Origin of the sequence: Pseudonocardia sp. Ae505_Ps2, from assembly GCF_001932425.1 — a bacterium.
Lineage (GTDB): Bacteria > Actinomycetota > Actinomycetes > Mycobacteriales > Pseudonocardiaceae > Pseudonocardia.
On record NZ_MCIP01000001.1, the window covers coordinates 4,981,294 to 5,023,929 of the forward strand.

Consider the following 42,636-nt stretch of genomic DNA (forward strand, 5'->3'; position numbering starts at 1 on the left):
CTGGAAGATCACCCCGGTGTCCTCGGCGGGCATGTAGTAGGCCGCGATGAGGAAGAACACCATCACGCCGAGCGCGCTGAGCCAGGCCGTCCAGCGGATGACCCGCGGGCGCAGGGTCACCGCGTCAGGCCCGGGTCCGGTCCGGGGCCGGGTGTCGGGCGCTGCGGTGCCGGCGGTGGTGGCGTCGGGTGTGGTGGAGTCGGTCGGCTGCTCGGTCACTGGGGTCTCCCTGTGCTGACCCGGGTCGGGGTCACGGGCTGGTCGGGGCGCCGGCACGCAGGTCGCGCAGCGACAGCGCCGATTCGAGTGCGGCGGTGCAGGCCTCGGCGCCCTTGTCCTCGGCCGCGCCCGGCGCGCCGGAGCGGTCGACCGCCTGGTCCACCGTGTCGGTGGTGAGCACGCCGTTGCCGACCGGGGTCGACTCGTCGAGGGCGACGCGGGTGAGGCCCGCGGTGACGGCGTCGCAGACGTACTCGAAGTGCGGGGTGCCGCCGCGGACGACGACACCGAGCGCGACGACGGCGTCGTGGCCGCGGGCGAGCTCCTGGGCGATCACCGGGAGCTCGATGGTGCCGGGCACCCGGACCACGGTCGGTTCGACGCCGGCCTCGCGGGCCGTGGCGACGGCCCGGTCCAGCAGCCGGTCCACGATCTCGGCGTGCCAGCGGGCCGCCACCACCCCGACCCGCAGTCCGCTCGCGTCCAGCTGCGTGGCCCCGGAGGGCCGGCCTTCACCGCTCATGGGCCGATTCTCGCCTCCGGGTCCGTGGGCCGCAGCGGGGGGTCCGCCGACCGCGCTCGCCCGCGGTGCGCGGCGCCGGTCAGAGCGCCGGGTCGGCGACCTCACCGAGGTCGGGCAGGTCGTGGCCCATCCGGTCCCGCTTGGTCCGCAGGTACCGCAGGTTCTGCGGGGTGGCGCGCACCGGCATCGGCTCGCGGCCGACGACGCGCAGGCCGTAGCCCTCCAGCCCGGCGCGCTTGTCCGGGTTGTTGGTGAGCAGCCGCATCGACTTCACGCCGAGGTCGGCGAGGATCTGGGCGCCGATGCCGTAGTCGCGGGCGTCGGCGGGCAGCCCCATCGCGAGGTTGGCGTCGACGGTGTCGGCGCCGGCCTCCTGGAGCTGGTAGGCCTGCAGCTTGTGCAGCAGGCCGATCCCCCGGCCCTCGTGCCCGCGCATGTAGAGCACGACACCGCGGCCCTCCTTGGCGACGGACTCCAGGGCCGCGTCGAGCTGAGGGCCGCAGTCGCAGCGCAGCGAACCGAGGACGTCACCGGTGAGGCACTCGGAGTGCACCCGGACGAGCACGTCCTCCCCGTCGTCGGCGGGGGTGGCGACGTCGCCCATCACCATGGCGATGTGCTCGGTGCCGTCGAGGGTGCAGTCGTAGCCGTAGGCGAGGAAGTCACCGTGGCCGGTGGGGATCCGCGCGGTCGCGACCCGTTCGACGTGCTTCTCGTAGCGGCGCCGGTAGGCGATGAGGTCGGCGATGGTGATCAGGGTGAGGTCGTGGTCGGCGGCGAAGACGCCGAGCTCCTCGCCACGGGCCATCTCGCCGGTGTTCTTCTCCGAGACGATCTCGCAGAGCGCCCCCGCGGCGGGCAGGCCCGCCATCCGGGCCAGGTCGACCGCGGCCTCGGTGTGCCCGGGGCGGCGCAGCACGCCACCCTCGCGGGCCTGCAGCGGCACCACGTGCCCGGGCCGGACCAGGTCGTGCCGGTCGGACTCCGGGTCGGCCAGCGTGCGGATCGTGTGCGCGCGGTCCTGGGCGGAGATGCCGGTGGTGATGCCCTCCTTCGCGTCCACGGTGACCGTGTACGCGGTGCGGAAGGAGTCCCGGTTGGTGTGGTGCATCGGCGGCAGGTCCAGCCGGTCGCAGGCCTCACCGGTGATGGCCACGCAGACGTAGCCTGAGGTGTAGCGGACGGTGAACGCCAGCAGCTCCGCGGTCGCCTTCGACGCCGCGAAGATGAGGTCGCCCTCGTTCTCGCGGTCCTCGTCGTCCATCACGACGACCGGCTTGCCCTCGGCGATGTCGGCGATGGCCTTCTCGATCAGGGCGAAGCGCTCGGCCCGTTCCGAGGGCGACATCGCGGTGTGCGGGGCGTCCGGCAGCTTGCCAGCCCCCTGGTCTGCCGGGTTGACCGGCGACTCCGACGGCTCGCTCACCGGGCGGCCCCTTCCTGTCCGGACCCGGGCCCCTGCAGGTACCCCGCGGTCATGCGTTCCACGTACTTGGCGATCACGTCGACCTCCAGGTTGACCGGGTCCCCCGGGGCGCGCGACCCCAGGGTGGTCTCGGCCAGGGTCGTCGGGATCAACGCCACCCCGAACCCGTCCGGGTACACCGAGGCGACGGTCAGCGAGACCCCGTCGACGGCGACGGAGCCCTTCTCGACGACGTAGCGGGCGAGCTCGGCGGGCAGCGAGAAGCGGACCTCGTCGCTGCGCTCGCCGGGGGTGCGGGAGACCACGGTGCCGACGCCGTCGACGTGGCCCTGCACGATGTGGCCGTCGAGCCGGCCGCCGGCGGGCACCGCGCGCTCCAGGTTGACCCCGGAGCCGGGGCCGACGGCGCCGAGCGAGGTGCGCTTGAGCGTCTCGGGCACCAGCTCGAGGGTCAGCGTGGCCGCGCCCGGCCCGGTGACGACGGCGGTGAGGCAACAGCCGTTCACCGCGACCGACTCCCCGTGCCCGACCTCGGCGGCCAGGGCCGCGCGCACGGTCAGCACGACGACGTCGTCGTCGGTGCGGACGTCGACGACCTCGCCGACCTCCTCCACGATCCCGGTGAACATCGCCCGTCCCTCCTACTGCGGCACGTCCGGCCCGGTCGGGCCGGGTACCGGTCGTGCGTCGATGACCACGTCGTCGCCGGCGCGGTGGATCTCGTCCACGTGCAACCGCACGATGTCGGCGATCGTTACCACGCCCGCGTCGCCGAGGGCGTGCGGTCCCGCGCCGAGCAGGGCCGGGGCCAGGTGCACGAGCACCCGGTCGACGAGTCCTGCGGCGACGAAGGCACCGGCGAGGGTCGGTCCGCCCTCGAGGAGCACGTCCACCACGGTCCGGTGGTCGAGCTCGGCGAGCACCTCCCCCGGATCGCGGGTGCGGAGGTGGAGCACGTCGGCGGTGCCGTCCTCGTCGGTCCGGGCCAGCCGGGCGCCGGGCGGGACGTCGCGGTGTCCCACCACCACCCGCAGGGGCTGGTGGTCGAACAGGGTGCCGTCGGGCCGGCGGGCGGTCAGCGCCGGGTCGTCGGTCAGGACGGTACCCGTCCCCGCGACGATCGCGTCCATCCTGCGTCTCAGGTCATGGACCGTGGCCCGGGCGGCCGGCCCGGTGATCCAGCGGCTGGTGCCGTCGGCGGCGGCGACCCGGCCGTCGAGGGTGGTGGCGACCTTCCAGGTCACGTGGGGGCGACCGGTGCGCTGGCGGTGCAGCCAGCCGCGCAGCGGACCCCGGGCCACCTCGTCGGCGAGGGTGCCCAGTGTCACAGCGACTCCGGCGGCGCGGAGCCGGTCGAGGCCGCCCGCGGCGACCGGGTTGGGGTCGGCGACGGCGGCGTGCACCCGGGCGACGCCGGCCTCGAGGAGGCCGTCCACGCACGGCGGGGTGCGACCGGTGTGGTTGCACGGCTCCAGGGTCACCACGGCGGTCCCGCCCGCGGCGCGGTCCCCCGCCTCCGCGAGCGCGACCCGTTCGGCGTGCGGTCCGCCGGGCGGTGCGGTGGCGCCGGTGCCGACGACGACGCCGTCGCGGTCGAGGACCACGCAGCCGACCGCCGGGTTGGGGCTGGTGCTGCCGTGGACCTCGACGGACGCGGCGAGGGCGCGGCGCATGGCCGCGGCCGTGCGCTCGTCGGTGCCGGTCGGGCGGTCCACTGCGGTGTGCTCGGTCGCTCGGTCGTCCGCGGCGGGCTCAGTCGGCCCAGCGGTGCGGGGTCGCCCGGCGGACGCTGTCGCGCAGCGCGGCGACGGCGCGGCCCGGGTCCTCGGCGCCGTAGACGGCGGACCCGGCGACGAAGCAGTCGACACCGGCCTCGGCGGCCGCGTCGATGGTGTCGGCGTTGATGCCGCCGTCGATCTCGACGAGCACCGTGAGGTGCCCGGTGTCGACCAGGTTGCGGACGGTGCGGACCTTGTCGAGCACCTCGGGCATGAAGCTCTGTCCGCCGAAGCCGGGCTCGACGCTCATCACGAGCAGCGTGTCGTAGTGGCGGAGCACCTCGACCCACGGGTCGAGCGGGGTGCCGGGCTTGAGCGACAGACCGGCGAGGGACCCGGCGGCACGCAGGTTCTTCGCGAGCATGACCGGGTCGTGGGCGGCCTCGGCGTGCACGGTGACGTTGCGGGCGCCCGCCTCGGCGTAGCCCGGGGCCCAGCGGTCCGGGTCCTCGATCATCAGGTGGCAGTCGAGCGGGATGTCGGTGGCGGCGCGCAGGCTCTGCACGACCGGCAGACCGAGTGTCAGGTTCGGCACGAAGTGCGCGTCCATGACGTCGACGTGCAGCCAGTCCGCGCCGTCGCCGGTCCCGTCGCCGCGCACGGCGGCGGCCTCCTCGCCGAGTCGGGCGAAGTCGGCCGAGAGGATGCTGGGCGCGATCATCGGGTGCACGCGGAGCAGGCTACTGGCCGTGTCCCGGCGGCCTCGCACCCGTGGGCGAGGCCGCCGTCACACCGCGCTCAGTCGGTGAGCGGGCGGCGCAGCAGCGCCAGGAACATCGCGTCGGTGCCGTGCACGTGCGGCCAGAGCTGCACGGTCGGGCCGTCGCCGAGCCCGGGCATCCCACCGGGCAGGCAGGCGCGCGCGTCGAGCTGTTCGACGACACCGGCCGGGCCGGGCCGTCCCTCGCGGCCGACGATCCGGCCGACGACGCCCAGGGTCTCCGACACGTGCGGCGAGCAGGTGACGTAGGCGACGACGCCGCCGGGGCGGACGTGGCGCAACGCGGCGGTGAGCAGCTCGCGCTGCAGCCGGGTCAGCGTCGCGATGTCCTCGGGGCGGCGCCGCCAGCGGGCCTCGGGGCGGCGGCGGAGCGCGCCCAGCCCGGTGCAGGGCGCGTCGACGAGCACCCGGTCGTAGCCGCCGTCGGGCAGCGGGGCCTCCCGGCCGTCGGCGACGTGCACGGTGACCGGCAGCTCCGCCACGGACCGGCGGACGAGGTCGGCGCGGTGCTCGCTGGACTCGACCGCGTCCAGCGTCCCGCCCCGGGCGGCGACGAGCCCGCCCAGCAGCGACGCCTTGCCGCCCGGTCCGGCGCACAGGTCGAGCCAGCGCCCGGTGTCCTCGCCGAGCAGCTCGGCGCGGGCGAGCGCGGCCGCGACGAGCTGGCTGCCCTCGTCCTGGACGATCGCGAGCCCCTCGGCGACGGCGTCGAGCTCGCCGACGTCCCCGCTGCCCGGCTCCAGGTGCACCCCGTAGGGCGAGTACGGCGCCTGCTCACCGCCGGTGGCCAGGGCCAGCTCCTCGGCGGTGATCTCGCCGGGGCGGGCGAGCAGGTGCACCCGGGGCCGGGTGTCGTCGGCGGCGAGGGCGGCGGTCAGCTCCTCGCCGGTGCCGCCGAGCGCGTCGGCGAAGGCCTGTGCGATCCAGCGCGGGTGGGCGTGGCGCAGCGCGGCGTCGCCGACCGGGTCCTCGGCGGGGTCGGGCGCGAGGCGGTCGAGCCACTCGGCCTCGGTGTGCTCGCCGATGCGGCGCAGCACCGCGTTGACGAACCCGGCCGACTGCGACCCGTGGTCGGAGCGCACCAGCTCGACGCAGGTGGTGACGGCCGCGTGGTCGGGCACCCGGGTGCGCAGCAGCTGGTAGGCGCCCAGGCGCAGCGCGTCGAGCAGCGCGTGCTCGATCTTGGCCAGCGGACGGTCGGTGCAGGTGTCGATGATCGCGTCGAGCAGGCCCTGGGCGCGCAGGGTGCCGTAGCCGAGCTCGGTGGCGAGCGCGGCGTCGCGGTCGCGCAGCCGGTGGCGACGCAGGATGCCGGGCAGGGCGAGGTTGGCGTAGGCGTCGCGCTCGCGGACGGCGGTCAGCAGCTCGTAGGCCGCCTGCCGGGCCGGGTCGACGGCCGGGGGCCTGGTGGGGCCGCCGCGGCCGCGGGACGGGCCGGAGTTGCGGGGGCCGGAGGTGCGTTCGCGGCGGGGGCCGCGGTCGCCACCCCGGTCGCCGCCCCGGTCGTCGCGGCGCGGGGCGCCCCGGTCGTCCCGGGGGCTGCGGCGGTCGTCGCCGCGGTGCCGGTCGGGCCGGGGGCGGTCGCCCTGCGGCCGGTCGCCGCGCGGCCGGTCGTCACGGTCGTACCGCGGGCGGTCGCCGCCGGGGCGGCCACCCCGGGGGCGGTCGTCACGCGGGCGGTCGTCACGCGGGCGGTCGTCACGGCGGTCGGAACGGTCGCCGCGGGGGCGGTCCGCATCCCGCGGGCGGTCGTCGCGCCCCCGGAACGGCCGGTCGACGCGGGGTCGGTCGTCGCGCTGGCGGTCACCGCGCGGACGGTCACCGCCGTCGCGCGGGCACGCCGCGTCCCGGCCGGACCGGGACCGATCGGGCCGGTCGGAGTCGCGCCCACCACGACGCTCCTCGGATCCACCGGAACCGGGCCCGCCGCGCCGGTCGCCGGACCCCGATCCGGAGCCCGGGCCGCCGCCCCAGCCGGACCCGGCGCGCGGGCCGCGGTCGCCGCGCGACCGGTCACCGCCCGTTCGGTCACCGCCCGTTCGGTCACCGCCCGTTCGGTCACCGCCACGGTGCCGGTCGTCGCCGGAGCGCCGCTCGGGGCGGTCCGGCCGGTCGCGGTCGGGTCGGGGGTCCTGCTCGCTCACGTGGTCTCCTCGGCGGTGGTCCGCCGTGGCCGGGGTCCGGCCGTCGTCCGGGATGTCGGGAAGTCGGTGGGTGTCGGGAGGTCGGTGCGCCGGACCGGGCTGGGCGTCGGCGGTCAGCTGAGGTACTCGACGCCGTCGATCCGGGCGCCGCGGGCCCAGTCCGGCGCGGGCATGGACCGCTTGCCCTTCGGCTTCACCTCGCCCAGCTCGACCGGGACGGTCGCGGTCCCGGCCAGCACCCGGCGGCGTTCGACCCGCAGCTCCCCGGGCGCGAGCTCGACCTCACCGGTGCGCAGCGGGCGGACCGGGCCGAGTCCGAGGCGGTCCCCGCGGAACCCGCACCACGCGCCGGGCTCGGGGGTGACCGAGCGGATCAGCCGGTCCAGCGCCGCGGCCGGGGTGGTGAAGTCGGCGCGGGCGTCGGCGGTCGTGACCTTCGGCGCGAGCGAGACACCCTCGGCGGGCTGCGGGACGGCGGTCAGCGAGCCGTCGGCGATGCCGTCCAGGGTCGCGGCGAGCAGCCGGGCGCCGGACTCGGCGAGCCGGCCCAGCAGGTCCCCCGCGGTGTCGGTGGCACCGACGGTCTCGGTGACCAGGCCGTAGGTGGGCCCGGTGTCCATGCCCTCCTCGAGCCGGAACGTGGTGGCGCCGGTGACGTCGTCGCCGTGCCGGATCGCGGCCTGCACCGGGGCCGCGCCGCGCCAGGCGGGCAGCAGCGAGAAGTGCAGGTTGACCCAGCCGTGGACGGGGATGTCGAGCACCGGGCGGGGCAGCAGCGCGCCGTAGGCGACGACCGGTGCGCAGTCCGGGGCGAGCGCGCGCAGCGTGTCGAGGAACTTCGGGTCCGAGGGCTTCGCGGGCGTCAGCACCGGGATCCCGGCGGCGTCGGCGAGCTCGCCGACCGGGGAGCGGGTGAGCCTGCGGCCGCGCCCGGCGGGGGCGTCGGGGCGGGTCAGCACCGCGACGACCTCGTGGCCGGGGTGCTCCAGCAGCGTCCGCAGCGACGGCACCGCCGGGTCGGGGGTGCCGGCGAACAGCAGCCTCATCGAGCCTTGCCGAACATGGGGTGCGGGCTCGCCTTGACGACCGGCTCGGGCTCGCCGAACCAGGCGGCCTCGCGGATCTCGCGCATCGCCAGCTTGCGGGTGTCGGCGTCGAGCCGGTCGACGAACAGCACGCCGTCGAGGTGGTCGGTCTCGTGCTGGATCGCCCGCGCCAGCAGCTCGGAACCCTCGATCACCTGGGGCTCGCCGTGCATGTCCCAGCCCCGTGCGACGACGTGCAGCTTGCGCCGGCAGTCCCAGCCGAGCCCGGGGATGGACAGGCAGCCCTCCATGCCGAACTGCTCCTCGTCGCCGACGGCCTCCCAGGTCGGGTTGACCAGGTGCCCGGAGAAGCCGTCGCAGTCGTAGACGAACACCCGCTTGCCGACGCCGATCTGCGGCGCGGCCAGACCGGCGCCGCCCTCGTCGTGCATGGTGTCGGTCAGGTCGCTGACGAGCTTGCGCAGCTCCGCGTCGAAGTCGGTGACCTCGGTGGCGCGGGTGCGCAGGACCGGGTCGCCGAACAGCCGGACGGGCTGGATGGGCACGGGTTCTCCCTCGGGCGGACGAGTGCGGTGATCAGCGTTCCATTGTGCCACTGCGGCACCGCCGGTCCCGCCCGGTGTCGCGGCGGCGACCCGGTGCGCGCGGCTCAGTCGATCTCGTCGGGGTCGAGCCGGACCCGCACGGTCTCGGGGGCCTTGCGGGCGGTGCGCAGGGCCTGCGCGTCGTGCAGGGCCCTGGCCAGGTCGCGGCCGGCACGCCGGGGGACCCGCAGCAGCGCGCGTTCCCGGACCTCGTCGGCGGCGCCGTGGCCGGCCCCGGGGCGGTCCGGCGGGTCGATCTCGACCGGTCCGAGCAGCTCCACCCCCTCGGGCGGGGAGGGGTCGACGCGCCCGGTGCCGAGCACCGCGTCGCAGATCTCGGCGACGGCGGCGGGCGGCCCCTCCACCGCGGCCATCCGGACGGCCGGTGGGAACCCCACCTCGGCGCGTTCGGCGAGCTCGGCCTCGGCGTGCCCGGCCGGGTCCCAGCGCACCAGTGCCTGCACGGTCGGCAGGGACGCCTCGGCGACGACCACCACCCGTCCGCCGTCGGTGTGCGGGACGACCCCGGCGGCCGCGGCGAACCAGCGGCGCAGCGTCTCCTCGGCGACGCGCAGATCCGGCCGGGCGAGCATCGCCCAGCCGTCGAGCAGCAACGCTGCGCCGTACCCCGCCCCGCCGCCGCCCTCGACGACGGGCTCCGCACCCGGGGTGGCGACGACCAGTGAGGGCCAGGCCGGGACGGTGTCGAGGACCTCGGCGCCGCCGCCGGAGGTGCGCACGGTGACGCCGGGGAACGCGCGGCCCAGCTCTTCCGCGGTGCGCCCGGCACCGACGACCCCGGCCCGCAGCCGCCGCGACCCGCAGTGCCCGCAGCGGAACGCCGGCTCCGCGCGGCCGCACCAGCGGCAGGCGGGCAGGGCGCCCTCGGAGCCGGCGCCGGAGCGGGGCAGGCCGAGCGGGCCCGCGCAGTGCCGGCAGCGGGCGGCGTCGCGGCAGGTCGCGCACGCCAGGAACGGCAGGTACCCCGACCGCGGCACCTGCACCAGCACCGGGCGGCCGGCGCTCAACGCGGCGCGGGCGGCCTCGAACGCGACGCCGGGGACCCGGGCGGCGCGGGCGGCCGGGTCGCGCACGAGCTGGGTGTCGGTCTCGCCGATCGCGGTGACCCGCGGCATCCGGGCCCGCACGGTGGCGCGGTCGGCCGCGACCGGACTCGCCCAGCGGGTCTCGACGAGCACCTGTGCCTCGGCGGTGCGGGCGAACCCGGCGAGCAGCAGCGCGGCGCCCTCGCGGTGCGCACGCAGCACCAGCACGTCGCGGACCTGCGGGTAGGGGGCGCGGGGCTCGGAGTGGGAGTCGTCGCCGTCGTCCCACACGGCCAGCAGGCCCAGCTCGCCGAGCGGGACGAACGCCGCGGACCGGGTGCCGACGACGACCCGCACGCTCCCCCGCCGCACCGCCAGCCAGCGCCGGTAGCGCTCGGCGGGCCCGAGCTCCGCGGTCAGGGCCACCACCCCGTCCTCGCCGAGCAGCGCGGCGCACGCCGCGTGCAGCCGGGCCACGTCGCGCTGGTCGGGCACGACGAGCAGCGCCGAACGCCCGGCCGACCGGGTGGCGACGGCGGCCTCGGCCAACCGGGCCGCCCACTCCTCCCCCGGCAGTGCCTGCCAGACGGCGTGCGCGGCGCGTCCGCCCGCCAGCGCGTCGAGGAAGGCGCCGCCGCGCGGGTAGGCCTCCCAGCCCGCGCGGTCCACCGGGGCGGGGTCGGTCGTGGCGCGCTCGCGCGGGGTCTCGGCCTCGACGCGGGCGTGCCGGGCGGGCACCGCGAGGCGCAGGACGTCGGCCATCACACCGGCGTAGCGGTCGGCGACGGCGCGGGCCAGGCCCGCCACCTCGGCGGTGAGCACCGGTTCGGGCGAGACGACCTTGTCGACCCAGGCGAGCTTCCCGACGTGGGCCGTGTCGTCGGAGCGTTCCAGCAGGAAGCCGTCGACCATCCGGCCGGCGAACCGCACCCGCACCCGCACGCCGGGGACGGCGGCGTCGTCGAGATGGGTCGGGACGCGGTAGTCGAAGGTCCGGTCCAGGTGCGGGAGCGCGACGTCGACCAGCACCCGCGCGACCGGACGGACCGCGGCGGGCTGCCACTCCCCCCGGTTGCGCCCCGGGCGGCGGGCGCGGGCCGCCGGGGCCGGACGCGGAGAGCTCACGCCGAGGGTCTACCACGAGGCACCGACTCCCCCCGGAGACGCCCGTGGCCGCCGACCGCACGGTGCGGTCGACGGCCACGGGGCACGTGCTCGGCGGTCAGGCGCCGGCGACCGACTTCAGGGCCTCGGCGCGGGAGGTGTCCTCCCACGGCAGCTCGACGTCGGTACGGCCGAAGTGGCCGTAGGCGGCGGTCGGGCCGTAGATCGGGCGCAGCAGCTTCAGGTCGCGGATGATCGCGGCCGGGCGCAGGTCGAAGACCTCCTCGATGGCGGCCTGGATCCGCGCCGGGTCGACGTTCTCCGTGCCGAAGGTCTCCACGAACAGCCCGACCGGGGCGGCCTTGCCGATCGCGTAGGCGACCTGGACCTCGATCCGCCCGGCGAGCCCGGCGGCGACGGCGTTCTTGGCGACCCACCGCATGGCGTACGCCGCGGAGCGGTCGACCTTCGACGGGTCCTTGCCGGAGAAGGCGCCGCCGCCGTGGCGGGCCATGCCGCCGTAGGTGTCGACGATGATCTTGCGGCCGGTGAGGCCGGCGTCACCCATCGGGCCACCGAGCACGAACCGGCCGGTCGGGTTGACCAGCAGCCGCGGCTCCGACGGGTCCCAGCCGAGCGCCTCCACCTCGGGGGTGACGACGTGCTTGAGGATGTCGGGGGCCAGCATGCCGTCGAGGTCGACGTCCGCGGCGTGCTGCGACGACAGGACCACGGTGTCGAGCCGGACCGGCTTGTCGCCGTCGTACTCGATCGTGACCTGGGTCTTCCCGTCCGGGCGCAGGTAGGGCAGCGTCCCATTCTTGCGGACCTCGGTCAGCCGGCGCGACAGGCGGTGGGCCAGCGCGATCGGCAGCGGCATGAGCTCGGGGGTGTCCTCGCAGGCGTAGCCGAACATCAGGCCCTGGTCGCCGGCGCCCTGCTTGGCGATCTCGTCCTCGGCGGACTCGACGCGCTTCTCGTAGGCGGTGTCGACGCCCTGCGCGATGTCGGGCGACTGCGCGCCGATCGCGACGTTGACGCCGCAGGAGGCACCGTCGAAGCCCTTGGCGGAGGAGTCGTAGCCGATCTCGAGGATCTTGTCCCGGACCAGCTGCGGGATCTCGACGTAGGCGCCCGTGGTGACCTCGCCGGCGACGTGGACCTGGCCGGTGGTCACCAGGGTCTCGACGGCCACCCGGCTGCTCGGGTCCTGCGCGAGCATCGCGTCGAGGATGGTGTCGCTGACCGCGTCACAGATCTTGTCGGGGTGGCCCTCGGTGACCGACTCACTGGTGAACAGGCGACGGCTCGTGGTTGACACGCGCAGTTTCTCCATCCCGTTGGAAATGTTCTCCGCACCGGCGCGACGGCCCCGTCGCGCTCGCTCGGACGCACGCCCATGATCGCGGGCGCCCCTCGCCATGCAGGGTAGTGCAGACCGGCCGCCCGTACGGGACCACCTGCGACGAACTCACACACGGAGCGTGACGCGCCGTGGTAATGACGCTACTCAGTGTCGCCGGATGGGGTGATTGACCCTGCGCGCACGAATCGAACGGGGGTCGGCTCGTTGGGCCGGACAACACCTCGCACGCCCCGCGGGGTCGCCCACGAACGGATCCGCACGGTGGCCTCCCCGGCCCCGGCGGCACGGAGGTTGTTCCACGATGAAGCCGAACTCGCGACGCGTCGCTGCCGTCCTCGGCGCCCTGGCCGTGGCCGGCGTCACCACCATCGGGATCGTTGCCGGCACCGCGTCGGCCGCCGGTACCGGCACGTGCACCCAGAGCGTCAACGTCCGCTCCGAGCCCGAGACCGACGCCCCGATCGTCGGTGTGTGCGAGCGCGGGGAGACCACCTCGACCGGGGACACCCAGGACGGGTTCGTCGAGCTCCCCGAGTACGGCGGCTGGGCGATGTCCCGGTACGTCTCGACCTCCGGCACCGAGCGCTCCGGGTCCTCGGAGGACTCGCTGACCCCGAGCAGCAGCGAGCGGTCGACCCCGTCGACCTCGTCGCCGTCGACCACGAGCCCGCGGTCGACCTCCTCGGCGACGCCGTCCACCTCCACGCCGCGGTCGACCTCGTCGGCCACGCCGTCGTCGGACGAGGGGTCGGGCGAGGGGTCCGACTCGTCCTCCGGCGAGGCGACGCCGACCCGCAGCTCGTTCTTCGACGAGGACTGAGCCGGGGCCGTACGACGACGTGCCCGCACCGGAAGCTCTCCGGTGCGGGCACGTCGTCGTACGCGGGGCTCAGCGCAGGCGCGGGGTGACCGCGTCCCAGATGCGGGAGGCGAGCAGCGCCTTGGAGCCGAACGGCAGCTCCTCCTCGCCGCCGTCGCGGGCGAGCAGCCAGCCGGCGTTGTCCGCGGTCTCGAAGGCCTTGCCGTCGCCGACCGCGTTCACCACGAGCAGGTCGCAGCCCTTGCGGGCGAGCTTGGCGCGGCCGTGGTGGAGCACGTCGCCGTCGGCGTCGCCGGTCTCGGCGGCGAACCCGACCACCACCTGACCCGGCCGTGGCGGGTCGGCCACGAGCCCGGCGAGGATGTCGGGGTTCTGGGTCAGCCGCAGCGGCGCCGGCTCGGCGTCACCGCGCTTGATCTTGTCGACAGCCGTGTCGACCGGGCGGAAGTCCGCGACGGCGGCGGCCATGACCACCGCGTCGGCGTCGGCGGCGGCGCCGCGGACGGCGGCCTCCATCGCGACGGCGGTCCCCGCCGCGACGACGTCCACCCCGGCCGGGGCGCCGAGGTCCGCGGTGTGTCCGGCGACGAGCGTCACCCGGGCGCCGCGCTGGGCGGCGACCCGGGCCAGGGCCCAGCCCTGCCGGCCGGAGGAGCGGTTGCCGAGGAACCGGACCGGGTCGAGGTTCTCCCGGGTCCCGCCGGCGCTGACCACCACGTGGCGGCCCTCCAGGTCGCGCGGCAGCGCGTCCGGGCGCTCCAGCAGCAGCCGGGCCAGATCGACGATCTCGGCCGGGTCGGGCAGCCGGCCCTTGCCGGTGTCCGCGCCGGTCAGCCGGCCCGCTGCGGGTTCGATCACCACGGTGCCCCGGGCGCGCAGCAGCGCGACGTTGTCGACCGTCGCGGGGTGCTCCCACATCTCGGTGTGCATCGCGGGCGCCAGCACCACCGGGCAGCGGGCGGTCAGCAGCGCGGCGGTGAGCAGGTCGTCGGAGCGGCCGTGTGCCAGGCGGGCCATGAGGTCCGCGGTCGCCGGAGCGACGACGACGAGGTCCGCACCCTTGCCCAGGGCCACGTGCGGCACCTCGTGGACGTCGGAGAACACCCCGGTGGCCACCGGCCGCCCGGACAGAGCCTCGAACGTCGCGGCGCCGACGAACCGCAGCGCGGACTCGGTGGGGATCACCCGCACCGCGTGGCCGGACTCGGTCAGACGGCGCAGCACCTCGGCGCTCTTGTAGGCGGCGATGCCGCCGGAGACGCCGAGGAGCACCTCGGGAGGAGCCATCGAGAGGTCTTACTCGCCCTCGGTGTGCTCGAGCATCCCCGCCTGGATCTCGCGCATCGCGATCGACAGCGGCTTCTCGCGCGGGCCCGGCTCGACGAGCGGCCCGACGTACTCGAGCAGGCCCTCACCGAGCTGGGAGTAGTAGTCGTTGATCTGCCGGGCGCGCTTGGCCGCGTAGATGACCAGCGCGTACTTCGAGCTGACCTGGCCGAGCAGGTCGTCGATCGGCGGGTAGGTGATGCCCTCGGGGGCGGTGGAGGTGCCGGTGGGCGTGCTCACGTGGTGGACTCCTGAAGAACGAGGGGGACCTGGGGCACTCAGACGGCGCCGCGGTCGACCGCCAATGCTACCAACCGGCCGATCACGGCCTGCAGGTCGTCGTTGACGACCACCTCGTCGAACTCCCCCTGGGCGTCCATCTCCTCGATGGCGGTCCGCAGCCGGCGCTCGCGCTGCTCGGGGGTGTCGGTGCCGCGGTCGGTGAGCCGACGGGTCAGCTCCTCCATCGACGGCGGCGCGACGAAGACGGTGACGGCCTCGGGCACGACCCGTTTGACGGACCGGGCGCCCTGCAGGTCGACCTCGACCAGGACCGGACGGCCCTGGTCGAGGGCCTGCTGGACGGGTACCCGTGGCGTGCCGGAGCGCTGCAGACCGCCGTGCACCTCGGCCCACTCGAGGAGTTCGCCGCGCTCGATGAGCGCGTCGAACTCCTCGCGGGACACGAAGTGGTAGTCACGGCCGTCCACCTCACCCGGCCGCGGGGGCCGGGTCGTGGCGGACACGCTGAACAGCAGCTCCGGCAACGCCTCGCGCAGTCCCGCGACCACGCTGCTCTTGCCCACCCCGGACGGCCCGGCCAGCACGAGCAGCCGCCCGCGGTCGGGGCCGGTCCGGCCGGAGGACATGACGGAGGAGGTGTCGGTCACGGGACGCCCGGATCAGCTCGGGTAGCGCTCGAGCAGCGCCTTGCGCTGACGGTCGCCCAGGCCACGCAGGCGGCGGCTGGTCGCGATCTCCAGCTCCTCCATGATCTGCTGGGCACGGACCTTGCCGACGTTCGGCAGCGCCTCGAGCAGCGCCGAGACCTTCATCTTGCCGAGCACCTCGTCGGTCTCGGCCTTCTTCAGCACCTCCTCGAGGGTGGTGCCGCCGCGCTTGAGGCGGTCCTTCAGCTCGGCCCGGGCCCGGCGCGCGGCCGCAGCCTTCTCCAGCGCGGCGGCGCGCTGTTCCTCGGTCAGCTGGGGAAGGGCCACGGTTGGTTCCTCCGTACTTTCCTGTGTCGTTCTCGTCGTTCTCGCCGCCGTGATCCCGGCTCGCGCCGGGGTGTCGCGTCAGCGATCGGGCGGCGGGTCGCACCTACCCGTCCGGGGGACGTCCCGGCTGGTGCGATCGAACGTACCCACGACCTCCACGGAAGCGTCAATGGGGGTCCCACCTCCGGTTTCGGCCGTGCGGAGGTGATCAACGGCACGCCGGCGGTCCCGCCACACCACCGCCACCCGGCTCCGCCGGACGGCGGGTCGGCGCAGTGGGCGTGCCGGAGGTGCACCCCACCGACACGGTCGGGCGCGCCCGATCGACGTCCCGGTGCGCCGGGGGGCTCCCGACCGGCACGACGGACCGCCGGACGCCCTCCCGGCGCGTCCGGCGTCGCCGACGGCCACGGCCGCGGTCGGTGAGCGGACCGGTGCCGGACGTGGCACCGGTCCCCCGCACACCGACGTCGGCCGGTCCGGTTCAGTGCGATCCGGCGGTCGCCGAGGCCAGCTCCTCGCTCAGGGCGTGCGCGGCGTCACGCAGCGCGGACGGGTCGGGGCCCGCCCGGAGCACCCCGCGGGCCGACACCGGCAGCACCGGGCCCGTGGTGCCCGCGAACCGCGCCACCACGTCGGCCGGGCTCGCGCCCTGGGCGCCGAGCCCGGGCACCAGCACCGGACCGTTCAGCGCGCTCAGGTCCAGGCCGTGGTCGTGGGTGCCGCCGACGACGACCCCCACCGCCCCGCCGGGCTGTGCGCCGGCGTTGCGCGCGGCGGCCTCGTCGACCATCTGCTGGGCGACGGACACCCCGCCCGGCGCCGTGGCGCACTGCACCGCGGCACCGTCCGGGTTGGACGTCCGGGCCAGCACGAACACCCCGCGCCCGGCCTCGTCGGCCGCGGTCAGGGCCGGTTCCAGCGACCCGAACCCCAGGTAGGGCGACAACGTGAGCGCGTCAGCCCCGAGCGGCGCGCCGACGCGCAGGTAGGCGTCGGCGTAGCCGTCCATGGTGGAGCCGATGTCGCCGCGCTTGGCGTCGAGCAGGGTCAGGGTGCCCGTGCCCGCGTACCCGGCGAGCAGCCGCTCCAGCACCGCGACGCCCGCCGAGCCGTGCCGCTCGAAGAACGCCGACTGCGGCTTCACCACCGACACCGCCCCGGCGAACGCGGTGTGGCAGCGGTCGGCGAACGCGGCGAGGCCGTCGGCGTCGTCGGTGAGGTCCCAGGCCGCCAGCAGGGCCGGGTGCGGGTCGATCCCGACGCACAGCGGCCCGTGGGCGGCAACGGCCTCGCCGAGCCGGGCGGCGATGCTCACGCCTTGGCCTTCAGCGCCGCGTGCGCCTGCTGCAGCGACCGCACACCGAGCCCGCCCGAGGCGAGCGCCTCGATGCCCTGCACCGCGGCCGCGGTCCCCTGCACCGTGGTGATGCACGGGACACCGCGGGACACCGCGGCGGCGCGGATCTCGTAGCCGTCCACCCGCGGGCCGGGGTTCCCGACCGGGGTGTTGACGATCAGGTCGACGTCACCGGCGAGGATGGTGTCGACGATCGTGGGGGTGTCCGGGCCGGATCCCTCGCTGTGCTTGCGCACCACGGTGACGTCGATCCCGTTGCGGCGCAGCATCTCCGCGGTGCCCTCGGTGGCCAGGACCTGGAAGCCCATGTCGGCCAGGCGACGGATCGGGAAGACCATCGCCCGCTTGTCGCGGTCGGCGATCGACACGAACACCGTGCCCGAGGTGGGCAGCGAGCCGTAGGCGGCGGCCTGGGACTTGGCGAAGGCCGGACCGAAGGCGGAGTCGAAGCCCATGACCTCGCCGGTGGACTTCATCTCCGGGCCGAGCAGCGGGTCGACGCCCTGGCCCGCGGTGTTGCGGAACCGGTTGAACGGCAGCACCGCCTCCTTGACCGCGACCGGGGAGTCGGCGGGCAGCGCTCCGCCGTCGCCGGTGGCCGGGAGCAGGCCCTCGGCGCGCAGCTCGGCGATGGTGGCACCGAGCATGATCCGGGCGGCGGCCTTGGCCAGCGGCACCGACGTCGCCTTGGACACGAACGGCACCGTCCGCGACGCCCGCGGGTTGGCCTCCAGCACGTAGAGCACGTCGCCGTGCAGGGCGTACTGGACGTTGAGCAGCCCGCGCACGCCGACGCCGTGCGCGATGGCGGCGGTGGCCTCGCGGACCTTCGCCAGGACCGAGGAGCCCAGCGTGATCGGCGGCAGCGTGCAGGAGGAGTCACCGGAGTGGACCCCGGCCTCCTCGATGTGCTCCATGACCCCGCCGAGGTAGATCTCCTCACCGTCGCACAGGGCGTCGACGTCGATCTCGATGGCGTCGTCGAGGAACTTGTCGACCAGCACCGGGCGGTCCGGGGAGATGGTGGTGGCGCGGGCGATGTAGCCGGCCAGGGTCGCCTCGTCGTAGACGATCTCCATGCCGCGTCCACCGAGCACGTAGGACGGCCGCACGAGCACCGGGTAGCCGATCCGCGAGGCGATCCCCCTGGCCTGCTCGAAGGAGGTGGCCATGCCGAACTCCGGGGCGGGCAGGCCGGCCTTGTGCAGGACCTCGCCGAACGCGCCGCGGTCCTCGGCCAGGTCGATCGCGGCCGCGGACGTCCCGACGACCGGCACCCCGGCGTCGGTGAGGCGCTGGGCGAGCCCCAGCGGGGTCTGCCCGCCGAGCTGCACGATGACCCCGGCGACGGTGCCGGAGGCCTGCTCGGCGTGCACGACCTCCAGGACGTCCTCGAAGGTCAGCGGCTCGAAGTAGAGGCGGTCGGCGGTGTCGTAGTCGGTGGACACCGTCTCCGGGTTGCAGTTGACCATGACGGTCTCGAACCCGGCGGCGCGCAGCGCCATGACCGCGTGCACGCAGGAGTAGTCGAACTCGATGCCCTGCCCGATGCGGTTCGGGCCGGAGCCGAGGATCAGCACCTTCGGCTTCTCGGTCTGCGGGGCGATCTCCGACTCGGCCGCGGGGTCGGTCTCGTAGGCCGAGTAGTGGTAGGGCGTCTTCGCCGCGAACTCGGCGGCACAGGTGTCGACGGTCTTGTAGACCGGCCGGATGCCGAGGCGGTGGCGCAGGGTGCGCACGCCGTCCTCGCCGGCGAACTCGGGGCGCACGGCGGCGAGCTGGCGGTCGGACAGGCCGTGGCGCTTGGCCCGGCGCAGCAGGTCGGCGTCGAGGACGGGTGCGGCCTCGAGCTCGGCGCGGATCTCCCCCAGCAGCGCGATCTGGTCGACGAACCAGGGGTCGATGCCGGAGGCCTTGGCGACGTCGTCGACCGACTGGCCGCTGCGCAGGGCGCGCTCGACCTCGTAGATGCGGCCGTCGACCGGGACGGTGTACTCCGGCTCGCCCTCGGGGTCGGGGGCGGTCCAGAAACCGGCCCGGTCCCGCTCCATCGAGCGCAGTGCCTTGCCCAGCGCCTCGGGGAACGAGCGGCCCAGCGCCATCGCCTCGCCGACCGACTTCATGGTCGTGGTCAGCTCGGGGTCGGCGCCGGGGAACTTCTCGAAGGCGAACCGCGGGATCTTGACCGCGACGTAGTCCAGCGACGGCTCGAACGCGGCAATGGTCTCGCCGGTGATGTCGTTGCGGATCTCGTCGAGGGTGTAGCCGACGGCGAGCTTCGCGGCGATCTTGGCGATCGGGAAGCCGGTGGCCTTCGACGCCAGCGCGGAGGACCGCGAGACGCGCGGGTTCATCTCGATCACGACCAGGCGCCCGGTCTCGGGGTGGATCGCGAACTGGATGTTGCAGCCACCGGTGTCGACGCCGACGGCCCGCAGCACGGCGATGCCGACGTCGCGCATGTGCTGGTACTCGCGGTCGGTCAGCGTCATCGCCGGGGCGACGGTGATCGAGTCACCGGTGTGCACGCCCATCGGGTCGATGTTCTCGATCGAGCAGATGACGACCACGTTGTCGTGGTGGTCGCGCATGAGCTCGAGCTCGTACTCCTTCCAGCCGAGCACCGACTCCTCGATGAGGACCTCGGTGACCGGGGAGGCGTCGAGCCCGGCGCCGGCGAGGCGCTCCAGGTCCTGCGCCGAGTGCGCCATGCCCGAGCCGAGACCGCCCATGGTGAACGACGGCCGGATGACCACCGGCAGGCCGAGCTCGTCGGCGGCGGCGCGGACCTCCTCCATCGAGTGGCAGACCCGCGAGCGGGGGACGTCGCCGCCGACCCCGATGACGATGTCCTTGAACTTGAGCCGGTCCTCGCCGCGCTCGATGGCGTCGACGTCGGCGCCGATCAGCTCGACGCCGTGCCGCTCCAGGGCGCCGTTCTCGTGCAGCGCGATCGCGGTGTTGAGCGCGGTCTGCCCGCCCAGGGTCGCGAGCATCGCGGTGACCGGGGTGCCGTTGTCGCGCTCGGCGGCGATCACCTTCTCGACGAACTCCGGGGTGATCGGCTCGACGTAGGTGGCGTCGGCGAACTCCGGGTCGGTCATGATCGTCGCCGGGTTGGAGTTGACCAGCGAGACCCGGATGCCCTCGGCCTGCAGCACCCGGCACGCCTGGGTGCCGGAGTAGTCGAACTCGCAGGCCTGGCCGATCACGATCGGCCCGGAGCCGATCACCATGACGTGGTCGATGTCGTCGCGGCGGGGCATCAGTGGTCCTCCTGCCGGGCCTGGTCGTGCCGGTCCGGGTGCTGCGGGGTGGATGGGGCTGCGTGGGGCGGCGGCCACGGGCGGTCGTCGACGGGCCGGGCGCGGCCGGACACCGGGTCGGCGCCCGGTGCCGGGTCGGCCGGGACGTCCGCCGCGTCCGGGTCCGCGGTGGCGCCCGGGTGGGCGGGTGTGCCGCCGTCGCGGCGCAGCGCGTCCTCGATGTCGGAGAACGGCGCCGTCAGCGGGTCCGGGGTGGCGGGACGACCGAGGGCGGGCATCCGGCTGGTGGGCGGCTCGACCTCGTCGCGGCCGGAGACCGGGGTCCCGGTCGGCGGGGTGACGGGCAGCCGGGTGGTGTGCTCGTCGGCAGGATGCTCGACGGCCGCCGGGCCGGGCCGGACCCCGCCGTGCGGGACCTCCGGGCTGCCCGGCTCGAACCCGCCCGCGGCCGGGGCCGGGCCCGGTGACGGAGCGGGCGGGGTGGGCCGCAGGTCGACCGACGGGGCCGCGGTCGCCGACGGCGGCGTGGCCGGGTCGGGCTGGGCGGTCATCCCCGGCGCGGGCGCCGGCTCGGGCTCCGGCTCGGAGTCGGACACGGACTCGGACACGGGGTCGGACTCGGGCTGCGGGTACGGCGCGGGCGCGGTGCCCTCGGGCCGCTGCCCGGCGACGCCGGCGTAGCCGACCGGGTGCTCGGTCATGAGCGCGACGAACCGGTCGAACAGGTCCGCGGCGTCGTGCGGGCCCGCGGCGGCCTCGGGGTGGTACTGCACGGAGAAGGCGGGGAAGTCCAGCCCGGTCATGCCCTCGACGGTGTCGTCGTTGGGGCAGTAGTGGCTGATCTGCGCCCGGCCGTAGGGGGTGTCGAACTCCTCCCCCGGCGACCCGGCGACCGCGAACCCGTGGTTCTGCGAGGTGATCGCGATCCGCCCGGTGGCGTGCTCGACGACCGGGATGTTCACGCCGCGGTGGCCGTAGCGGAGCTTGTAGGTCTCGCGTCCCAGCGCGCGCCCCAGGATCTGGTTGCCGAAGCAGATGCCGAACAGCGGGATCCGGCGCTCCAGCACCTGCCGGGCCAGCGCGACCGGACCGTCCGCGGTGGCCGGGTCACCGGGGCCGTTGGCCAGGAAGAAGCCGTCCGGACGCAGCGACTCGACCGTCTCGATGGTGCTCGAGGCGGGCAGCACGTGCACCTCGATGCCGCGGGCGGCCATCATCCGCGGGGTGTTGAACTTGATGCCGACGTCGAGGGCGGCGACGACGAAGCGCCGCTCCCCCACCGCGGGCACCACGTAGGTCTCGGCGGTGGTCACGGCGCCGTAGAGGTCGGCGCCCTCCATCGGCGGGGACTGCCGCACCCGCTCGACGAGCTCGTCGTCCGGGGCGATCGCGTCGCCGGAGAAGATCCCGGCCCGCATGGCGCCGCGCTCACGCAGGTGGCGCACCGCGGCGCGGGTGTCGATCCCGGCGACGCCGACGACCCCCTGGGTGCGCAGCGCGTCCTCCAGGGTGCCGGTGGCCCGCCAGTTCGACGGCCGCCGGGCCGGGTCGCGCACGACGTAGCCGGCGACCTGGATGCCGGAGGACTCGTCGTCCTCGTCGTTCCAGCCGGTGTTGCCGATCTGCGGTGCGGTCTGCAGCACGATCTGTCGGTGGTACGACGGGTCGGTGAGGGTCTCCTGGTAGCCGGTCATGGCCGTGGTGAACACGGCCTCACCCAGGGTCTGCCCGGTGGCGCCGTAGGCCTCACCGCGGAAGATCCGCCCGTCCTCGAGAACCAAAAGCGCGGTCACTGCACAACCTTCCCGTCCTGCGCGGTGATGCGTCCCCGCAGCACCGTCGCGACCACCGTTCCGGGCAGCCGCATTCCCTCGTACGGCGTGTTCGCCGCCTTGCTCGCCAGCTCCGCTCCACGGACCGTCCAGACCCCGTCCGGGTCGACCAGCGCGAAGGTCGCCGGCTCCCCCTCCGCGATCGGACGGCCCTGGTCGGGCAGGTTCCCGATCTCCGCGGGGCGCTCCGAGAGCACCCGCGCGACGCCGTGCCAGTCCAGCAGGCCCGGCTCCACCATCGTCTCGACCAGCACCGACAGCGCGGTCTGCAGGCCGAGCATGCCCGGTTTCGCCGCCTGCCACTCGGTGTCCTTGTACTGCGCGGCGTGCGGGGCGTGGTCGGTCGCGACGACGTCGATCACGCCCTCGGCCAGTGCCTCGCGCATCGCGCGGGTGTCGTCGGCGGTGCGCAGCGGCGGGTTGACCTTGTTCACCGGGTCGTAGCCGGTCAGCCGGGAGTCGGTGAGCAGCAGGTGGTGCGGGGTGACCTCGGCCGACACCCGCACGCCCTGGGCCTTGGCCGCGCGCAGCACGTCGATCGTGCGGGCGGTGGAGATGTGGCAGACGTGCAGCCGCGCCCCGGCCTCGCGGGCCAGCGCGCAGTCCCGGGCGACGATCGTCTCCTCCGCCGTCGCGGGCCATCCGGCGAGCCCGAGCCGGGCCGCGACGGCGCCCTCGTGCGCCTGGGCGCCGCCGGTCAGGCGGTGGTCCTCGGCGTGCTGGGCGATGACGACGTCGAGCGCGGAGGCGTACTCCAGCGCCCGGCGCATGATCAGCGGGTCGTTCACGCAGCGGCCGTCGTCGGAGAACATCCGCACCGCGGCGCGGGAGGCGGCCATCGTGCCGAGCTCGGCGAGCTTCTCGCCGCCGAGGCCGACGGTGACCGCGCCGACCGGGTGCACGTCGACCAGCCCGATCTCCTCGCCGCGCCGGCGCACGTGCTCGACGACGACGTCGGAGTCGGCGACCGGGGTGGTGTTCGGCATCGCGAACAGGGCGGTGAACCCGCCGAGGGCGGCGGCCCGGCTGCCGGTCTCGATGGTCTCGGACTCCTCGCCGCCGGGCTCGCGCAGGTGCACGTGGAGGTCGACGAAGCCGGGCAGCAGCACGGCGCCGTCGGCGTCGAGGACCTCGGCGCCCTCGGGCGTGGTCAGCCCGGTTCCGATGGTGGCGACGACGCCGTCGGTGACGAGCACGTCGACCGGGTCCCCGCCGTAGGGCCGGGTGTTGCGGATCAGCAGGTCGGTCATTCGGGAGCTCCGGCGAGAAGGTGGTAGAGGACGGCCATCCGCACGTGCACGCCGTTGCGGACCTGGGCCAGGACGGCGGCGTTGGGGGCGTCGGCGACCGCGGGGGCGATCTCCATGCCGCGGATCATCGGGCCGGGGTGCAGGACGACCGCGTGGTCGGGCAGGAGCTTCGCGCGGTCCTCGGACAGCCCGAAGCGCACCGCGTACTCGCGCGCGGAGGGAAAGAAGCCGCCGTGCATCCGCTCGGACTGCACGCGCAGCATCATGACGGCGTCGAGCGCGGGCAGCTCGGCGTCGAGGGAGTGCGACACCCGGCACGGCCAGGACTCGACGCCGGTGGGCAGCAGCGTCGGCGGCGCGACGAGCACGACCTCGGCGCCGAGGGTCGCGAGCAGCAGCACGTTGGACCGCGCCACCCGCGAGTGCAGGACGTCGCCGACGATCCCGATCCGGCGCCCGGCGATGCCGCCGAGCCGGTCGCGCAGGGTCGCGGCGTCGAGCAGCGCCTGGGTGGGGTGCTCGTGGGTGCCGTCGCCGGCGTTCACGATCGCGGTGGGCGTGCCGGTGACCTCGCGGTCGGCATCGACCCAGTGCGCCAGCCGGTGCGCCGACCCCGACGCGGGGTGGCGCACGATCACGCAGTCCGCCCCCATCGACGACAGCGTCAGCGCGGTGTCGCGCAGCGACTCGCCCTTCGACACCGACGAGCCCGACGCCGACACGTTCACGGTGTCGGCGCTCATCCACTTGCCGGCGATCTCGAACGACACCCGGGTGCGGGTGGAGTTCTCGTAGAACATCGTGATGACCGTGCGGCCGCGCAGCGTCGGCAGCTTGCGCACCTCACGGCCGAGCAGCGCCTGACGCAGCCGGTCGGAGGTGTCGAGCAGCGCGGTGGCCTCGGCGGCGTCGAGGTCGGCGACCGAGAGCAGGTGCCTCACCTGTCCCCCTCTCCCTGGGTGATCCAGACGCCGTCGCCGCCGTCGATCTCGGTCAGCGAGACCAGGATCTGCTCCGAGCGCGACGTCGGGACGTTCTTGCCGACGTAGTCGGCGCGGATCGGGAGCTCCCGGTGGCCGCGGTCGATCAGCACGGCGAGCTGCACCGCGCGCGGGCGGCCCTCGTCGCGCAGGGCGTCGAGCGCGGCGCGGGTGGTGCGCCCGGACATGAGGACGTCGTCGACGAGTACGACGAGCCGGTCGTCGACACCGCCCTCGGGCACCGCGGTGGACTCCAGCGCACGGGCCGGGCCGCGGCGCAGGTCGTCGCGGTAGAGGGTGGCGTCGACCGAGCCGACCGCCGGTGCGGCGCCGGCGAAGTCGGTGATCGCGGCGGCGAGCCGGTGGGCCAGGTGCACGCCGCGGGTGGGGACGCCCATCAGCACGAGCCCGTCGGGGGCCTCGGCGCTGAACGCGGTCTTCTCGATGATCTGGCGCGCGACGGTGCGGGTGACGTCGGCGGCGGACAGCAGTTCCCGTGCGGGCTGCTGCGCGTCGGCGTCCCCGCGGCGGTTCTGCGCCACGAGGTGGTCTCCTTCCCCGCCTCACCGGACGGGTCTTAAAGGACGGTCGTGCAAGAGCTGTGCGTCAACCTATCAACCCGGCAGGTGCCGCGCGGGTCGGCCGCAGCGCGTCACAACGCGAGCCGCGCCACAACGGCACCACTCGTTTGAGGTCACGTTCCTGTCACGATGCGCGATGATCGACGGCCGGGCCGGACGGGACTTGCGATACCCGGTTCCGCCCAGGCGCACCCACAGGGGCGGGTGGCGGAGTCGGCGCCCGTACCCTGCGCTACCGCTGTCGAGGGACACGGACTGCCCCGTTCGTGTGGGAAACCGCTCGTCAACCCCCCGAGCAGGGGGTCGAGCTTGACCACGCCGGACCGGACCCGGAGGATTACTCTCCGTATCAATCAGCAATCACTCAGCATCAATCAGCACGCGTGCAGCAGCGCCGCGACGCACGGGACGGCCGGGAGGCCGGCCCCCCGCCGGAGCTGCCGCCCCGAACGGGACCACCCACAGGGGCGATGACGCGGCAGGCGCGACCACGCCACCGGTGCACCGCCGGTGACCGCCGGTCCGTCCTCACCGGCACGGACCGTCAGGAACGAGGAGATCGATGGGCGACTACGCCAAGGCGCTCGGGGGCAAGCTCCGGGCGATCAGGCAGCAACAGGGGCTCTCCCTGCACGGCGTCGAGCAGAAGTCGGGCGGACGCTGGAAGGCGGTCGTCGTGGGCTCCTACGAGCGCGGGGACCGTGCGGTCACCGTGCAGAAGCTGGCCGAGCTGGCCGACTTCTACGGCGTCCCGGTGGCCGAGCTGCTCCCCGAGGGCCGCATCCCGTCCGGCAGCGAGCCCGCCACGAAGATCGTGATCAACCTGGAGCGGCTGCAGCAGCTGCCCGCGGACAAGGTGGGTCCGCTGGCCCGCTACGCCGCGGCCATCCAGAGCCAGCGCGGCGACTACAACGGCAAGGTGCTCTCGATCCGCGCCGAGGACCTGCGGTCGCTCGCGATCATCTACGACATGTCCCCCGGCGAGCTGACCGACCAGCTGATCGACTGGGGTGTCCTGCCTCCCGAGGCACGCCCCGGACAGCACGTGGGATGATCTGCCCCGCCGGCCGCGTCCCAGGGGAAGGGTGACGCGACCGGCACGACGGCGGCCGGGGTTTTCGCACAGTCCCCCGGCCGCCGTCCTCGTCCCGCGGTGCCCGGCCACCGCGCGCGGGGCCGGTGTGCCGCGCGGCGCACCTCACGGTGGGGTCGGCGCCGGCTGGTCACCGGTCGCGGCCCGGTGCGCCAGCATCGCCAGGTGCAGTCCGGTACGGACCTCCGCGTCACCGAGGTCCGCGCCGAGCACACGACGCAGCGTGTCGAGCCGCGCGTAGGCCCCGGCCCGGCTCAGGTGCAGCGAGCGGGCGAACACCGCCATCACCCCGTTGCAGTCCAGGTAGGACTCGAGCATGCGCAGCGTGTCCTCACGTCGTCCGTGGGGAAGCGCGAGGACCCGTCCGAGCTGTTCGTCGACGAAGGCGTGCAGTCGTACCTCGCCGCGCAGCTGCCACAGCAGCCTGCGGACACCGAGGTGCCGCCCGCGCGACACCCGGACCGCCTCACCGGGCCGCGTGGGCCGGGCGATCCCGGCGATCTGTTCGGCCTCGGTCAGGGCCTCGGCCAGCTCCCGCCATCGTCGCACCGGGGGCCCGAGCGCCAGGACGGCCACCGCACCCGCCCCGAGCTCGCTCGCCAACCGGTCGTCGACCCCGTCGCCCCCGTCGAGCAGAGCCACGACCAGGTTGCGGCGGACCCGTCCGACCAGGGCCGTTCGTTGGATGCGGTGCACCGCCGCGCCGAACTGCTCGACGAGCTCGGCATCGGGCCCGCCGTCCCCGCCACGCCCGCGGGCCATCAGCACCGCGATCTCCCCGGCCGGGCTGAAGCCGAGGGCCTGTGCCCTGGCCCCGACGGCCGCCTCGTCGCCGCCGTGTCCGCCGATGACGTCCCGGATCAGCCGCTCGACGGCCATCACCTCGAGCTCCTCGGCAGGCCCGCCCACCAGACGGGTGATCGTCACCGCCTCGGCCGCCCGTTCGAGGACCAGTGCCACGTCCTCGGCCTCGAACTGGTCGACCCGGGTGGGCACCACCAGACGTCCCCACCGGGCGCGGCGGAGCCCGACCGGGATGGCCATCCACCGTTCCGGCCCGCCCCGGATCGTGTCCGCCGCCGGCGGGACCTGCCGTGAGCGCGCCGTCCAGTCGCGCAGGATGTCCTCCGGTGCGGATGCGCCCGCGAACCCGATGACCCGGTGGGAGAGGTCCTCCAGCACGACCGCCCGGTCGACCAGCTCCGCGCAGCGAGCCAGGATCACCTCGACGGGGGCGCCCTCGACCCCCAGCGGTCCGAGCACCCGGTGTGCCCGGCGCGTCAGGTCCAGACGTGCGAACTGCTCGTGCATGACGCGGCCGTGCACGGCTTCGGTGATCTCCACGAAACGCACCGTCGACCGCAGCTCGACCAGGGGGAACCCCACGGAGCGGGCGTACTGCACCAGTTCCTCGGGCAGCCGCTCCACGTGCCGGCCCAGTTCCACCACCAGACCGACCGCCCCGCTGGCGCGCAACGAGTCGAGGTACCGGACGAGGTCGGTGCCCGCTTCGGACAGCACCACCCCGATCTGCAGGACCAGCTCGCCGCCGGTCAACGTTCCCGCCACGTCGGGGAGTTCGCTCACGTGCACCCAGCGCACCTCCGCCCCGAGAGCGGCCGAGCCGGCGCGCACGCGCGGCCGGCCCCGGAGCACCGAGGGGAGCTCCAGCACCTCCCGGAGGGACATCCGCACCGCCCCAACCTAGCCGGACCCCGACACAGTGACCATTCTTCGGCAGATCTGCCGACACAGTGACGGTCGTGGCACGACCGGTCCGGACACCACGATCCGTACGGCCCGCCGCGGTGGGCAACAGCGAACGGGGCCGAGCGACTCGCCCCGACGACCGCGGTGACGTCGTGCAGGTCGCTCTCCGGCTCGTCTGCGGGTAGACCGAGTCCGACGAGATGGAGCGGATCCGACGGCGGACCACCGGCGACGCCGCGTCCGTCGTCCGACCACGGCCCCGACACGGAAGAGGATCATGACGAGCACGCTGCAGAAGACGCTCCACCACTGGGTCGCGGGCACGCGGGTCGAGGGCAGCTCCGGGCGGCCCTGCGAGGTCACCGACCCCGCCACCGGCGAGGTCACCGCGCACCTGCCCCTCGCGAGCGCCGACGAGGCCGCCGCGGTGATCGCCGCGGCGAAGGCCGCGTTCCCCGCCTGGCGCGACACCAGCCTCGCCAAGCGCACCCAGATCATGTTCCGCTTCCGCGAGCTGCTCGACGCCCGTGCCCCGGAGCTGGCCGCACTCATCACCGCCGAACACGGCAAGGTCCTCTCCGACGCCGCCGGCGAGGTCGCCCGCGGCCAGGAGGTCGTCGAGTTCGCCTGCGGCATGCCGCACCTGCTCAAGGGCTCGGCGACCGAGAACGCCTCCACCGGCGTCGACGTCCACTCGATCCGCCAGCCACTCGGCGTCGTCGGGATCATCAGCCCGTTCAACTTCCCGGCGATGGTCCCGATGTGGTTCTTCCCCATCGCGATCGCCACCGGCAACACCGTGGTGCTCAAGCCGTCGGAGAAGGTGCCCTCCGCGGCGCTCTGGCTCGCCGAGCTCTGGTCGGAAGCCGGCCTGCCCGACGGCGTGTTCAACGTCCTGCACGGCGACAGGACCGCCGTCGACACCCTGCTGACCAGCTCGGACGTCAAGTCGATCAGCTTCGTCGGCTCCACCCCGGTCGCCCGCCACGTCTACGAGACCGGCACCGCCCACGGCAAGCGCGTCCAGGCACTCGGCGGGGCGAAGAACCACATGGTCGTGCTGCCCGACGCCGACCTCGACCTCGCCGCCGACCAGGCCGTCAACGCCGGGTTCGGCTCCGCCGGCGAACGCTGCATGGCCGTGTCCGCGCTGGTGGCCGTCGGCGACGTCGCCGACACCCTCGTCGCGAAGATCGCCGACCGCGCCCGCAACCTGCGCACCGGTGACGGCCGCCGCTCCTGCGACATGGGGCCGCTCGTGACCCGGGCGGCCCAGGAGCGGGTGTCGGGCTACATCGACGCCGGCGAGTCCGAGGGCGCCACCGTCGTCGTCGACGGCAGGCAGGGCGAGTTCGACGCCGACGGGTCCGGCTTCTTCGTCGGCCCCACCCTGCTCGACCACGTCACCCCCGACATGAGCGTCTACACCGACGAGATCTTCGGCCCGGTGCTGTCGGTGGTGCGCGTCGCGACCTACACCGACGCCGTGGAGCTGATCAACGCCAACCCCTACGGCAACGGCACCGCGATCTTCACCAACGACGGCGGCGCCGCCCGCCGCTTCCAGAACGAGGTCGAGGTCGGCATGATCGGCGTCAACGTCCCGGTCCCCGTCCCGATGGCCTACTACAGCTTCGGCGGCTGGAAGAACTCCCTGTTCGGCGACACCCACGCCCACGGCACCGAGGGCGTGCACTTCTTCACCCGTGCCAAGGTCGTCACCACCCGCTGGCTCGACCCCAGCCACGCGGGGCTGAACCTCGGCTTCCCCACGAACACCTGAGAGGCCCCACCGTGCGGATCGCACCGCGGTCACGCCCGGGTCCCGGGGCGGCGGGGACGCGGCCACCGTCCGCCCGGGACCGCGCGGGCACCGGCACCGAGCGGCCGGGGCCTACAGGGTGGCGCGCAGGTGCTCGGCGATGTCGGAGATCTGGCCCAGCACCCCGTTGACGTAGCGCGGGGAGTCGTCGGTCGACAGCGTCCGGGCCAGCTCGACGGCCTCGGTGATCGCGACCGGGTCGTCGACGTCGTCGACCCACAGCAGCTCGTAGATCCCGAGCCGCAGCAGGCCGCGGTCGACCGCGGGCATCCGGTCGACGTCCCAGCCCTCGGCGTGCTCGGCGATCAGCTGGTCGATCCGCTCCTGGTGGGTGGCGACGCCCTCGACGAGCCGCGCCGCGTAGTCCTGGACGGGCGGCGCGTCGTCGGTCTCGCGGCGCGCGGTGAGCACGGACAGCGCGTCCTCACCGCGGGCCTCGGCCTCGAACAGGATGTCCAGTGCCCGCTTACGGGCCTTGGTGCGTGCGCGCACCTCAGCTCACGCGGCCGAGGTAACGGCCGTCCCGGGTGTCGACCTTGACCTTGGTGCCGCTCTCCAGGAACAGCGGCACCTGGATCTCGGCGCCGGTCTCCAGTGTCGCGGGCTTGGTGCCGCCGGTGGAGCGGTCGCCCTGCAGGCCCGGGTCGGTGTGGGAGATGACCAGCTCGACCGAGGTCGGGAGCTCGACGAACAGCGGCTCCCCCTCGTGCAGCGACACCTGGGCGGTGGCGTTCTCCAGCAGGTAGCGCGCTGCGTCGCCGACCGCCTTCTCCGGGATCGGGATCTGGTCGAAGGTGTCGGCGTCCATGAAGACGAAGTCGGTGCCCTCGCGGTACAGGTAGGTCATGTCGCGGCGGTCCACCGTCGCGGTGTCGACCTTGGTGCCCGCGTTGAAGGTCCGGTCCACGACCTTCCCGGACATCACGTTCTTCAGCGTGGTGCGAACGAACGCACCGCCCTTGCCGGGCTTGACGTGCTGGAACGCCGTCACGGTCCACAGCTGGCCCTCGATGTTCAGGACCAGGCCGTTCTTCAGGTCGTTCGTGGTCGCCACGTGCGCGCTCTCCTGCTCGGATCTCGGATTCGTGCGTCGGTCAGGGTACCGCCACCGGGTTCACCGGCCCGCCCGAGGGGCGGGCGACCTGCCAGGATGGGCGCCATGACGGTGCGGGTGGTGGTGGCCGACGACCAGGCCGTGGTGCGGGCGGGGCTGCGGACGGTGCTGGCGGCGGCACCGGACATCGACGTCGTCGGGGAGGCAGGGGACGGTGCGGAGGCCGCCGAGCTGGCCGAGACCCTGCGTCCGGACGTCGTCCTGATGGACGTCCGGATGCCCGGCACCGACGGCATCGAGGGGACCCGGCGGATCCGGGCGTTGCGCGACCCCGGCATCCGCGTGCTGGTGGTGACGACCTTCGACCTGGACCGCCACGTCTACGACGCGCTGCGGGCCGGCGCGTCCGGCTTCGTACTGAAGGACGTCGAGCCGGAGGACCTGCAGGTCGCGGTGCGCACCGTGCACGCAGGCCATGAGCTGTTCGCGCCGTCGGTCACGCGGCGGCTCGTCGGCTCGTTCGTCCCGACCGACCCGCCCGCGCAGGCCGGACCCGCCGCCGCGCTGACCGAGCGGGAGCGGGAGGTGCTCGGGCTGGTCGCCGCCGGGCTGTCCAACGCCGAGATCGCCGACCGGCTGGTGCTCGGCGGGACGACGGTCAAGACCCACGTGTCGAACCTGCTCACCAAGCTGGGGCTGCGCGACCGGGTCCAGCTCGTGGTGTTCGCCTACGAGCACGGGCTGGTGGGGGCCGCCGGTGCCGACGGCTGAGCCCGGCGCGGACGCTCCCCCGGCACCGCTGCCCGGCAGCCGAGCCGGGGACATCGCGCTCGCGGTGCTGGCGCTGATCCTCGCCGCCCAGGAGATGGTGACGGCCCTGGTCGTCAACACCTACGGCTACGTCCACCGGCTGCCGCTGCCGCTGGAGGTGGCCCTGGCGGTCGGGCTGAGTCTGGCGGCGGCCGCGGCGATGCTGCTGCGCCGCCGGCGGCCGCGGTGTGCCTATCTGGTCCTGGCCGTGATCTCCGCCCCGGGGATCGCGTTCCTCGGCGGGGCCGCGGCGCTGGTGTGGCCGCTGCTCGCGTTCTCCGTCGCACGGGCGCCGCAGCGCGGACCGGTCGGCGCTGCGGCGTGGGTGGCCCTGCCCTGGCTCGGTTCGCTCGGACTGGCCGGGCTGCTGCGCCTGCTGGTCTCGCCGGACGTGGCGACCGACGCCGGGCTGATCGTCGGCGGCGCGATGGTGGTCATGCCGATGCTGGTGATCGCCACCATCGCGGGGCGCTGGAGCCGGTCCGTGGCGCTGCGCGCCGACCGCGAACGGGCCGAGACCGACCGGCTGCAGCACGGCACCGCGTTGGGCGCCGAGCGGTCCCGGATCGCCGAGGAGATCGGCGGTGGGGTGCTCAGCGGTCTGCGCCGTCTGGTCGCCCAGGCCGGGGCACTGGGCCCCGACGCGACCGAGGCCGACCTGCGGGCCGTGCGGGAACGGGCCCGGTCCGTGCTGGCCGCGATGCGCCGGGTCCTGGGTGTGCTCCGCGCCCCCGCCGCCGAACCGGGACCCGTCGCCGTCCCGGTGCCGGCCCCGGCCGCGCCCGCGCGGTGTCGCCGGGTGCCGCTGCCCGACCGGGCCGGGCTGTGGGCGCTCGTCGCGTTCGTCGTCCCGGCTCTGCTGATCGGTGCGCTCGTCTCCTCGGCGGGCGACGTGGACACCGGGCTGGTGGTCGTCGACGGGTTCCTGCGCCTGCTGCAGCTGCCGTGGGGGAACCCGGCCGCGGCGCTGGTCGTGGCGGTGCAGTTCGCACTCGTCGCGTGGTGGCGGACCGCGCCGGTGCCGGCGCTGCTGCTCGCCGGAGTGGCGTCGTTCGTCGCGACCATGCTCGACGGCTCCAACACGTTCGCCGAGTCCACCTGGATACTCCTGGTGTGGGGCGCGGCGTCGACGGCGCCGGTCGTGACGTCCGCGGTGGCAGTGGCGGTGTCGACGCTGGTCGTCCTCACCGGGGGCACCCTCGCGGGGGTGTGGCACCGGCTCGGGACCCCGGCGTCGGTGGTCGTGCTCAGCTTCCTGGCCGTGGTGCCGCTGTGGGCGGCCGGGGTCGCGGTCCGCCACCACCGGCTCGACACCGCGACCCGGCGACGCGCGCTCACCGAGGCCGGGGTGCGCGAGGCGCTCACCCGCGAACGCCTGCGGGTGGCCCGCGACCTGCACGACGTCGTCGCCCACCACGTCTCCGCGGTGGCGGTGCAGGCCGGGGCGGCGCGGCTCGCCGCCGACCCGGCGGCCCGCGCCGAGGCGCTCGGGCACATCGCGGACTCGGTCCGCCGGGTCGCCGAGGCGCTGCCCGCCCTCGCCGATCTGGGGCCGGACCCGGACGGCGCGGACCTGTCCCCCGCCGCGTTGGAGGCCCTGGTCGCGCCGTCACGCGCGGCAGGGCTGCCGGTCGCGGTGACCGTCGAGGGCTCCCCCACGGCGACGCCCGGCGAGGCCGAGCTGTTCGCGCGGCGCATCGTCACCGAGGCACTGACCAACACCCTGCGCCACGCCGGGCCCACCCCCACCCGGGTGCGGGTCGTCCACGGCGGCGCCGCCGAGCCGCTCGTCGTGGAGGTCGACGACGACGGCCCGGTGCCCGGCCACCGGCCCGACGACACCGGCTCCCGCCTGGGCCTGCTCGGGATGCGGGAACGGGTCGCGCTGGTCGGCGGCGAGCTGTACACCGGCCCCGGCGACGGGCAGGGGTGGACGGTCCGCGCGGTGCTGCCCCGCAGCCCGCTCGTCCGCGAGGACGACCCCGCCGCGGCACCGATCTCGTCCTTCGCGCCGATCCGCGAGGGCACCCCCGGCTCGTAGCGTCGGTCCCCACAGCGGGGGAGGGACCGATGACCACACAGCAGCAGCAGCTCCGGGCCGGGCCGGTGGCGGACACCGGCGCCACACTCGAGATCGACGCGCTGACCAAGCGCTACGGCGGCACCGTCGCCCTGGACGGGGTGAGCTTCGACGTCCGCCCGGGCGAGATCTTCGGCTTCGTCGGCTCCAACGGCGCCGGGAAGACGACGACGATGCGGATCGCCCTGGGCGTGCTGGCGGCGGACTCCGGACAGGTCCGTCTCGGTGGGCGCCCGATCGACCTCGACGTCCGCCGCACGATCGGCTACATGCCCGAGGAGCGCGGGCTGTACCCGAAGATGAAGGTCGGTGAGCAGCTCGCCTACCTGGCCGAGCTGCACGGCGTCGACCGGGTCGCTGCGCGCCGGGCGGTGCTGCGCTGGGCCGAGCAGCTCGGCGTCGACCACCGGCTCGACGACACCGTCGACGCGCTCAGCCTGGGCAACCAGCAGCGCGTCCAGCTGGCCGCGGCACTCGTGCACGACCCGGCCGTGCTGGTGCTCGACGAACCGTTCTCCGGGCTGGACCCGGTCGCCGTCGACGTGATGAGCGAGGTGCTGCGGCAGAAGGCCCGCGCCGGGGTGCCGGTGCTGTTCTCCAGCCACCAGCTCGACCTGGTGCAGCGGCTCTGCGACCGGGTCGGGATCCTCGTGGCCGGCCGGATGCGGACCGTCGGCACCGTCGGTGAGGTCCGCCGCGGTGGCGGCACCCGGCTGGAGGTGCGCGCCCCCGCCGCCGGACCCGGCTGGGCACACGGGCTGACCGGGGTCACCGTGCTCGCCGAGGAGCGCGGCCGCACCGTGCTGGCGCTCGGCGACGGCGTCGACGACCAGCGGGTCCTCGACGCCGCCCTGTCCACCGGACCGGTGCACGGCTTCACCGTCACCACCCCGTCGCTGACCGATCTGTACCGGGAAGTCGTCGCATGAGCGCCCCGTCCACCACCCTGCCGGCGCGGCGCGCCATCGCGCTGGTCGCTCGTCGCGAGTTCCGCGTGCAGGTGCACAAACGCAGCTTCTGGGTCAGCAACGCGATCATGCTCCTGCTCATCGCGGGCAGCATGATCGCCTTCTCGCTGTTCGGCACGGGCGACGACCGGCCCTCGGTCGGCGTCGCCGGTGACCCGGCACTGGCCGCGGCCGTCACCTCCGCCGCGGAGCGGCTCGGGTCACCCGTCGACGTCCGGGAGATCGCCTCCGCCGGCGACGGCCGGGCCGCCGTCGCCGCCGGGGACCTCGACGTCGCCCTGCTCGGCGACGAATCAGGGCCGGGCGCGACGGCCGTCGTCGACTCCGAGCTCGCCCCGACGACCCGGGCCGTCCTCGACGCGGCACTGGCCGACCGGGCCACCGGCGTCGGGCTCGCCGTGGTGGGCGTGACCTCGTCCCAGCTGGCCGCCGCGACCCCGCCCGCCAGGCTGACCGTCGACGCACTCGACCCCACCGACCCGGAGGCCGGGCAGCGGTCGGCACTGTCGTTCGCGGTGCTGATCGTGATGTTCATGCAGATCGTCGGTTTCGGGCTGACCGTCGCGATGGGCGTGGTCGAGGAGAAGTCCAGCCGGGTGGTGGAGCTGCTGCTGTCCACGATCCGCCCGCTGGACCTGCTCTGGGGCAAGGTAGTGGGAATCGGCGCGGTCGGGCTGGTCCAGCTGCTGCTCTACGGCGTCGTCGGGATCGCGACCGGGCTCGCCACCGGGCTGCTGACGATCACCGGTACCGCGGTCGGGGTGTTCGGCGCGGCGCTGGCCTGGTTCGTGCTCGGCTACGCCTTCTTCGCCGTCCTCTACGCCGCAGCCGGGTCGCTGGTGTCGCGCCAGGAGGACGTCAACTCGACGACCGGGCCGCTGATGATGCTGATGTTCGCGATGTACGGCGCCTCGTTCTGGTACCTCGGCTCGCCGGACGCGACGGCGCTGCAGGTCCTGTCGTGGATCCCGCCGTTCCCGGCGATGCTCATGCCGCTGATGGTCGCCCAGGGCACCGTCTCGGCCTGGCACGTGGCCGGCTCGGCGCTGGTCATGATCGTCGCCGTGGCGTTGCTGGCCCGCGCCGGGGCCCGCGTGTACGAGCGGTCCGTGCTGCGGATCGGGGCGACGGTGCCGTGGCGGGAGGCACTCAGATCTCGATGAGCTCGCGGGGCAGCCCGGTCAGTGCCCTGGCCGGGCCGCCCGCGGCCACGTGCAGGGTGTCCTCGATCCGCACCCCGCCCCGCCCGTCGAGGTAGACGCCCGGCTCGACGGTCACGACGGCGCCGGCGTCGATCCGCCCGGTGGCGGTGGTCGCGAGCCACGGCGGCTCGTGCACCGCGAGCCCGACCCCGTGCCCGAGCCCGTGCGGGAACCGCTCGCTGTGCCCGGCGGCGGTGACGATGTCCCGGGCCGCCGCGTCGACGGCGGCCACCGAGGCACCGTCGACGAGCGCGGCCCGCCCGGCCGCCGCCGCGGCGTCGACCAGGGCGTGCAGCTCACGCTGCCAGTCCGCGGCCGGGCCCAGGCAGAACGTCCGGGTGGTGTCGGAGTGGTAGCCGTCCAGCGCCGCCCCGAAGTCGATCTTGACGAGGTCGCCGCGACGCAGCTCGGTGCCGGTGGGGCGGTGGTGCGGCACCGCGGAGTGCGGGCCCGCGGCGAGGATGGTGTCGAAGGCGGGGCCGTCGGCGCCCAGGCGGCGCATCCGGTCGTCGAGCTCACGCGCGACGTCGGCCTCGGTGCGTCCCGGGCGCAGGCCGCCGTCGTCGAGCAGGCCGCGCAGCGCGGTGTCCGCGAGCGCGCAGGCGGCGGCGATCCGCTCGACCTCGTCGGCGTCCTTGACCGCGCGCAGCCGCCCGACCAGGCCGGGTGCCCGGCGCAGCCGGCGGCCGGGGACGGCGTCGCGCACGGCGGCCAGGCCGTCGACGGTGAGCGTGGCGGAGTCGTAGCCGAGGGTCCGCCCGGCCCGGACGCGGGCTGCGGCAGCCGGGGCGCTCGGCCGCTCGACGAGGATCTCCAGGCCGGGGCACTGCTCGGCGGCCTGGACGCGGTAGCGCCCGTCGGTGCAGAGCAGGTCCTCCCCCGGGTCGGCGGCGATCACCGCGGCGGCGTTGGAGCCGGTGAACCCGGTGAGGTACCGGACGTCGAGCAGCTCGGTGACCAGCAGCGCGTCCAGTCCAGCGGCGGGGAGCAGGGCGCGGAGGGTGTCGCGCCGGGCGGGGTGGGACATGCCACGAACCCTATGTCTAGGGTCGCGGCCATGGGTCTCTACTTCCGCCAGCTGCTGTCGGGCCAGGACTACGCCGTGGGCGACCAGGTGGCCACCCAGATGGTCAACTTCTCGTACCTGATCGGCGACGACGAGACCCGCGAGGCCGTCGTCGTCGACCCGGCCTACTCCCCCGACGAGCTGGTCGCGACCCTCGACGCCGACGGCATGCGCCTGACCGGGGTGCTCGCCACCCACCACCACCCCGACCACGTCGGCGGCACGATGATGGGCTTCGACCTCGTCGGCGTCGCGCAGCTGATCGGGTCGCACCCGGTGCCGATCCACGTGCAGCGCGCCGAGGCCGACTACGTGACCCGGGTGACCGGGCTGTCGGCGACCGACCTGACCCCACACGACCACGACGACGTCGTCGAGGTCGGGAACGTCGCGATCCGGCTGCTGCACACACCCGGCCACACCCCGGGCTCGCAGTGCTTCCTGGTGCCGGACCCGGACGGCGACCGGCTCGTCGCCGGGGACACCCTGTTCCTGCAGGGCTGCGGGCGCACCGACTTCCCGGGCGGCGACACCGCGCAGATGTACCACTCGCTGCAGCAGCTGGCGGGGCTGAAGGGCAACCCGACGGTGTACCCGGGGCACCGCTACTCCCCGGCGTCGCACGCCCCGCTGGCCGAGGTGCAGCGGACGAACACCGTCTACCGGGCGACGTCGGCGGAGCAGTTCGTGGCGGCGTTCGGCTCCTGAGCCAACCCGGCGTCGTGGGCGGTGATCACGGCCCGGACGGCGACCGCCTGCTCACGCTGCCTCAGTGGGTCTCGTCGTAGTCGAGCCGAGACATCTGGACGTGCGACTGGTGCCGCTTGGCCCAGTCGGTGAGCAGCGACAGCGTCCGCGCGAGCTCCCGGGCCGCCTCGGTCAACCGATACTCCGTCCTGGGCGGCACCGTCGCGTACACCGTGCGGGTCAGCAACCCGTCCCGCTCCAGATTCCGCAACGTCAACGTGAGCATCCGCCTGCTGATCCCCGGGATGCCCCGCTCGAGCTCGGTGAACCGCGCGACCTCCTCCGCACCGATGAGCGTGAGCACACCGATCGCCCACTTCCCACTGACCCGGTCCAGCACCTCGTTCAACGGACAGACGTGGTGGACGGCGTCGTGCCCGCCGGTGGGGCGAGGTCGGCCGCCCTCGTCGGAGGTCGACTCCAGGCCACTACTGGCCACCTCTGTCACCGTAGGTGACCGAGCGCGAATCCACAGTCAGCACTCCTGATCTCGCACGTTTCATGGAGCGGCGCGCAGAGATGACGAAGACCAACCTGATCACCTGCGCGTAGCCCCCTGGAGGAGAGCAGCTCTGCCCTCTCCGAGTGAATCGCCGCCACGCCCTGGCCCGTCGTCGTCGCCGCTGACGGGGCTGGCTCGCTCGGGAGGACTCGACATCCCGCGGCAGCGCGGGGCCTCCCGCACACGGAGACCCACTGTCGCAACGAAGTGCCGAGCAACTCAACTGAACATGGCGTCCACCATAAGTTACGCTGTGCCAACTACGGCAATGGCGCTACTGGAGGTCGGTGGATGTCGGGACGTCGGTTCAGGGGACACGCGATCGTGCTGGCGGTCGCGCTCGTCCTGATGACGGTCGCGCCGGGCTTCGCGGCGGCGCTGCCCGGGCCGTCAGGCCCACGGGGCGAAGACCGGAACGAGTCCTACACCAGCGCTGAAGGGGTTCTGCGCTACCAGGTACATCTCCCGCCGCCGCGGCCCGAAGGCTCGACGGGCGCGCCGCCGGCGGTCGTCGTCGCGATCCACGGGTGCGCGATGACCGGCTTCGGGCTCAACTCGATGAAGGACACGACGCGGCTCGACGATCTGGCCGACCGAGAGGGCTTCATCGTCGTCTACCCGACACAGTCCGTGCTGCGGAACCCACAGCTGTGCTGGAACTCGCTGTCGCCCGAACACCAGCACCGCGGTCGTGGTGAGCCGGAGCTGATCGCCGGAGCCGTGCGGCAGGTCGTGGCCACGCACCATGCCGACGGTGACCGCGTCCACGCCCTCGGCGTGTCCTCCGGAGCAGGCACGGCCGTCATCCTCGGCGTGACCTATCCCGACCTGTTCGCGACGGTCACGTCCGTGGCCGGAGGCGAGTACGGGTTCCGGCGCGAGTTCGCCGAGGAGCCCGTCCCGCCGTCACCGGCCGAGACGGCGGTGCCGGCTCGCGCCGAGATGGGGCCACGGGCCCGCCAGGTCCCGCTCCTGGTCGTTCAGGGTGACCAGGACACCACCGTTCCGCCCGTCATGGCGGAGCGACTCGTACAGCAGTGGCTCGCACTCGGCGAACTCATCGAGGGCCGCATCCCGGACGCGTCGACTCCGGTCCGACCCGACACGGCGGTGCACTCCACGCCGCCGGACGGACACGCCTTCGAGACCGACACCTACCGCCGCCCCACCACCCCCGGTCTCGTCGTCCAGCGGGTACTGATCCACGGACAGGGCCACGCATGGTCGGGGCCCCGCAGCACAGGGCTCTTCGTCGACCGGCGCGGCCCCGACCTTGCCGCTGTGATGTGGGATTTCGTGTCGGAGCGCCGGCTCTCGGGGTGACGGTCGAGTGGGCGCGGGTCGATACCGCGCGGCGACGTACCGTCTCGTACATGACCGAGCGACCCCCGCGACGGCGCCTGTCCCGCGAGGCCAGGCAAGCGCAGCTGGTCGCCGTCGCCGAGCGCCTCTTCGCCGATCGGGGCTTCGAGGGCACGAGCATCGAGGACATCGCCCGGGAGGCCGGGGTCAGCCGCACGATCGTCTACGCCCACTACGCCACCAAGGACGACATCTTCGTCGCATGTGTCCGACAGGCCCGCGCCGAACTCGAGGACCGGGTCCGCGAGCCGGAGATCCTCATCGAGGCCGGCGCCGACGCCCGCACCGTGATCACGCGGGCGGGCGAGGTGTTCTTCGGCATCCTCGAGCGCGATCCGCGCCGCTGGATGGTGCTGTTCAACCCCAGCACCGCCTTGTCCCCGGAACTGAACGCACAGCTCACGGAGCTGCGTGAGCAGACCATCACGCGGATCGCGGGGATGGTCCGGCACCTCGGGACCTTCGACGACGAGCGCAGCCTCGCCTTCGCCTACGCCATCAGCGGGGTCGGCGAACAGCTCGGACGCTGGTGGCTCACCCGGCCCGACATCCCCCGCTCCACGGTCGTCGCCTACTACCGCGACTTCATCACCCCCGGCCTGGACCTTCGATGAGCGCACCGCGGCCACGGAGGCCCGGTTCCGGACCGGCGACGACCGACGCCGCCCCCACGCTCGTCGCGCACATCGGTTGACCAGCTCGGCGGAGCCTGAAATCGGACCGCGCGGATCGGCAGACGTGGCTAGGGTCGTCGCCGATGACCACGATCGTGAGGTTGATCCGTTCTGCCCGCCTGTCCGACGTGGCGGAGTACGCCTACGCCGCGACCGCGCCCGCGGACGCACGACTGATCTTCCTGGCGGGTAGCTGCCCCCTCCACGCCGACGGCTCGACCGCGGCGGTCGGGGACGTCGCAGGCCAAGCAGCGCACGCCGTCGAGAACATGAGAACCGCGTTGGCCGAGAGCGGCGCGTCGCTGAGTGACGTCATCAGCACCCGGGTGCTCGTCGCGTCCAGCGAGCAGGCCGATCTCGTGGCCGCCTGGGAAGTGGTCCGTGACGCCTTCGGTGACCACGACCCACCCAGCACCCTCATGGGAGTGACCGTGCTCGGTTATGACGATCAGCTCGTCGAGATCGAAGCGGTCGCCGCGGTGCGCGACTAGTTCCTCCTCCGGCGCCGACGTCCGGGGGTCGGTGGTCGACTGTTCGCGATCGTTGATCGCCTAGTAGTGTGCTTGCTCGAACCCTGAGTGTCCGACGCGTTGCTGTTCGTGACATGGTCAGCAGGCCGACTATGAACGATGCCGACTCCGCAGCCGCCGTGCCGAGGCCCCGGCGCCTGACCGAGGTCTTCACGCTTCGCGAGTTCCGTGCGCTCTGGTCTGCCGAGGTCGTCTCGATCCTGGGCGACCAGCTCGCTCGGGTGGCGTTCTCGGTGCTGGTCTACGAGCGCACCAGCTCAGCGGCCCTGTCGGCGGCGGTGTACGCGTTGACCTTCCTCCCTGCGCTGCTGGGCGGCGCACTGTTGGGCTGGGTCGCCGACCGGTATCCGCGTCGGCGGGTCATGATCGGCAGTCACCTCACCAGAGCGGCGCTCGTCATGCCGATGGCGTGGCCCGGCCTCCCGCTGCCCGTGCTGTGTGCCCTGATCGTGGTCCTGGTGCTGGCAAGTTCACCGCACTCGGCCGCGCAGGGGGCGTTGTTGCCGGAGATCCTGCGCGGTGACCTGCTCGAACGCGGTTACGCCGTCCGTCAGGTGACGGGCCAGCTCGCGCAGGTTGCCGGGTTCGCGACCGGCGGAGCGCTACTGGCCCTGCTGAGTCCGCACGCCGCGCTGGTCATGAACGCGGTGACCTTCGTACTGTCCGCGGCGGTGTTGGCCTACGGGGTCGCACCTCGTCCCGCGCCCGCCCCTGCCGCCGGTGCGGTCCGTTCCTGGTCGGGCGACATCGCTGCCGGAGCGCACACGGTCTTCGCGGACCCCTCGCGTCGCACGCTGGCCGTCGTGGTCTGGCTGGCCGGGACCTACATCGCCCCGGAGGGGGTCGCTGCTCCCTATGCCGCGCAGCTCGGCGCCGGGCCGGTCGCCGTCGGGTTGCTCCTGGCCGCCATCCCGGCCGGCAGTGTCGTGGGGGCGATCGTGTTCACGCGTTGGGTCCCCCAGCGAACCCGGGAACGGTGGATGCTCCCGCTCGCCGTGGCCGCCGGCGTTCCGTTGATGGTGAGCGCGCTCGCACCGTCGGTCGCGGCGATCACCGTGTTGTGGGCACTCAGCGGCGCGGCCGTGGCCGCCGCGCTGATCCAGGCACAGGCCGGTTTCGTACGCCGGACCCCGGCCGAGGCGCGAGGGCGCGCGACCGGCCTCGCGGCCGCGGGGCTGATCGGCGCGCAGGGGCTCGGTCTTCTCGCTGCCGGTCTGCTCGCCGAGTGGTCCTCCCCCGCCGTGGCGGTGGCGGTGACCGCCGCGGTGGCCTCGGCGGGGCTCGCAGCCGTGGCCATGTCGCGGCCCGCGCGAGCACTCTGAGGGGCGGGTCGCCACGGACGACTCACGGCTCCCCGCCACCTCATCGACGTCGCGCGTCGCGCCTTCCCCGGCCGGACGTCGCCGGCGCGTGCTTCAGATCCGTACACGGCTACATGTCACGAGTTGCCTCTTCCCGATCTCGGACGGCAGTACCACGTCACCAGTTCCAGTTGCGCACAGCCATCTCTCCTCTCCGCTCGTGTCCGTCGATCACAACGCTCACCAGTTCCAGTTGCGCATCCCGCATTCCCCTTTCCGACGATCCCCGCCGGCGCCGACAGCCGGATGGCTCGACACCCGCCCCGACTCGGTCACCGTCACCAGTTCCAGTTGCGCATCGCCCACACCTCCCCGCCTGCTTCTTCGACCCGTCGTTGCATCCACGCCTCACCAGTTCCAGTTACGCATGTCGACACCTCCCAGACCATCGTGACCAACACGTCGTCGCATTCACCAGTTCCAGTTGCGCACGCTCGCCACCCACCCCTCATCGCAGACACCGTTCCGCTCGACCACTGCAGTCACCAGTTCCAGTTGCGCATTACGCCCCCTTTTCGATGGAGTGGAGAATCTTTACACCGAACCGCGCTCCGTCACCAGTTCCAGTTACGCACGACTCCCCCTCTCCGGGCAGCCCCTTCTGTCGGGTTACTGCGAACGGCCCAGTCGCCGACCGTCCGCCGACGGCGAGCCGCCGAGGCGCCGAGCCCCGCCTCGCGGCGACCTCGACAGGGTAGGCGAGAAGCATCACCACGTCAGCGCCTTAGTTGATCTTGGCAGGTCGTTCGAGCCCGGGTGGCGCCCAGCAGATCGGTGAGAGCGACACGACTGAGCAGGGATGAAACCGCTGGACGACGTCTAGGCGAATTCAGGCGGTCGAAGCATCTAGCTCAACGAGTTCGGCGAATATCTCGGAGGGCTTCTTCCAGTTGTGGATCTTACGGGGTCGGTCGTTGATATCGCAAGCCACCATCGCCAGATACTTCGGGTCCGAGGTGATTTCCGTGCCTTTCGGGAAGTACTCGCGCACGATGCGGTTGAGGTTCTCGTTGCTGCCGCGTTCCCACGGCGAGTGCGGGTGGGCGAAGTACACCGGCATCGACCC

The 42,636-nt window shown here is 74.1% G+C and carries 36 protein-coding genes and 3 pseudogenes (1 of these 39 only partly in view); 12 read left to right on the plus strand and 27 right to left on the minus strand.

Translation table 11 applies throughout. From position 1 onward, the window contains the following. The 11 genes and pseudogenes from Ae505Ps2_RS23340 to metK form a co-directional block, all read right to left on the minus strand. Nucleotides 1–219 carry the start of a PH domain-containing protein gene (locus Ae505Ps2_RS23340; RefSeq protein WP_233147556.1) on the minus strand. 309 nt of this gene lie to the left of the window's left edge, so the window shows 219 of its 528 coding nt (coding positions 1–219); its start codon is at nucleotides 217–219; its stop codon lies beyond the left edge, outside the window. Between the two features lie 31 nt (nucleotides 220–250). Further along, entirely contained in the window at nucleotides 251–742 is a 492-nt protein-coding gene (gene ribH / locus Ae505Ps2_RS23345; protein WP_075553993.1) for a 6,7-dimethyl-8-ribityllumazine synthase, read from the minus strand. Between the two features lie 79 nt (nucleotides 743–821). Beyond that, complete coding sequence (locus Ae505Ps2_RS23350) at nucleotides 822–2,090, minus strand: bifunctional 3,4-dihydroxy-2-butanone-4-phosphate synthase/GTP cyclohydrolase II (protein ID WP_043277925.1); 1,269 nt, start codon at nucleotides 2,088–2,090, stop codon at nucleotides 822–824. Nucleotides 2,091–2,164: 74 nt separating this feature from the next. Continuing rightward, nucleotides 2,165–2,797: a riboflavin synthase gene (locus tag Ae505Ps2_RS23355; RefSeq protein ID WP_020623632.1), complete on the minus strand. Its 633-nt coding sequence runs from the start codon at nucleotides 2,795–2,797 to the stop codon at nucleotides 2,165–2,167. Nucleotides 2,798–2,809: 12 nt separating this feature from the next. Continuing rightward, nucleotides 2,810–3,841 carry a bifunctional diaminohydroxyphosphoribosylaminopyrimidine deaminase/5-amino-6-(5-phosphoribosylamino)uracil reductase RibD gene (gene ribD, locus Ae505Ps2_RS23360; protein ID WP_075311723.1) on the minus strand — a complete coding sequence of 344 codons (1,032 nt, stop codon included), beginning with the start codon at nucleotides 3,839–3,841 and terminating at the stop codon, nucleotides 2,810–2,812. Nucleotides 3,842–3,920: 79 nt separating this feature from the next. Continuing rightward, on the minus strand, nucleotides 3,921–4,607 hold the full coding sequence (gene rpe, locus Ae505Ps2_RS23365) for a ribulose-phosphate 3-epimerase (protein WP_075311721.1): 687 nt from the start codon (nucleotides 4,605–4,607) through the stop codon (nucleotides 3,921–3,923). A gap of 77 nt (nucleotides 4,608–4,684) precedes the next feature. Continuing rightward, a pseudogene (locus tag Ae505Ps2_RS33675) lies at nucleotides 4,685–6,100 on the minus strand (RsmB/NOP family class I SAM-dependent RNA methyltransferase); the annotation flags it as partial. Between the two features lie 824 nt (nucleotides 6,101–6,924). Next, nucleotides 6,925–7,857: a methionyl-tRNA formyltransferase gene (gene fmt, locus Ae505Ps2_RS23375; protein WP_075306100.1), complete on the minus strand. Its 933-nt coding sequence runs from the start codon at nucleotides 7,855–7,857 to the stop codon at nucleotides 6,925–6,927. Next, entirely contained in the window at nucleotides 7,854–8,402 is a 549-nt protein-coding gene (def, locus tag Ae505Ps2_RS23380; protein ID WP_075306098.1) for a peptide deformylase, read from the minus strand. The genes fmt and def overlap by 4 nt, the downstream gene beginning before the upstream one ends. A gap of 104 nt (nucleotides 8,403–8,506) precedes the next feature. Further along, nucleotides 8,507–10,612 carry a primosomal protein N' gene (locus Ae505Ps2_RS23385; RefSeq protein ID WP_075306096.1) on the minus strand — a complete coding sequence of 702 codons (2,106 nt, stop codon included), beginning with the start codon at nucleotides 10,610–10,612 and terminating at the stop codon, nucleotides 8,507–8,509. A 97-nt stretch (nucleotides 10,613–10,709) separates the two neighbouring features. Then, a complete protein-coding gene (gene metK / locus Ae505Ps2_RS23390; protein WP_233147557.1) occupies nucleotides 10,710–11,912 on the minus strand; it encodes a methionine adenosyltransferase in 1,203 nt (400 codons plus the stop codon). A gap of 346 nt (nucleotides 11,913–12,258) precedes the next feature. On the opposite strand from metK, the gene Ae505Ps2_RS23395 reads away from it, so the two are divergent. Then, nucleotides 12,259–12,777 carry an SH3 domain-containing protein gene (locus Ae505Ps2_RS23395; protein ID WP_060711960.1) on the plus strand — a complete coding sequence of 173 codons (519 nt, stop codon included), beginning with the start codon at nucleotides 12,259–12,261 and terminating at the stop codon, nucleotides 12,775–12,777. A 69-nt stretch (nucleotides 12,778–12,846) separates the two neighbouring features. On the opposite strand, the gene coaBC is transcribed toward Ae505Ps2_RS23395, so the two are convergent. The 10 genes and pseudogenes from coaBC to pyrR form a co-directional block, all read right to left on the minus strand. Continuing rightward, nucleotides 12,847–14,064, minus strand: coding sequence for a bifunctional phosphopantothenoylcysteine decarboxylase/phosphopantothenate--cysteine ligase CoaBC (gene coaBC, locus Ae505Ps2_RS23400; protein ID WP_075306094.1), 1,218 nt, complete (start codon nucleotides 14,062–14,064; stop codon nucleotides 12,847–12,849). 9 nt (nucleotides 14,065–14,073) lie between these two features. Beyond that, the gene (rpoZ, locus tag Ae505Ps2_RS23405) at nucleotides 14,074–14,343 is read right to left on the minus strand and encodes a DNA-directed RNA polymerase subunit omega (RefSeq protein ID WP_020627644.1); all 270 of its coding nucleotides are present in this window, start codon (nucleotides 14,341–14,343) and stop codon (nucleotides 14,074–14,076) included. A gap of 38 nt (nucleotides 14,344–14,381) precedes the next feature. Beyond that, on the minus strand, nucleotides 14,382–14,972 hold the full coding sequence (gene gmk / locus Ae505Ps2_RS23410) for a guanylate kinase (RefSeq protein ID WP_075311717.1): 591 nt from the start codon (nucleotides 14,970–14,972) through the stop codon (nucleotides 14,382–14,384). A gap of 33 nt (nucleotides 14,973–15,005) precedes the next feature. Further along, entirely contained in the window at nucleotides 15,006–15,320 is a 315-nt protein-coding gene (mihF, locus tag Ae505Ps2_RS23415) for an integration host factor, actinobacterial type (RefSeq protein WP_020627642.1), read from the minus strand. Between the two features lie 484 nt (nucleotides 15,321–15,804). Then, nucleotides 15,805–16,638, minus strand: coding sequence for an orotidine-5'-phosphate decarboxylase (pyrF, locus tag Ae505Ps2_RS23420; protein ID WP_075306092.1), 834 nt, complete (start codon nucleotides 16,636–16,638; stop codon nucleotides 15,805–15,807). Further along, the gene (gene carB, locus Ae505Ps2_RS23425; RefSeq protein ID WP_075306090.1) at nucleotides 16,635–19,946 is read right to left on the minus strand and encodes a carbamoyl-phosphate synthase large subunit; all 3,312 of its coding nucleotides are present in this window, start codon (nucleotides 19,944–19,946) and stop codon (nucleotides 16,635–16,637) included. Before carB ends, pyrF begins: the two co-directional genes overlap by 4 nt. 692 nt (nucleotides 19,947–20,638) lie before the next feature. Then, nucleotides 20,639–21,739: pseudogene (gene carA, locus Ae505Ps2_RS33680) on the minus strand (glutamine-hydrolyzing carbamoyl-phosphate synthase small subunit); the annotation flags it as partial. Continuing rightward, complete coding sequence (locus tag Ae505Ps2_RS32765; protein ID WP_075306088.1) at nucleotides 21,736–23,028, minus strand: dihydroorotase; 1,293 nt, start codon at nucleotides 23,026–23,028, stop codon at nucleotides 21,736–21,738. The gene Ae505Ps2_RS32765 and the pseudogene carA, both read right to left, overlap by 4 nt. Beyond that, on the minus strand, nucleotides 23,025–23,969 hold the full coding sequence (locus Ae505Ps2_RS23440; RefSeq protein ID WP_075306086.1) for an aspartate carbamoyltransferase catalytic subunit: 945 nt from the start codon (nucleotides 23,967–23,969) through the stop codon (nucleotides 23,025–23,027). The genes Ae505Ps2_RS32765 and Ae505Ps2_RS23440 overlap by 4 nt, the downstream gene beginning before the upstream one ends. Continuing rightward, entirely contained in the window at nucleotides 23,966–24,550 is a 585-nt protein-coding gene (gene pyrR, locus Ae505Ps2_RS23445) for a bifunctional pyr operon transcriptional regulator/uracil phosphoribosyltransferase PyrR (protein ID WP_075553994.1), read from the minus strand. Before pyrR ends, Ae505Ps2_RS23440 begins: the two co-directional genes overlap by 4 nt. A 601-nt stretch (nucleotides 24,551–25,151) precedes the next feature. Here pyrR and Ae505Ps2_RS23450 point away from each other — a divergent pair. Beyond that, a complete protein-coding gene (locus Ae505Ps2_RS23450; protein ID WP_020625790.1) occupies nucleotides 25,152–25,643 on the plus strand; it encodes a transcriptional regulator in 492 nt (163 codons plus the stop codon). A gap of 144 nt (nucleotides 25,644–25,787) precedes the next feature. Here the strand turns inward: Ae505Ps2_RS23450 and Ae505Ps2_RS34060 are convergent, their stop codons facing one another. After that, a complete protein-coding gene (locus Ae505Ps2_RS34060) occupies nucleotides 25,788–27,371 on the minus strand; it encodes a PucR family transcriptional regulator (RefSeq protein ID WP_075311715.1) in 1,584 nt (527 codons plus the stop codon). Between the two features lie 298 nt (nucleotides 27,372–27,669). Here Ae505Ps2_RS34060 and Ae505Ps2_RS23460 point away from each other — a divergent pair, with 298 nt between their 5' ends. Then, a complete protein-coding gene (locus tag Ae505Ps2_RS23460) occupies nucleotides 27,670–29,175 on the plus strand; it encodes a CoA-acylating methylmalonate-semialdehyde dehydrogenase (RefSeq protein WP_075553995.1) in 1,506 nt (501 codons plus the stop codon). Nucleotides 29,176–29,286: 111 nt separating this feature from the next. On the opposite strand, the gene nusB is transcribed toward Ae505Ps2_RS23460, so the two are convergent. Beyond that, a complete protein-coding gene (nusB, locus tag Ae505Ps2_RS23465) occupies nucleotides 29,287–29,706 on the minus strand; it encodes a transcription antitermination factor NusB (protein WP_020625793.1) in 420 nt (139 codons plus the stop codon). Nucleotide 29,707: 1 nt separating this feature from the next. Next, the gene (efp, locus tag Ae505Ps2_RS23470; protein WP_020625794.1) at nucleotides 29,708–30,268 is read right to left on the minus strand and encodes an elongation factor P; all 561 of its coding nucleotides are present in this window, start codon (nucleotides 30,266–30,268) and stop codon (nucleotides 29,708–29,710) included. A gap of 105 nt (nucleotides 30,269–30,373) precedes the next feature. Here efp and Ae505Ps2_RS23475 point away from each other — a divergent pair, with 105 nt between their 5' ends. The 4 genes from Ae505Ps2_RS23475 to Ae505Ps2_RS23490 are packed head-to-tail and all read left to right on the plus strand — an operon-like array spanning nucleotide 30,374 to nucleotide 35,289. Further along, nucleotides 30,374–31,039 carry a response regulator transcription factor gene (locus Ae505Ps2_RS23475; protein ID WP_075306083.1) on the plus strand — a complete coding sequence of 222 codons (666 nt, stop codon included), beginning with the start codon at nucleotides 30,374–30,376 and terminating at the stop codon, nucleotides 31,037–31,039. Then, entirely contained in the window at nucleotides 31,026–33,119 is a 2,094-nt protein-coding gene (locus Ae505Ps2_RS23480) for a histidine kinase (RefSeq protein ID WP_075306081.1), read from the plus strand. The genes Ae505Ps2_RS23475 and Ae505Ps2_RS23480 overlap by 14 nt, the downstream gene beginning before the upstream one ends. Nucleotides 33,120–33,148: 29 nt before the next feature. Beyond that, entirely contained in the window at nucleotides 33,149–34,087 is a 939-nt protein-coding gene (locus tag Ae505Ps2_RS23485; RefSeq protein WP_075553996.1) for an ATP-binding cassette domain-containing protein, read from the plus strand. Further along, nucleotides 34,084–35,289: an ABC transporter permease gene (locus Ae505Ps2_RS23490; RefSeq protein ID WP_075553997.1), complete on the plus strand. Its 1,206-nt coding sequence runs from the start codon at nucleotides 34,084–34,086 to the stop codon at nucleotides 35,287–35,289. Before Ae505Ps2_RS23485 ends, Ae505Ps2_RS23490 begins: the two co-directional genes overlap by 4 nt. On the opposite strand, the gene Ae505Ps2_RS23495 is transcribed toward Ae505Ps2_RS23490, so the two are convergent. After that, the gene (locus Ae505Ps2_RS23495) at nucleotides 35,276–36,355 is read right to left on the minus strand and encodes a Xaa-Pro peptidase family protein (protein ID WP_075306075.1); all 1,080 of its coding nucleotides are present in this window, start codon (nucleotides 36,353–36,355) and stop codon (nucleotides 35,276–35,278) included. The genes Ae505Ps2_RS23490 and Ae505Ps2_RS23495 overlap by 14 nt on opposite strands. A gap of 30 nt (nucleotides 36,356–36,385) precedes the next feature. On the opposite strand from Ae505Ps2_RS23495, the gene Ae505Ps2_RS23500 reads away from it, so the two are divergent. Continuing rightward, a complete protein-coding gene (locus tag Ae505Ps2_RS23500) occupies nucleotides 36,386–37,102 on the plus strand; it encodes an MBL fold metallo-hydrolase (protein WP_075306073.1) in 717 nt (238 codons plus the stop codon). A gap of 61 nt (nucleotides 37,103–37,163) precedes the next feature. Here Ae505Ps2_RS23500 and Ae505Ps2_RS23505 read toward each other — a convergent pair whose 3' ends face one another. Next, a complete protein-coding gene (locus Ae505Ps2_RS23505; RefSeq protein WP_075311713.1) occupies nucleotides 37,164–37,490 on the minus strand; it encodes a helix-turn-helix domain-containing protein in 327 nt (108 codons plus the stop codon). A 360-nt stretch (nucleotides 37,491–37,850) separates the two neighbouring features. Here Ae505Ps2_RS23505 and Ae505Ps2_RS23510 point away from each other — a divergent pair, with 360 nt between their 5' ends. From Ae505Ps2_RS23510 to Ae505Ps2_RS23525, 4 genes are all read left to right on the plus strand, one after another. Next, a complete protein-coding gene (locus Ae505Ps2_RS23510) occupies nucleotides 37,851–38,966 on the plus strand; it encodes a PHB depolymerase family esterase (protein WP_139318707.1) in 1,116 nt (371 codons plus the stop codon). Nucleotides 38,967–39,016: 50 nt separating this feature from the next. Beyond that, nucleotides 39,017–39,619, plus strand: coding sequence for a TetR/AcrR family transcriptional regulator (locus Ae505Ps2_RS23515; RefSeq protein ID WP_075306069.1), 603 nt, complete (start codon nucleotides 39,017–39,019; stop codon nucleotides 39,617–39,619). A gap of 143 nt (nucleotides 39,620–39,762) precedes the next feature. Continuing rightward, nucleotides 39,763–40,170, plus strand: a complete 408-nt coding sequence (locus Ae505Ps2_RS23520) for a Rid family hydrolase (protein ID WP_020624299.1) — start codon at nucleotides 39,763–39,765, stop codon at nucleotides 40,168–40,170. Between the two features lie 131 nt (nucleotides 40,171–40,301). After that, a complete protein-coding gene (locus Ae505Ps2_RS23525) occupies nucleotides 40,302–41,531 on the plus strand; it encodes an MFS transporter (RefSeq protein ID WP_084786524.1) in 1,230 nt (409 codons plus the stop codon). Nucleotides 41,532–42,399: 868 nt separating this feature from the next. On the opposite strand, the pseudogene Ae505Ps2_RS23530 reads toward Ae505Ps2_RS23525, so the two are convergent. Beyond that, a pseudogene (locus tag Ae505Ps2_RS23530) lies at nucleotides 42,400–42,636 on the minus strand (IS30 family transposase); the annotation flags it as partial.

Bases quoted from the DNA above. Each gene is read 5' to 3' on its own strand.
- ribH (WP_075553993.1), bottom strand. From the start codon at position 742: ATGAGCGGTGAAGGCCGGCCCTCCGGGGCCACGCAGCTGGACGCGAGC.
- Ae505Ps2_RS23350 (WP_043277925.1), bottom strand. From the start codon at position 2,090: ATGTCGCCCTCGGAACGGGCCGAGCGCTTCGCCCTGATCGAGAAGGCC.
- Ae505Ps2_RS23355 (WP_020623632.1), bottom strand. From the start codon at position 2,797: ATGTTCACCGGGATCGTGGAGGAGGTCGGCGAGGTCGTCGACGTCCGC.
- ribD (WP_075311723.1), bottom strand. From the start codon at position 3,841: ATGCGCCGCGCCCTCGCCGCGTCCGTCGAGGTCCACGGCAGCACCAGC.
- rpe (WP_075311721.1), bottom strand. From the start codon at position 4,607: ATGATCGCGCCCAGCATCCTCTCGGCCGACTTCGCCCGACTCGGCGAG.
- fmt (WP_075306100.1), bottom strand. From the start codon at position 7,857: ATGAGGCTGCTGTTCGCCGGCACCCCCGACCCGGCGGTGCCGTCGCTG.
- Ae505Ps2_RS23395 (WP_060711960.1), top strand. From the start codon at position 12,259: ATGAAGCCGAACTCGCGACGCGTCGCTGCCGTCCTCGGCGCCCTGGCC.
- coaBC (WP_075306094.1), bottom strand. From the start codon at position 14,064: ATGGCTCCTCCCGAGGTGCTCCTCGGCGTCTCCGGCGGCATCGCCGCC.
- gmk (WP_075311717.1), bottom strand. From the start codon at position 14,972: ATGTCCTCCGGCCGGACCGGCCCCGACCGCGGGCGGCTGCTCGTGCTG.
- carB (WP_075306090.1), bottom strand. From the start codon at position 19,946: ATGCCCCGCCGCGACGACATCGACCACGTCATGGTGATCGGCTCCGGG.
- Ae505Ps2_RS32765 (WP_075306088.1), bottom strand. From the start codon at position 23,028: ATGACCGACCTGCTGATCCGCAACACCCGGCCCTACGGCGGGGACCCG.
- Ae505Ps2_RS23450 (WP_020625790.1), top strand. From the start codon at position 25,152: ATGGGCGACTACGCCAAGGCGCTCGGGGGCAAGCTCCGGGCGATCAGG.
- Ae505Ps2_RS34060 (WP_075311715.1), bottom strand. From the start codon at position 27,371: ATGTCCCTCCGGGAGGTGCTGGAGCTCCCCTCGGTGCTCCGGGGCCGG.
- Ae505Ps2_RS23460 (WP_075553995.1), top strand. From the start codon at position 27,670: ATGACGAGCACGCTGCAGAAGACGCTCCACCACTGGGTCGCGGGCACG.
- Ae505Ps2_RS23475 (WP_075306083.1), top strand. From the start codon at position 30,374: ATGACGGTGCGGGTGGTGGTGGCCGACGACCAGGCCGTGGTGCGGGCG.
- Ae505Ps2_RS23485 (WP_075553996.1), top strand. From the start codon at position 33,149: ATGACCACACAGCAGCAGCAGCTCCGGGCCGGGCCGGTGGCGGACACC.
- Ae505Ps2_RS23490 (WP_075553997.1), top strand. From the start codon at position 34,084: ATGAGCGCCCCGTCCACCACCCTGCCGGCGCGGCGCGCCATCGCGCTG.
- Ae505Ps2_RS23495 (WP_075306075.1), bottom strand. From the start codon at position 36,355: ATGTCCCACCCCGCCCGGCGCGACACCCTCCGCGCCCTGCTCCCCGCC.
- Ae505Ps2_RS23500 (WP_075306073.1), top strand. From the start codon at position 36,386: ATGGGTCTCTACTTCCGCCAGCTGCTGTCGGGCCAGGACTACGCCGTG.
- Ae505Ps2_RS23515 (WP_075306069.1), top strand. From the start codon at position 39,017: ATGACCGAGCGACCCCCGCGACGGCGCCTGTCCCGCGAGGCCAGGCAA.
- Ae505Ps2_RS23520 (WP_020624299.1), top strand. From the start codon at position 39,763: ATGACCACGATCGTGAGGTTGATCCGTTCTGCCCGCCTGTCCGACGTG.
- Ae505Ps2_RS23525 (WP_084786524.1), top strand. From the start codon at position 40,302: ATGAACGATGCCGACTCCGCAGCCGCCGTGCCGAGGCCCCGGCGCCTG.